This window comes from Microbacterium sp. sgz311019, from assembly GCF_056135325.1.
In genome coordinates, this window is sequence record NZ_JBWAXO010000001.1 from 226,876 (window position 1) to 284,074 (window position 57,199).

Consider the following 57,199-nt stretch of genomic DNA (forward strand, 5'->3'; position numbering starts at 1 on the left):
GGTGGTACTGCACGGAGAACGCCGGGATGTCGAGCGCCCGCAGGCCCTCGACGACGTTGTCGTTGAGGCCAATGTGGCTGACCTCGACGCGGCCGTAGCCGTTGGGGCTCTGCGTCTCGCCCTCGATCGGGGCGTCGACGGCGAACCCGTGGTTGTGCGCCGTGATCTCCACGCGGCCGGTGGCCTTGTCCAGCACCGGCTGGTTGATGCCCCGGTGGCCGAACGGCAGCTTGTACGTGCCGAACCCGAGGGCGCGGCCGAGCAGCTGGTTGCCGAAGCAGATGCCGAAGAACGGCAGCCTGTCGTCGAGCACCGCGCGCAGGAGCTCGACGTGGTCATCCGAGGCGGCGGGGTCGCCCGGGCCATTGGAGTAGAAGACCGCGACGGGATCGATCGCCCGGATCTCGTCGATCGTGACGCTCTGCGGCAGCACGTGCACCTCGAAGCCGCGTGCGGCGAGATTGTCGATCGTCGCCTGCTTGACGCCGAGGTCGAGCACCGCGAGGTTGCCGATGCGCTCCGCCGTCGCCTCGGTCACCTCGGCCGTGGCGACCGACACCTCGGCGGAGAGGTTCCGGCCCGCCATCTGCGGCGCCTCGCGCACGATGCGCACCTGCTCGTCCGGATCGATGGATGCCGCGTCCCCGGAGAAGATCCCGCCGCGCATGCTGCCCGCCGAGCGGATGTGGCGCGTGACCGCGCGGGTGTCGATGCCGCTGATCCCGACGATGCCATCGGTGACGAGCGCGCCGTCGAGCGACTGGTCGGCGCGCCAGTTCGACACGACCCGGGAGGGGTCGCGCACGATGTAGCCGGCGACCCAGATGCGGCGAGACTCGGGGTCCTCGCCGTTCATGCCGGTGTTGCCGATGTGCGGGGCGGTCTGGAGGACGATCTGACCCGCGTACGAGGGGTCGGTCAGTGTCTCCTGGTAGCCCGTCATGCCGGTGGCGAAGACGACCTCCCCGAGGGTCGTGCCGCGGGCGCCGTAGGCGCGCCCGACGTGGCGGGTGCCGTCCTCGAGGACGAGCACCGCGGGGTCTGACGTGAAGGTCATGCGTCGGCTCCTGTCTGGGAGTCAGAGGGTGAGACGGGGAGGATGCCGGCCACGGCCTGCGCGAGGGCGCGGGCCGAGGCATCCGTGGGACGGAAGTACGAGTCGACCGTCGTGTCGAGGTCTGTGCGCCAGACGAGGCGCACGAGGCCGTCCTTCTCGACCACGCGGTCGATGGCGACCGTGGACTGGCCGACCTCGAGGATGCGATCGGGAGTGAGGACGAAGCGCGTCTTGCCGCCGAGATCGACCCCGAGGCCCTCGGTCGCGACGGTCAGGCCGGCGAACGAGCGCATCCCGAGGCCGGGGGCGGCGATGCGCTCCAGCGGCTCCTCGTGGCGCGTGGTGGCGACGTACAGCGAGTCGAACGCGGCCTGGACATGGGCATCGGACGGCAGCTCGCCGTGCTCGATGAGCGGGGTCGAATCGCGCTGGGCTCGGCGCATCCACGCCCACACCGCCCCGACTGCGACGGCGGCCACGAAGAGGGCGATCAGGACGACGGGCAGCAGATTGCTCACGCGAGCACCCCCGTCTCGGCGAGGACGCCGTCGGCGACCGTCGGAACGCCGCGATGGATCGTCCAGACGACCCGGCCCGGCAGCTCGCGACCGAGATAGGGCGAGTTGCGGCTGCGGCCCTTGAGGTCGCCGGACGAGAAGACTCCGCCGACCGCCGGGTCGTACAGCGTGAACTCCGCCGGCTCGCCGGCGGCGAGCGGGCGGCCGTGTCCATCGAGGCGGCCGATGCGCGCCGGCGTGCGGGACATGACGCGCGCGACGTCGGCCCAGTTCAGCAACCCGGTGTCGACCATGGCCTGCTGCACGACCCGGAGCGCGCTCTCGAGTCCCACCATGCCGTTGGCCGCCGCCTGCCACTCGCACGACTTGGACTCGTCCGGGTGCGGCGCGTGGTCGGTGGCGACGATGTCGATCGTGCCGTCGGCGAGCCCCGCGCGCACGGCGTGGACGTCCTCGTCGCGGCGCAGGGGCGGGTTGACCTTGAAGCGGGCGTCGTAGCCGCGCACGAGCTCCTCGGTCAGGAGCAGGTGATGGGGCGTGACCTCGGCTGTGACCTGGATGCCGCGGGCCTTCGCCCAGCGGATGATGTCGACCGATCCGGCCGTGGACAGGTGGCAGACGTGCAGACGGGAGCCGACGTGTTGGGCGAGCAGCACGTCGCGGGCGATGATCGACTCCTCGGCGACGGCCGGCCACCCGGCGAGGCCGAGCTCGGCCGAGACCGCGCCCTCGTTCATCTGGGCGCCCTCGGTGAGCCGCGGGTCCTGCGCGTGCTGGGCGATCACGCCGTCGAACGCCTTCACGTATTCGAGCGCGCGGCGCATGATGAGCGGGTCGGAGACGCAGAAGCCGTCGTCGCTGAACACCCGCACCCGCGCACGGGAGGACGCCATCGCGCCCAGCTCGGCGAGGCGCTCGCCCTTCTGCCCGACGGTGACGGCACCGACGGGCTGCACGGTGACGTAGCCGGCGGCCTCTCCGAGCGACAGCTCCTGCTCGACGACGCCGGCGGTGTCGGCGACCGGCGACGTGTTCGGCATCGCGAACACAGCGGTGTAGCCGCCGGCCGCGGCCGCGCGTGAGCCGGTGAGGATCGTCTCAGAGGCCTCGTACCCGGGCTCGCGCAGGTGCGTGTGGAGGTCGACGAGTCCGGGAAGGGCGACGAGTCCGTCGGCATCCACCACCGAGGCGCCCGCCCGCGAGAGCCCGGTGCCGACCTCGGCGATGCGGCCGTCTGCGACCAGGATGTCGGCGGCGTCCCCGCCCTCCCGTCGCGCTCCGCGGTAGATCACGGCACCGGCGGTGCCGGCATCCTGTCGAAGGGCGGTCATCGGGCGTCCTCCTTCTCGTTGCGCTCCCCGGCGAGGAGCAGGTAGAGCACGGCCATCCGCACGGAGACGCCGTTGGCGACCTGCTCCAGCACGGTCGAGCGTGCCGAGTCGGCGGCGTCGGCGGAGATCTCCAGACCGCGGTTCATCGGGCCGGGGTGCATCACGATGCTATCGGCCGGCAGTGCGGCGAGCCTGGCCGCGTCCAGGCCCCACGTGCGCGCGTACTCGCGCTCGGTCGGGAAGTAGGCCGCGTTCATGCGCTCCTGCTGGATGCGGAGCATCATGAGGGCATCCGGACCGCCGGCGATCGCCTCGTCGAGGTCGTACCCGATGCGGGCGGGCCATGAGGTCACGTCCTGCGGGATGAGCGTCGGCGGGCTGACCAGCGTCACCTCGGCGCCGAGGGTGTTCAGGAGCCAGAGGTTCGAGCGGGCCACGCGCGAGTGCAGGACGTCGCCGACGATCGTGACGCGGTAGCCGCTCAGGTCGCGTCCCCGGCTGTCGGCGCCGAACCGGCGCTTGCGCATCGTGTACGCGTCGAGGAGCGCCTGCGTCGGGTGCTCATGCGTCCCGTCGCCGGCGTTGACGACGCCGGCGGTGATCCAGCCGCTCGTCGCGAGGGTCCGGGGAGCGCCGGAGGCGCCGTGGCGCATGACCACCGCATCCGCCCCCATCGCCTGCAGCGTCTGGGCCGTGTCCTGCAGCGACTCGCCCTTAGAGACGCTCGACCCCTTCGCCGAGAAGTTGATGACGTCCGCCGACAGCCGCTTGGCGGCGGCCTCGAACGAGATCCGTGTGCGCGTGGAGTCCTCGAAGAAGAGGTTCACGACCGTCTTCCCGCGCAGCGCCGGCAGCTTCTTGACCTCGCGCTGCTGCGCGTCGGCCATGTCCTCGGCGACGTCGAGGATGCGCAGGGCATCCTCGCGGCCGAGGGTCTTGGTCTCGAGCAGGTGCCTCATGGCGCTCACTCCCCCTCGATCGTGACGGCGTCCTCGCCGTCGACTTCGGCGAGTCGCACGTGCACGCGCTCGTCGCGCGCGCTCGGCAGGTTCTTGCCGACGAAGTCGGGGCGGATGGGCAGTTCGCGGTGGCCGCGGTCGACGAGCGTCGCGAGGCGCACGATGGCGGGCCGGCCGATGTCCTGGAGTGCGTCGAGCGCGGCGCGGATGCTGCGCCCGGAGAAGAGCACGTCGTCCACCAGCACGACGACCTTGCCGTCGATGCCCCCGGCGGGGATCTGCGTCGGGCGGGGCGTGCGCGTGGGATTGCGGTGCAGGTCGTCGCGGTACATGGTGACGTCGAGGGCGCCCGCCTCGATCGACTCGCCGGAGATCTCGCCGAGGATGCGAGAGATCCGCTGGGCGAGGGTCACGCCGCGTGTCGGGATGCCGAGGAGCACCAGATTGTCGGGACCGCGATTGGACTCGAGGATCTCGTGGGAGATCCGAGTGAGGGCTCGAGCGATGTCGGCTTCGTGCAGCACGGTTCGCGTGCTCATCCGCCGCTCCCTTCTCCGCCTCTCTGGACGGTGTTAAAGGTTGCTGGGGTTGCCCGCCCAGTCTATCGAAGCGGGAGCGTCCGCTGGACCTCCGTTACGGCACCGGGATCAGGAGCGCCTTGCCGATGACGGTCGTCACACCGTCGAGGCCGTGCGCGAAGCGGTCCCGCAGCGGCGGGAGGCCGCCGAGGGTCCACAGCACCTCGGCGTTGCTCCAGGCGTTCTGGCGAGCGGCGCTCATGCTCCAGCCTGCGATCGTGTTCTCGACGAAGCCCAGCGGCGGGAGGGCGTCCCCGAGCAGGCGCACGTCGAGCTGGGCCTTCGCGGTCTCGATCAGGCTGTCCAGGGTGGTGTCGAGCGCGGTGAAGTCGCCGTGCTGCACGCTGCCGTCATCCGGCGCGATGCCGCTCGCCTGGCACGTCGTCACGATCGCGAAGGCGAGATCGTGGTTGATGTGGGCGTTCATCCCCGCGAGGGCGCACTGGATGCGGGCGAGCCGCTGGTCGCCGCGAGCCGCGAAGAGCACCTGCCAGCATCCGGGCAGCGGAGATCCGTCGAGGAAGTCCGCCAGCGCCGAGAAGTAGAGCCGGGCGAACTCCACGTCGAGGGCCGCCATGAACCCGGCATCGGCGAATCCGTGGGCGGCGGCGCGGGTCCCGACCGTCTCGGTGACGGTGAGGTACAGGCCGTTGAACCACTTGAGCCCGTCACCGTCGGTGGCGAGCGCGTCGATCGTCTTCATCAGCGCGACGACGTCGGCGATGCTCGACAGCGGGACCTGCAGCGCGGCCCGGATCTGCGCGTCATAGGCGAACACACTGGGAAGTGTAGGCCCCGCGCCGGCGAGGGGCGGGACGGATCCTCTCGATCCGTCCCGCCCCGTCACAGCGCGCGGCATCAGCTCTTCGGCGGGGCCGAGCGCAGGGCGCGGGATGCGACCACCATCGCGGCGGCGACCAGCACGACGTCCTTCAGGATGTACTGCGCGGTCAGCGTCGGGCCGGGCGTGAAGAGATCGCCGGTGAAGAACACGAGCGGCGAGAGGATGCCGACGAACGTGACGGCGAGCAGTGCCAGGGCGAAGCGCTGGAACACGCCCGCGATCAGCAGGATGCCGACGAGCGACTCCATCGCGGCCGTGATCGCCATGGCCGGGTAGCCGGTGACGATCCCCAACGACAGCGAGTGCCACGTTCGCATGACGAGCGCTTCGATCGGGCTCAGGCCCGGCACGAACTTCAGCAGGCCGAACACCAGGAACACGAGCCCGAGCGCGACGCGCAACACCGAGATCGACCAGCGCTCGAGCAGCGTCTTCACGCCGCCCTCGACGGTGGCCTCGAATCGGACGGCGCGCGCCCACCCGGACTCGCGGCCCGGAGCCGACGTGGTCATGGATCCTGCACGGACAGGGATGGTTGTCATTGCGACTCCTTCGTTCGTCTCTCGTTTGGAAGAACCGAAGATCAAGAGCCGGGTTCCCCGGGCGTGATACGAGAGGAGCGCGTGTATCAGCGAGCCGCGCCGCCGCTCGACGGCGGATCGCGGTCGGCGGGCTCGCGAGCGAAGGCGGGTTTCGCGGCGGTGCTCAGGCGGCCGGAACGGTGGCGCCGCGGAACAGCTCGTCCTCGACGGCGCGGGCGCGGATGCCGTGTCCCTGGCTCGTGAGGCACTTGCCGCTGCGCAGGTCCCAGCTCCAGTCGTGGAGGCTGCACGTGAGCACGCCGTCCTCGATCTTGCCGGTCTTGGTGAGGTCGGCGCGCAGGTGCGGGCAGCGACGCTGGACGATCCAGTCACCGAGCTGCGCGTCCTCCGTCTGATCCGACTGCTCCGCGTACCAGTTCTCGACGTACTCGATGCGGTCGCGCGACAGGCACTTCAAGAACGTCGTGAGGAACTCGTTGAACTTGCCGCTGCGTCCGACCTCGAACTGCATCGACAGGAAGATCGAGTTCGACCAGTCGATCTCGTGGTCCGCGATGTTGGTCGAGACGAGGTCTGCGGGGATCGTGTACCAGTAGATGCACTCCTCCCCCGCATACTCGCGGACCTTCGCCTTGGGAAAGTCCACCACCATGTCGAGCTCGCCGATGCGGAAGCGCACGTTGCCGCCGACGCCGTCGCGGATGGTGCGCGCGCGGCGCAGCAGCGGCTCCCACCACTCCTTGATCGCCGCGAGCATCTCCGCGGGCGCGAGCGCCGGTGCGCGCCGCGCCTCCTCGGCCCGGATCTCGTCCTGGCGGGTGTCGCGCTGCTCGGCGAGGTAGTCCCACTTCTGGCCGAAGATGCGCTCGATCTCGGCATCGGAGAACAGCGTCTGGGTCACCGTGAGGTCGGCGTGGTCGAGGTCGACCTGCGTGCCGGGCAGGAAGAGGTAGCCCTTCTGGTCAGGACGCTCTTCGGCCATGTGATCGAGGAACTGCTGCTGGTCGGTGAAGATCGCGTCGTCCTGGAGCCCCCAGCCGTTGTAGCGGAACAGCTCCTCGCGCAGGAACATCGGCGGGCCGGCCATCGGCAAGACGTGCTCGGCATCCACCTTCTCGATGTAGTACATGGCGCGCTTGTTCTGCGCATCGCGCTTGAGCCGCGCGAAGTTCTGCTTCGCGTCGTGCGGCAGGTCGTAGACCATCGGCCACCAGATGGCGCCCGACACCTGCGTGAAGTACGCGTCGGGCTTCGAGAACGACAGCAGCCTCTCAAGATCCAGGGGGTGCGAGTCGTTCTGGTTCAGGATGCTCGCCGTGCCGTCGTCGACGCTCAGCGACGAGTCGCCGATGGGGCCGTCGCTCGGCGCACGCAGTGGCGTGACCATGACTTTGAGGTCGCCGAACTCGAGGGGAACGCCGGCCTGGGTGTAGACGATGTTGTCGTAGCCGAGTCTGCGCAGGTCGGTCTCGAGGTCGTCGGTCGGGTACTCCGGCAGCAGGACCTTGATGTCCTTCGGCACGTACCTCTCCAGCAGCACCGGGTCGAAGTGGTCGCGGTGGCGGTGCGAGATGTAGAGGAAGTCCGCGGCGCCGAAGCGCTCCCAGTCGAGGCCGCGATTGTCGGGAAACGGGAACCAGGAGCCGAAGAAGCTCGGCCCGAGCACCGGGTCGCACAGGATGCTGCCACCCTTGGTCTCGATGAACATGCCGGCGTGACCGAGCCCCGTGATCCGCATGGAGTCCTCCCGTTTCGAACCCTACGAGCCTAGCCGAGGGCGCGTTCGCAGCCGGGTCGACCACCCGTGCGGGAGCCGACTCACCCGGCGACTGCGCGGGTTGCTCAGCCGTCCAGCAGCCCGCGGATGTCGTCCGCGGTGAGCGCCTGGCCGAAGAGCGCGTCGTCGTCCATCACGGCCTGGAACAGCCGTGCCTTGCGCTGCTGCAGCGCCATGACCTTGTCCTCGATCGTGTCGGCCGCGATCATCCGGTAGACGTTCACCGGATGCGACTGCCCGATCCGGTGCGCGCGGTCGACGGCCTGCGCCTCGGCCGCCGGGTTCCACCAGGGATCGAGAAGGAACACGTACTCCGCCTCGGTCAGGGTGAGCCCGAATCCGCCGGCCTTCAGCGAGATGAGGAAGACCGGGTCGGAGCCCGAGCGGAACCCGTCGATCACACGCTCCCGGTGGCGCGTGGAGCCGTCCAGAGAGCAGAACGAGATGCCGGCGCGCTCGAGCCGCTCCTGCACGAGCGCAAGGTAGGAGGTGAACTGGCTGAAGACGAGCACGCGGTGTCCCTCGGCGACGATCTCCGCCAGCTGATCCATCAGGGCGTCAAGCTTGCTGGACGCGACGTGGGCGAGCTCGGGATCGACCAGGCCCGGGGCGAGGCTCAGCATGCGCAGCAGCGTCAGCGATCGGAAGACGATGAACCGATTGCGGTCGAGGTCGTCGAGCAGGCCCAGTACCTTCTGCCGCTCGCGCTGCAGGGTCGCGTCATAGACGGCGCGGTGAGCGGGCTCGAGGTCGATGCGCAGCAGCTGCTCCTGCTTGGGCGGGAGCTCTGCGGCGACGAGCTCCTTCGTGCGGCGCAGGACGAGCGGACGGATGCGCCGGCGCAGCCGCGCGAGCCGGCCCGCGCGGAATGACCCGCCCTCCTGATTCTCCGGCACCTTCGCCTTCTCGATCGGCCCGATGTACTCCTCGCGGAAGCGGCGCGACGACGGGAACAGCCCGGGCGCCGTCACCGACAGGAGCGCCCACAGCTCGGACAGGCCGTTCTCGAGCGGTGTCCCCGTGACGGCGTAGCGTGCGTCCGCACGCAGGCGCGCGACGGCGCGGTGCAGCTTCGTGGTCGGGTTCTTCACGAACTGGGCCTCGTCGAGCACCACCGCCGACCAAGCGATCTCGGCGAAGGCGTCGGCATCCAGTCGCAGCACGGTGTACGACGTGACGACGATATCGGCGGAGGCCGCCGCATCCCGTAACGCCATCCGGCGCTTCTTCGCGGTCACCGCGAGCGTCTCCACGCTCAGGCCCGGCGCGAAGCGCGCCGCCTCGGTCGTCCACGTCGACAGGACGGATGCGGGCGCCACGACCAGCACCGGCCGCCGCTCCCCCGCCTCGCGGATGTGCTGGATGAACGCGAGCATCTGCAGCGTCTTGCCGAGGCCCATGTCGTCGGCCAGGATCCCGCCGAGCCGATGGCTCCAGAGGAAGGCCAGCCAGTCGAGGCCCGTCTGCTGATACGGCCGCAGCGTCGCGGCGATGCCCGTCGGCGCCGTCGCCGCCACGACCGCCGTCCCCTCGGCGCCGCCAGCGCGCAACCCGTCGACCAGCGCCCGCCACGCGACGGCGGGCTCTGCCTGGTCTGCGAGGTCTTCGAACTCCTCCCAGAAGTCGACCTGATAGCGGCTGATGCGGGTCGTGCCGGGCTCCCACTCGGCCAGCCCACCGGACTCGTCGATGAGGTCCCGCAGGCGCTGCAGGGCGGGATGCGACAGCGAGAAGTAGGCGCCGTCCTGCAGCAGCATCTTCTTTCGGCCGCGCGAGAGCGCCGTGAACAGCGGGGTGAACGGGATGCGGCGGCCATCGATCGTGACGATGACGCCGAGGTCGAACCAGTCGGGGTCCGGCGACTCGACGGTGGTGACCGTGATCTCCGGCGTCGCATCGAGCTCGTGGTAATGCGGCGCGTTTCCGGTGACGACGACGCGCACGCCCGGCACGGCCTCGAGAGCCGGCACGACCGACGTGACGAACTCGGCGGCGTCGGTGTCGTGCAGCACTCCCTCCGCTGCGAACGCCGGTCCGCCGGCACCCTCCCACGCATCGCGGACCCGACCCGAGATCGCGGCCTCCAGCTCGGCGTCGCGCTCCGCGTCGCCCGCGTCCGCCGCGAACGGCTTGGGTGCCGAGCCGGGATAATCCCACCTCAGCCGGAACGTCGCCGTGTGACCGGCGCCGTGCGCGAGCTCGACGGCCAGATGCGGCTCGGGAAGCGGCGGCAACTGGAATCCGTCGCTCCCGACGACCCGGCTCATCCGCGCGATCCGCGGGTAGTACTCGCGCAGGAAGTCATCTGCGTCGGCGGCAGGGACCACCAGTCCGCGCGGCTGATCGAGCACAGCACGCACGGCATCCGTCAGCGTGACCGGCGCCAGCGTGATCGTCAGCGCCGATTCATCGAACGCGAGGGCGTACACACCCGTCCGGCCGATCGGGCGAACGCCGGCGACCGCCGCGCCGTCGATGGAAGCCGGCGCCCGCACCGCGAGACCGCCGCCGGGCACCGACCCGACGGAGAGCCCGACCTCGGCTGCAGCCGCCAGCACGACCCTGCGGTCCTTCCGGGTGCCGATGAAGGGGATGCCGAGTGCCGCCGCCGACGCCAGCTGCGGCCACAGGAGGCGCGAGCCCACCGTGTCCAGCGTGATCCACTCCGACGTGTCGAGCGGTGCACCGAGGGTGCGCACATCCCGCGTCAGCGCATGCAGCTCGGCGAACCACCGGGCCTGCTCCTCGTCGTGGGGGCCACCGGGCCGGCGCAGCGACTCCCACGACACGTCACCCTTGACCCAGCCGCCCGTCGAGACGCTGCGGACATAGGGGCGGACGCCGAGCAGCAGCTCGCGATCCGCACGAGGCGCCCCGGCCACGCGCGCCTCCTGCGTGCGCGGCGGCGCCCAGGGCGAACGCTGCGGAAGGCGCTCGCGCAGCTCGAAGCCGAGCGCGAGCGGGATGCGGGCCGCCCGGGCGGGAGCCGGCTCCGCAAGAACCGCACGCCACGCGGCTCCCCGGACCCTCGAGGCCGCGGCCGGCTGGGAAGCGGAGAAGGATGCCGGCACGGCATCCACGTTAGGCGACACCGAGGACACGTCGTCCTGGAGCGGGCGGACTCAGCTCGAGCGTGCGACCCGTCCGAGCACGCCGTGCACGAATGCGCCCGACTCCTCCGTGGAGAACTCCTTGGCGAGTTCCACAGCCTCGTCGATCGCGACGGCCGACGGCACCTGGTCGTTGTACAGGATCTCCCACGTCGCGATGCGCAGCAGGGCGCGGTCGACGGCGGGCATGCGCGCGAGCGACCAGTCCTTCGACGAGGACGTGATCAGCTCGTCGATCTCGTCGTGATTGTCGATGATGCCGTCGACGATCTCGCGCGCGTAGAGCCACGACGCCTGCCGCGCCGGCTCGTTCGCCGCCCGCTTCGCCTCGGCGGCGAGGACGACTCCGAGTTCCTCGTCCCGCACATCGGCCTGGAAGAGGATGTCGAGGGCGCGCTTTCGCGCCTTGGTGCGTGCGCTCATGAAGGGCGCGCGTCAGCTCACGCGGCCGAGGTAGTCGCCCGAGCGCGTGTCTACCTTGACCTTCGTGCCCGTCTCGAGGAACAGCGGGACCTGGATCTCGTAGCCCGTCTCGACGGTCGCGGGCTTGGTGCCGGCCGACGAGCGGTCGCCCTGCAGGCCCGGCTCGGTATAGGTGATCTCGAGCACGACGGATGCCGGCAGGTCGATGTAGAGCGGGTTGCCGTTGTTGAGGGCGATCGTGACCTGCTGGTTCTCGAGCAGGAAGTTCGCGGCATCCCCCACCGTCGCCGCGGGGACGGTGATCTGGTCGTAGTCGGAGACGTCCATGAAGACGAAGCCGTCGCCGTCGTTGTAGAGGTACTGGAAGTCGCGGCGGTCGACGTTCTCGATCTCGACCTTCGCGCCCGCGTTGAACGTCTTGTCGACGACCTTGCCGGTCAGGACGTTCTTCATCTTGGTGCGGACGAACGCACCGCCCTTGCCCGGCTTGACGTGCTGGAACTCCACGATGCTCCAGAGCTGACCGTCGATGTTGAGGACGACGCCGTTCTTGATGTCTGCAGTCGATGCCATGGCTGAAGGGTTCCGTTTCGTGAAGTCGATGGGCGGGCCTGCGGCAGGCGGCCCGACGCTCGATTCTACGGGATGCGCTGCACCGAACCCGGGAAGGCTCTGGATCAGCCGTCGGCCTGGCCGGTGATGACGTCGATCAGGCGTGTCACCGCGTCGGCGTAGCCCGCCACGCCGTGCCCGATGACGTGCACGATCGCCGCATCCGCCACGTACGAATGGTGGCGGAACTCCTCCCGCTGCGTGATGTCGGAGATGTGCACCTCGGCCACGGGCAGGCCGACGCCGAGGAGCGCGTCGCGCAGGACCACGGAGGTGTGCGTGAGACCGCCCGGGTTGATCACGATGCCGTCGCAGTCGTCTCGCGCGGCGTGGATCGCATCGAGCAGGACGCCCTCGTGGTTGCTCTGCACGGCCCGTACGACGAAACCGCGGGATGCCGCGGCCTCCGCCGCGATCCGCTCGACATCGGTCAGGGTCTCCGTGCCGTAGATCTCCGGCTCGCGCGTGCCCAGCAGGTTGAGATTCGGTCCGTTGACCAGCAGGAGTCGGCGCGTCGTCACGTGGGCACCATACCAAGATCGGGCCGTGCTCACAGGCCCGCTCCCTGAGCCGACAGGCGCACCGGCGCATTGCCGGCTCCGTATCCGTCGTACCCCGCGCGACGCTCGACGACCTCCCAGAACACCGTGCCGACGGTGCAGGTGTAGAACTGCAGATATTCCGCCTCACCGTCCCGGTCGTAGACCATCCCGAGCTCGCGGAGCTCATCCACGAACGCAGGGTCGAGAGAGAACCGCGCGGCGAGATCCTCGTAGTAGTTGTCGGGGATCCGGAGCGCGTCCAGCCCCCGCTCGCGCGCGGAGCGTGCGAGCGCACGCGCATCGGTGCAGCGGACGGCGACGTGCTGCGGGAGTCCGCTCGCATGCCCCCGCGTCTCGAAGCTCGGCGGCGCCACGTTCAGCGGGACCCGCACGCTGCCATCCGGCGACCGCATCACCCGGGACTGCACGAGGCCACGGGGACTCGCGACGTCGGTCGCGCTGACCGGCTCGAGCGAGAACACCGAGGTGTAGAACAGCACGGCTTCGTCGATCACCTGCCAGGGCTGCGTCAGACTCACGTGATCGATGGCGAGGATGCCGGCATCCTGGCCGCTCTCCCGGGACTCGCCGTGCTCGAACTCGGCCGTCCAGTCCGGCTCGGACGCATCGCGGGCCGCGGACCAGAAGATCTGCGTGCCATCGGGCGCGATCGCCGCATCGAGCGCCTGCTCGGAGGCGTAGGTGCGGCGGTAGGCGATCGGCGTCCCGAGCTCGCGCGCCCGTTCGCCGAGACGATCGGCGTCGGGGACGAGGAGACCGATCGCCGCGAGATGCGGCTGGACACCCACGGCATGCTGCTCGTTCAGGACGATCCGCGCCTCCCCGGCGCTCCACAGCGTGACCGGCTTCGTGCGGTGCCTGCCGCGCGCCGTGAAGCCCAGCTGCGTCAGCATGACCTCGACATCGGAGGTGTCCGCCGCGACGATCTCCGCGAAGTCGAAGCCGGTCGGCGGCGGGGATTCGGGAAGCCTGTCCAGTCCGCCCGACGCCCCGGTGGGCACGTCGGGCAGGCGGGAGACCGCATCCTCCAGCCAGCGCAGGGAGCGTCTCGCATGGACGGCGGTGCCCCTCACGTCGGTCTGCCGGAACGTGTCGTTGAAGACCTCCAGCGACAGCGGGCCCGCGTATCCTGCGCGCACGACATGCGCGACGAATCCGGCGAGGTCGAAGCTTCCCTCGCCGGGGAAGAGACGGTGGTGGCGGCTCCAGGACAGCACGTCCATGGTGACGACGGGCGCGTCGGCGAGCTGCAGGAAGAAGATCCGGTCTCCCGGGATCTGCTCGATCGCCGCCGGATCGTGGCCGCGCGAGAGGATGTGGAAGGAGTCCAGGCACACGCCGACGGCCGGGTGGTCGGCGAGTTGCACGATGCGCCACGCCCGCCGGTAGTCGTCCACGAACCTTCCCCAGGCGAGTGCCTCGAAGGCGATCCGGATGCCGTAGCCCTGCGCGAGCTCTCCGAGCCGGCGCAGCTGATCCGCGCTGATCTTGTCGTCGTCGATCGTCGCAGTGGCGACGTTGCTGCAGCACAGCACGAGGTCCATGCCCAGGCGCTGCATCAGCTCGAACTTCGCCCGCGCCCGGCGCAGCACGTCCGCGAAGGTCTCCTCGTCGACTCCTTCGACGTCGCGCATCGGCTGATACAGATCGAGGGTGAGCCCCAATCGCGCCGCCAGCGCACGGATCTCCTCCGGGCTCTCGGGGGCCGCGACGAGGTCCGGCTCGAAGATCTCGACGCCGTCGAACCCGGCCGCGGCGCACGCGTGAAGCTTCTCGACGAGCGTGCCGCTCAGGCAGACGGTGGCGATGGAGGTCTTCATGACCAGCTAATGTACCAGCTGGTACATTAGCTGGGAAGAGCCACCCCGCTCCTCACGGGCGCCGCACAGCGACTCGGATAGTCTGCCCTCGTGGCATCCATGCAGCGCGACGCGGAGCGCACCCGGGCAGAGTTGCTGGCCGTTGCGACCGAGGTGTTCGCCGAGGACGGCTACTCCGGCGCCCGCGTCGACGACATCGCCGAGCGCACGCGGACGACGAAGCGGATGATCTACTACTACTTCGGCAGCAAAGAGGGGCTCTATCTCGCGGTGCTGCAGGACGCCTACAACGGCATCCGCGACGCCGAGCGCTCCATCGATGTCGACCACACCGATCCCGTGCCCGCGATGCGGCAGCTGGCGGAGCTGACGTTCGATCACCACGTGTCGCACGATGCGTTCATCCGCCTCGTCGCTATCGAGAACATCCACCGGGGCGAGTTCATCAACCGACTGGAGTCCCTGCGCACCGCTTCACAGCCGGCTGTCACCCGGCTGGACGAGATCCTGCAGCGCGGCCGCTCGACCGGCGACTTCCGCGCCGACATCAACGCGCTGGACGTGCATCTGCTCATCAGCTCGTACTGCGTGTTCCAGGTGGCCAACAAGTACACGTTCGGCCACCTGTTCGACGTCGACTTCGACGACCCGAGCCAGCGCCGGCATATGCGCACGATGATCGGCGACATCGTCGTCGCGTGGCTCACCGCTCGCTGAGCGACCCCCTCTGCCGAACCTGGTTGACAGGTCGGATCTCGCGTGATTCACTATGGACGTACCAGTTAGTACATTCGAGTCGAACAAGGGAGTTCGCGTGAGCGCGTCGCACCGCTACCTCGTCGGGCTGGTCGGCACGGGCGTGACGCCATCCCTCACACCGGGCCTCCACATGGCCGAGGCGCAGTCCCTCGGCATCGACTACCTCTACCGCCCCATCGATCTGACGACGCTCGGGCTGGCGCCCGACCATCTGCCCGACATCCTCGTCTGGGCCCGGCGCTTCGGCTTCGACGCGCTCAACGTGACGCATCCGTGCAAGCGCCTCGTGATGGAGTACCTCGATCGCATCGATCCGCTGGCGGCGGCGCTCGGCGCAGTGAACACAGTCCTGTTCACCGATGACGGAACGGTCGGCTACAACACCGACACCACGGGGTTCGAGACGGCGTTCACCACCGGGCTGCCGGATGCGCCGATCGCCGACGTCGTCCTCCTCGGCGCGGGCGGCGCAGGGTCGGCGGTCGGCGATGCCCTCCTCCGCGTCGGCGTCCGCCGTCTCGCCGTGGTCGACGTCGACCATGAGCGCGCGGCGCAGGCCGCGGCGGACCTCGGCGCCCGGCACGATGCGGTCGTTCACGCGGCGACGCCGGAGAGCCTCCCTGCCCTGATCGCGCGCGCCGACGGCGTCGTCCATTGCACGCCCACCGGGATGCACGACCACCCCGGCATCCCCTTCTCCCCCACTCTCCTCCGCGCCGACCTCTGGGTGGCCGACATCGTGTACCGCCCGCTCGAGACCGAACTGCTGCGCGCCGCCCGCGCGATCGGCTGCCGGACCCTCGACGGCGGACAGATGGCGGTCTTCCAGGCCGTCGACGCCTTCCACCTCATCACCGGCATCCGCCCCGACGCCGATCGCATGATCGGCACCTTCCGCCAGCTCGTCGCAGACGACGAGCTCGTCAGTTAGGAGTACCCATGTCCACCACCGCAGTGCCGCGGAAGACCCCGGTCCGCGCCGCCGTCGCCAGCTTCTTCGGCAGCGCCGTCGAGTACTACGACTTCTTCCTGTTCGGATCGGCGGCTGCATTGATCTTCCCGACGGTCTTCTTTCCGTCCGGGGATCAGGCTGCGCTCGTCATGTCGTTCGCGACCTTCGGCTTCGCATACATCGCGCGGCCGGTGGGTGCGGTCTTCGTCGGCCACTTCGGCGACCGCCTCGGCCGGCGGCGCGTGCTGCTCTTCACGCTGCTCGTCATGGGGCTGTCGACCTTCGCCATCGGATGTCTGCCGACCTACGCGCAGATCGGCTGGGCCGCCCCCATCCTGCTGGTCGTGTGCCGTCTCCTGCAGGGGCTCTCCGCATCCGGCGAGCAGGCCGGAGCCTCGTCGCTCACGCTGGAGCACGCGCCCGATCGCCGGCGCGCGTTCTTCACCTCCTGGACGCTCACGGGCACGCAGGGCGGCCAGATCCTCGCCGCGCTGGTGTTCATCCCCGTGGTCGCGATGCCCGACTCCATCAAGCTGACATGGGGATGGCGCATCCCGTTCTGGCTCAGCGCCGTCGTCGTCATCGTCGCCTACGTCATCCGCCGCGGCCTGCACGAGACTCCCGAGTTCGAGGAGACGAAGGCCGAGGGCCGCATCGCGCGCATCCCGCTCATCCCGCTGCTGCGCGACCACTGGCGCGACGTGCTCCGCGTGATCTGCTGTGCGTTCATCGCGGCGGTGTCCACGGTCTTCGGCAACCTCGCGATCGCCTATGGAGTCGTCGTCGGCCTGAACCCTGCCATGACGCTGTGGCTCGTCGTCGCGGCGAACCTCGTCGCCATCGGCACGCAGCCGATGTTCGGAGCACTCGCCGATCGCGTCGGCCGCAAGCCGGTGTTCATCTACGGCGCGATCGCCTCGGCCCTCCTGATGCCGTTCTACATGCTGTCGATGGGCGCCGGGAACCTCGCCCTGACATTCGTGCTGGCGGTGCTCACCTTCTCCTTCGGCTACGCCGCCGCGAACGCCGTCTGGCCGGCGTTCTACTCCGAGATGTTCAGCACCCGCGTGCGGTTCTCGGGCGTCGCCATCGGAACCCAGCTCGGCTTCCTCATGGCCGGCTTCGCACCCACCATCGTCACCGCGCTCGGTGGAGTCCAGCAGGGTGGATGGGTCGTCATCAGCGTCTTCACGGCCGTGATCTGCCTCATCGCCGTCGTCAGCGCGCTCACGGCCCGCGAGACGAAGAACGTGCCCACCGACGAGCTCGGCCTTCGGAGCGAGCACATCGCGCGGCCGACCCCCGTCAACGCCTGACATCCTGCACGCAGACGCGGCCTCGCCCACGGGCGAGGCCGCGTCGTCTATGCGTGCGCGCGCCCGTCAACCGGGAGGGGCCGGGTCATCACGAGCTCCGGCCCGATCGTGCCCGTGAACGTCTCCCCCGTCGGCGTGAAGCCGGCACGCCGGTAAGCACCCTGCGCGCGGAGATTGTCGGCGTGCACGTCGAGCGACAGGATGCGAGCCCCTTCTGTCACGGCCCACGCCTCGGCGACCGTGAACAGGCGGTCGATCGTGCCGTCGCCTCGGTGACTCGGACGGACGTAGACGCCCACGATGTCGGCGCGCTCGGTGTGCACGGTGTGCCCGAGGTGGTCGATGATGCCGGGCTTGCGGATCAGCACGCTGAGCGAGCCGACCCACGCCGGCGTTTCTGCATCCTCGTCGATCGCGACGAACTGCGCCGAATCGGCGGAGTCCGCGGCACGGCGAGTGCGCTCCTGCCAGAACTCGTCGCTGTGAGCGGCGACCTGGGCGGGCGACTCGAGGAAGGCGATGCCGGCATCGGGATCCGCGACGGCCTCGGCACGCAGCGCCCGCACGTCCCGCCACTCGGAGGCGAGGATGCGTCGTACGCTCGAGCGGCCCGTCACCGCGCCAGCCTACCCGCGCGGCTCAGCCCGCGACCTCCTGGTATGCGGCGAACAGCAGCGACTCGTCCGGCGCCTGCAGCACGGTCGGTCGGGCGATGTCGTCGAGCACGATGAAGCGCAGCATCGACCCGCGGGTCTTCTTATCGCGCTGCATCGTCGCCAGCAGCTGCGGCCATGCGCCGGCGCGATAGGTCATGGGCAGGCCGAGGGCGCCGAGCACATCGCGGTGGCGCTGCACCGCCTCATCCGGCAGCCGCCCCGCCAATCGTGAGAGCTCGGCGGCGAACGTCATGCCCACCGAGACGGCGGCCCCGTGGCGCCAGCGGTAGCGCTCGGCGTGCTCGATCGCGTGTCCGAGGGTATGCCCGTAGTTGAGGATCTCTCGCAGGCCCGCCTCGCGCAGGTCCTCGCCGACCACCCGCGCCTTCATGTCGATCGCGAGCTCGATGCAGCGGCGGAACGACGCGGAGCGCGGATCGAGGACTGTCGTCGGATCGTCCTCGATGAGGTCGAGGATCTCGGGATGCCAGATGAATCCGGCCTTGGCGACCTCGGCGAAGCCGGCGACCCGCTCGTTCGGCGACAGCGAGTCGAGCAGATCGAGGTCGCAGATCACCGCACGCGGCGGCCAGAACGCGCCGACGAGGTTCTTGCCCTCGGCGGTGTTGATGCCGGTCTTGCCGCCGACGGCGGCATCCACCATCCCGAGCACCGTCGTCGGCACCTGCACGACCGCGACTCCGCGCAGCCATGTGGCCGCGACGAAGCCGGCGAGGTCGGTCACCGCTCCGCCGCCGAAGCCCACGACGGCGTCGGTGCGCGTGAAGTCCGCCTGACCCATCACCTGCCAGCAGAATGCGGCCACCTCGACACGCTTGCCCTGCTCGGCGTCCGGCACCTCAGCCAGGAGCACCTGCCGATCGGCGCCGAGCGACGCGCGAAGTGCCTCCGCCTGCCCGGCGAGCGTCGGCGGGTGCACGATGAGCACCTTCTGGGCGGCGGAGGGCAGCGCCTCGGCGAGGCTCGACAGGATGCCGCGCCCCACGCGGATGTCGTAGGGCTCGTCGCCCGCCACCTGGATCGTCGTGGTCTCGCTCATGCGGAGCGTCCCTCCTCGTTCGTCTGCGCACCCTGCTCCACCGGCTCGGCACCGATGGCCCATGTCACGATCGCGTCGACGACGGCGCTGAGAGGTCCGCGGGATGTGTCGAACGTCGCATCCGCCAGCTCTTCGTACACCGGGCGTCGCGCCGCATAGATCTCCTGCCACCGAACGACGGGATCGTCGCCCGCCAGCAGCGGGCGGTTCGTCCCGGCGATGCGGGCGGCCACGATCCGCGGCTCCACGGTGAGGAGCACGACCCGGTGTTCGCGAAGGAGCGCGCGGGTCTCGGCATCCGTCACAGCGCCGCCGCCGAGGGCGACCACGCCGTCGGACTCGAGCGCGACCGCGACGGCCGCGCGCTCGATCTCGCGGAAGCGCTCTTCACCCAGCTCGGTGAAGATCTTCTCGATCGGCCCGTGCTCGCGAACCACGAGCGCGTCGGTGTCCGTGAACGGAACTCCCAGCGTCTTCGCCACCCGGCGCCCGACGCTCGTCTTGCCCGCACCCATCGGCCCGATCAGCACGAGGGCGCTCATGCGCCGCCCCGCATTCACAGGAGCGCGGCGTTGCTCGCGGCCGTGCTGCGCAGGGTCTCCGGGATCGCCGCGAGGTAGGACTGGAGGTTGCGCCGCGTCTCGGCGACGTTGTCGCCGCCGAACTTCTCGAGCACGACTTCGGCCAGCACGATCGCGACCATCGCCTCCGCCACGACGCCGGCGGCGGGCACGGCGCACACGTCGGAGCGCTGGTGGTGCGCCGAGGCCGTCTCACCCGTCGACACGTCCACCGTGCGCAGTGCGTGCGGGACGGTGGCGATCGGCTTCATGCCGGCGCGCACACGCAGCACCGTGCCCGTAGACATGCCGCCCTCGGTGCCGCCCGCACGATCGGACGAACGGGTGATGCCGTCGTCGGTGACGAACAGCTCGTCGTGGGCCGCCGAGCCGCGGCGGCGGGTCGTCTCGAATCCGTCGCCCACCTCCACGCCCTTGATCGCCTGGATGCTCATGATCGCCTGCGCGAGCTTCGCGTCGAGGCGGCGGTCCCAGTGCACGTGGGAGCCGAGCCCCGGAGGCAGGCCGTATGCGAGCACCTCGACGACTCCGCCGAGCGTGTCACCGTCCTTGCGGGCGGCATCCACCTCGGCGACCATGCGGGCCGAGGTCTCCGGGTCGAAGCAGCGCAGCGGATCCGCGTCGAGCGTGTCGACATCGTCGGGGGCAGGCAGCGCTGAGCCGTCGGGGACCCGCACAGGCCCGATCGAGAGCGTGTGGCTGACGAGACGGATGCCGAGCTCGCCGAGGAACGCCCGTGCCAGCGTGCCGAGGGCGACCCGGGCCGCGGTCTCGCGGGCGCTCGCACGCTCGAGGATCGGCCGCGCCTCGTCGAATCCGTACTTCTGCATGCCGACGAGGTCGGCGTGGCCCGGACGAGGGCGCGTGAGCGCGGCACCACGGCCGCGTGACATGTCGGTCAGGTCCACGGGCTCGGGATTCATCACCTCGACCCACTTCGGCCACTCCGTGTTGCCGATCCGGAGAGCGATCGGGCTGCCGAGGGTGTAACCGTGACGGATGCCGGACGAGATCGTCAGGTCGTCCTCTTCGAACTTCATGCGCGAGCCGCGCCCGTAGCCGAGCTTGCGCCGGGCCAGGTCGGCCCGGATGGCGTCGGATGAGACGGGGACGCCGGCCGGAAGACCCTCCATGACGGCGACGAGTTCGGGGCCGTGCGATTCGCCGGCCGTGAGCACGCGGAGCATTCCCCCAGTCTCCCACGCCGGCGCGCGCGGTCAGTCTCCCGTGACGGCCGCGCGCATCGTCTCGAGCACACGCGCCTCGTCGGGCAGCGGTGTCGCTGGGTCGCCGGCGGTGAAGACCCGCACCTGCAGCAGCGCCTGGTGCAGCAGCATCCCGAGCCCCCAGACGGCGTCGCCGCCGCGGCTCTGCCACGCCTGCGCGAGCGCGGTGGGCCAGTGCCCGTAGACGACGTCGTACAGCAGCCCGCCTGCGGCGGCGAGGTCGTCCGCGGCGACCGAATCGATGGACGCCTCGCCTGGCAGGGTCGAGATCGTGACGTCGGTCGCGCGGAAGGCGCCCGCCGAGAGGGGCGTCGCAGCCACCCGCATCCCGAGCCTGTCGCCGAGATCGATGAGGGATGCCGCGGCCTCCGGCCGCCTCGCGACGATCTCCACGTCCTCGACCCCGAGGTCGTCGAGAGCCACGAGCGCCGAGGTCGCCGTCGCACCCGCGCCGACGATGCGGGCCGTGCCCGGATCATGAAGCCCGTGCTCGCGCAGGTCTCGGGCGATTCCGCCGATGTCGGTGTTGAAGCCGTGCGGGCCGTCCGCCGTGAGCAGCAGGGTGTTGACCGCGCCCGTGAGCTCGGCCGCCCGGTCCCGCGTCGCGGCGGCGGCGAAGGCGACGCCCTTCAGGGGCATCGTGAGCGACAGTCCGCGGAAGGAGTCGTCCAGTGAACCCAGCTGCGCGGCGAAGGAGGCCTCGTCGACGCGGCGGCGCTCATAGGACCAGTCAAGGCCCAAGGCCGCGTAGGCGGCGAGCTGCAGCTGCGGCGAACGGCTGTGGGCGATCGGATCGCCCCACACCTCGAGGCGCGTCACCGCCGAGCCACCCGACTCAGCAGCCCGAGTTCGGGTTCGCCTTGCACCACGTGCGCATCTGCTGGACCGCCTTCTCCTGGTCCGCGTACGTCGTCGAGAACACGGTCTCGCCGGTGTTCATGTTGACCGTCGTGAAGTACATCCAGGTGCCGTCGGCGGGATGCATCGCGGCGTCGATCGCGAGATCACCGGGGCTGGAGATGGGTCCCACCGGCAGTCCCGGATGCACGTATGTGTTGTACGGGTTCGGATCCTTGAGGGCCTCCGCCGACGAGCTCGCGGTGCCGTTGTGCAGCTGGCCGTAGCCGTACTGCGCGGTGGAGTCCATCTGCAGCTTGCCGAACGTGTCCTTGTTGTTCGGCTGCAGGCGGTTCTCGATGACGCGCGACACCTTGTAGAAGTCCTGCGAGTTCCGCGCCTCGCGCTGGATGATCGACGCGATGGTCAGGATGCGCTGGCGATCCGCCTGCGCCACACCGGCCTTGTCTAGCGATTGGACGGTGCGCTCCACCATCTTCGTGATGACCTGTTGAGCCGTGACGCCAGGTCCGAACGTGTACTGCGCCGGGAACAGCCAGCCCTCGAGGCTCGAGGCGGTCACGCCGTAGTCCGCGGGTTTCGCCACAGCGGCCTGGAACTGGTCGAGAGGGATCTTCAGCGTGTCCGAGAGGGTCTTGAGGATCTGATCCTCGGTGAGTCCCTCACGCAGGAGCGCCGTGTTCTGCAGCTTGCTGGACGGATCATCGAGCGCCGTCAGCGCCGCGGCCGACGTCATCTCCTTCTTCAGCTTGTAGACGCCCGGATAGAACGTGGGGTTCTTCCCGGACTTCACGAGCATCTGGTAGAAGACCTGCGGTGTCTTGGTGACCCCCGCCTGCGCGAGCGCCTTGGACACGGTCATGCCGTTGTCGCCCTCGTTGATCGTGATCGTGGCCTCGCCGTGTGCCTTGCCGGACGCGTAGTCGATCGGCTCGGTCCAGCCCATCACCTCACGGACCTTGCCGCCGTACTGGTTCCACGCCCACATGCCGCCGCCGATGAGCCCGCCGATCAGGACGACGATGACGCCCAGGATGACGAAGCCGCCGAGGCGGCCGCCTCCGTGCGACCCGCCCTTCTTGCCCTTGCCCTTCCCCTTGCCGCCGCCTCCGTTCGGAAGTGTCGCGGCGTGGGCGAACAGGTCGTCGAGCGTCGCGTCAGTGCGCGCAGGCGCTTGAGCATCACGCGCTGCCGTGGCGAGCGCGTCGGCGGATGCGGGCGTCCTGCGCACGGGCAGGAGTGGCTCGGAGTCGGCGAGGAACGGCGCGGTCGCCCGTCCGCCGTCGATCTGCGGGAGGGCGACCGTCGAGGCGGGCTCGACGCGGTTCGCTCCCGTGCCGTTCGGAGTGCGCATCGGCCCGGGGGCGGCCGCATCGCGGGGGGCGCCGAAGGGATCGTCCTCGCCGGACCCCGCGTTATCGGCGTCGTCGCCCCACGAGACCGTGCGCACCGGTCGCAGCGGCAGCGGCTGGAAACCTGAGGCCTCGACGGGCGCCGATCCCGGCATCGCGAGCGGGAAAGCCGTCGTGGGAACGGTCGGTGCGGCCGGAGCCGAATCGGGGCTCGGGGCGCTGGGGGGCGCAGCGGTCGGCGGGACCTCTCCCGTGGCCGCGCGCGCGGCGGCCTCGCGGGCCGCTCGCCGCGAACTGGGTGCGGGAAGCTCAGCAGTGCTCCGCTCCGGGTCGGTGTCCCCTGCGGCGGGCGACCCCGGGAGTCCGGCGGCAGCGGCCTGGGCGGCGCCCGATGCATGGCCGGTCTGCGCGGCGACAGCCGTCGGCCGCGGACCGGAGGACGGCGGAGGCACGGCCGGCGAGGTGCGGACCGGCCCGGGGGCCGTGCTCGACACCGAGCGGTTCGGGCGTGCGGATGGGCGGTCGCCGAAGATGTCCTCGAAGGGATCGTCGTACGACATGGGTTCGGGCATCAGGTGGGCTCCTGGGCGGGTTCGACAGTGCTGCCGGGCGCTTTCCCGCTGCTTTTCTCGACGTCGAGCGCCTGCTGCAGGAGGATGACCGCGGCGACCTGATCCACAATGCTACGAGACGAACGCTGGGATCTGCCCGAACCGCGCAGAGCGGCATGGGCGGACACCGTGCTCAGGCGCTCGTCCACAAGCCTGACGGATCGTTCTGACGAGGATGCCAGGAGCGCCGCGAACTCGCGCGCATCGTGCGTGGACGGCGTGTCGTCACCGCTCATGTTCACCGGCAGGCCCACGACGAGCTCGAACGCGTCGTGCTCGTCGGCGAGCGTCAGGATGCGGGCGATGGATGCGTCGTCCCGCGGCACGGTCTCGACCGGGGTGGCCAGCATCCCGTCGGGATCGCACCGGGCGACCCCGACGCGGGCCTTGCCCACGTCGATGCCGAGCCGCACACCCCGGCGGAAACCGGTCACGCCTGCGTCGCCTCCAGCGCGCGCACGATCGCCTCGAGGGCGGACGGAAGGGCGGACACATCCGTCCCGCCGCCCTGCGCGACATCGTCGCGGCCGCCGCCGCCGCCGCCGAGAAGGCCGGCCGCGGTCTTGGCGAGAACGCCCGCCTTGGCGCCGGCGCTGCGCGCCGCCTCGGTGGTGGCCACGATCACGACCGGCCGGTCCCCCACCTCGGCGCCGAGTGCGACGACCACGGGCTCGGACCCCAGGCGGTCGCGCACCTGCAGCACGAGACCGCGCAGGTCGTCCGCGGAGGCCGCGCGGCCGACGGAGGCGGCGACGACGCGGAAGGCGCCGGCCGCGGTCGCGGACGACACGAGCTCGGGCACGCGCTCACCAAGGGCCCTGGCCTCGAAGCTCGCGATGCGCTTCTCCGCCGCTTTGAGACCGGCGGTCAGCTCGGCGATGCGCGCCGGCAGGTTCTCGCGCGGCGTCTTCAGGAGCGACGTGAGCTGCGACACGATCGCGCGCTCGGCCGCGAGCTCGCGGAACGCGTCCTGACCCACGAGCGCCTCCACGCGGCGGTTGGATGCGCCCACCGATGACTCGCCGACGAGGCTGATGATGCCGACCTCGGCGCTCGTGGACACGTGCGTCCCGGCGCAGAGCTCGCGCGACCAGGGGCCGCCGATGTCGACCATGCGCACGACATCGCCGTACTTCTCGCCGAACAGCGCCATGGCGCCGAGCTCCTTGGCCTCCGACAGCGACAGCACGCGCGTCGTCACCTCGAGGTTGTCGCGCACCGCGTTGTTGGCGATCTCCTCGATCTCGGTCTTCGTCTCGGGTGAGAGCGCCTGCCCCCACGCGAAATCGAACCGCAGGTAGCCGGCGCGGTTCAGCGAGCCGGCCTGCGTCGCGGTGCGACCCAGCGTGTCGCGGAGCGCGGCGTGCACGAGGTGCGTGGCGGAGTGGGCCTGACGGGCGGCGCGGCGGTTGGCCGCATCCACCACCGACGTCGCGATCTGGCCGACGCCGACCTCGCCGGAGGTCACCTCGACCGTGTGGCTGACGAGCCCCGGCACCGGCTTCTGCACATCCAGCACCTCGAGTTCGAACCCCGGACCGACGATGACGCCCTTGTCGGCGACCTGGCCGCCCGACTCGGCGTACAGCGCGGTCTCCGCGAGGATCACCTCGGCGATCTGACCCTGCCCAGCTCGCTGCGCCGGCAGGCCCTCGACGAGGATGCCGAGCACGCTCGACTCCGTCTCGAGATCGGTGTAGCCGGTGAAGACCGTCTCGCCCTGCGCCCGCACGTCGCGATAGACGCTGAGGTCGGCGATGGCGCGCTTGCGCGACTTCGCGTCGGCCTTCGCCCGCGTCCTCTGCTCCAGCATGAGGGCGTCGAACGCCTCGCGGTCGACGCTCAGCCCGGCCTCCTCGGCGACCTCCATGGTGAGGTCGATCGGGAACCCGTACGTGTCGTGCAGGAGGAACGCCTCGGCGCCGGGCAGGGCGCCGGCGCCCGCATCCTTCGTCTGCGACACGGCGAGATCGAGGATCGTCGATCCGGCCGCGAGCGTGCGGAGGAACGTCTCCTCCTCGGCGTAGGCGTACTGCGAGATGCGCGCCCAGTCGTCGACCACCACGGGGTACGCCGGCGCCATCGCGTCGCGAGAGGCCGTGAACAGCTCGGGGAACGAGGGTCCGTCGACTCCGAGAAGCCGCATGGCGCGGATCGACCGACGCATGAGGCGACGCAGGATGTAGCCGCGACCTTCGTTGGACGGCGTGACGCCGTCGGAGAGGAGCATGAGCGACGACCGGATGTGGTCCGCGATCACGCGATAGCGCACGTCGTCCTCGTGCGAGGCGCCGTACCTGCGGCCCGAGAGCGCCTCCGCGCGGTCGAGGACCGGACGCACCTGGTCGATCTCGTACATGTTCTCGACGCCCTGCTTGATGAAGGCGACACGCTCGAGACCCATCCCGGTGTCGATGTTCTTCTTTGGCAGCTCGCCGACGATCGTGAAGTCGGTCTTGCTCTTCACGTCCGCGATGAGGTCCTGCATGAAGACGAGGTTCCAGATCTCGGTGAACCGGCTGTCGTCCACCGCCGGGCCGCCGTCGCGGCCGTACGCGGGACCCCGGTCGAAGTAGATCTCGGAGCAGGGGCCGGCAGGCCCCGGCTGCCCGGTCGACCAGTAGTTGTCGTCCTTGCCCATCCGCTGGATGCGGTCGACGGGAAGGCCCGCGACCTTCTGCCACAGACGAGCGGCCTCGTCGTCGTCCTCGTAGACGGTCACCCACAGGTCCCGCTCATCGAAGCCCAGGCCTCCGTCGGCCTCGGAGGAGGTCAGCAGCTCCCACGCGTAGCCGATCGCGCCTTCTTTGAAGTAGTCGCCGAACGACCAGTTGCCGAGCATCTGGAAGAACGTGCCGTGCCGCGCCGTCTTGCCGACCTCTTCGATGTCGTTCGTGCGGATGCACTTCTGCACGTCGGCTGCCCGCGCATAGGGCGCCGGCACGACGCCGGTGAGGTAGGGGATGAACGGGACCATGCCGGCGATCGTGAACAGGATCGACGGGTCGTCGCTCACCAGCGACGCCGACGGCACGATGGTGTGGTCGTTCTTGTGGAAGTAGTCGAGATAGCGCGTCGCGATCTCAGCGGTCTTCATGACGGTGCACGTCCTCAGGGCAGGTCGAAAGAGCACGCCGCGAGATTGCGGCGGACAGAAGTGTTCAGAGTGCGGACGACGGGCTGTCGGATGCGTCGTCCCCGGCGGCGGCCTCGACCGCGGTCTCCGACCCGGCGAAGGAGGCCTCCTGAGCGTGGTACGCGTCGGCGATCCGGTCGGTGAACTCGGAGATGCGCGCGTCGAGCTCTGCCAGGACGTCGCGGCCACGGGGGTCCTTGTTGACGTAGTGGGCTGCGACGAAGCCGCCGATGACGCCGAGCGCGAACCAGAGGAAGTGCTTCACGGGATCTCCTTCGCGTCGAGCCGCGGGTGCGGCATTCCCCATCGTAGGCGAGAACGCAGGAGGGGCGCCGGGAAGAACCCGGCACCCCTCCTGGATGTTGGCTGCTCAGCGGGCTGTGCCCGTTCGGACGCGGCGCTTGCGCGCCCGTCCGGCCGCGGCCCTAGCGGGCTGCGTAGTACTCCACAACCAGCTGCACGTCGCCGACCACGGGGACCTCGACGCGCTTCGGGCGGCGCACGAGACGCGCGTGGAGCTTCTCGAGGTCGACCTCGAGGTAGCCCGGAACCGGGGGCAGGACGTCGGCGTGACCGCCGGCGGCCGCCACCTGGAAGGGCTCGGTTCCCTCGCTGCGCGGCTTGACGTGGATCAGCTGACCCGGCTTCACGCGGAACGACGGGCGGTCGACGAGCTGGCCGTCGACGAGGATGTGGCGGTGCACGACCAGCTGGCGCGCCTGGGCCGTGGTGCGGGCGAAGCCGGAACGGAGAACGAGCGCGTCCAGACGCATCTCGAGGAGCTCGACCAGGTTCTCACCGGTCAGGCCGTCCTTGCGGCGGGCCTCGTTGAACGTGTTGCGCATCTGCTTCTCGCGGATGCCGTACTGCTCGCGCAGACGCTGCTTCTCGCGCAGACGGACGGCGTAGTCGCTGTCCTGCTTGCGCTTGGTGCGGCCGTGCTCGCCCGGAGCGTAGGGACGCTTCTCGAGGTAGCGGGCGGCCTTCGGGGTGAGCGCGACGCCGAGCGCGCGCGACAGGCGCACCTTGCGACGGTCCTGGGACTTCGTGACCACGAAGTGTTCCTTCCGTGACGCGGCCGTGTCTCTCACGGCTCGCGGGCGTATCGCCTGTCTTCGCCCTGTCCGGACTGCACGCCGGGGCATGCCGGTAGGTATGTGGAAGAGAGGGGATGCCCGAAAACTCGGTTTCGAGCCTGTGAAGTCTACCAGAACGGGATGCGGCGCCCCTGCGTGACCCCGCGCGGGGTGCGGATCGGCGCTCAGCCTTCCAGGATGCGGCGGATCTTCTCCAGCCGCGCCTGCACGTCGCGCTCCTGGCCGTGGGCGGTGGGCTCGTAGTATCTGCGGCCGCGCAAGTCGTCCGGCAGGTACTGCTGCGGCACGATCCCGATGTCGGTGTCGTGGGGATAGACGTATCCCTTGCCGTGTCCGAGCCGCTTCGCTCCCGGATAGTGGGCATCGCGCAGGTGTGCGGGCACGCGACCGAAGCCGCCCTTGCGCACGTCGGCGATGGCCTGGTCGATCGCCAGATAGGCGGCGTTCGACTTCGCCGTCGTCGCGAGGTAGGCTGTCGCCTCCGCGAGCGGGATACGCCCCTCGGGCATGCCGATGAACGCGACGGCGTCGGCGGCCGCGACGGCGATCTGAAGCGCCTGCGGGTCGGCCAAGCCGATGTCCTCGGCGGCCGAGATCACGAGCCGTCGGGCGATGAACCGCGGGTCCTCGCCCGCCTCGATCATGCGCGCGAGGTAGTGCATCGACGCATCCACATCCGATCCTCGGATCGACTTGATGAACGCGCTGATGACGTCGTAGTGCTCGTCGCCCTGCCGGTCGTAGCGCAGCAGCGCCCGGTCGACCGCCTGCGCGATCGCCTCCGCGGTCACCTCCGGCGTGATGTCTTCCTCACGGTCGCCTCCCACGGCGCCGAGGGCGATGGTCGCCGCCGCCTCAAGCGCGGTGAGCGCGCGCCGTGCGTCGCCCGATGCCAGCCGTACGAGCGCGGCGCGCGCGCCGTCCGCGAGCACCACGGAGCCGTTCAGCCCGCGGGGATCGGACACGGCGCGGTCGACGAGCGATCCGAGGTCGTCGTCCGACAGTGGCTGGAGGGTCAGCAGCAGCGACCGCGAAAGCAGCGGCGAGATGACCGAGAAAGACGGGTTCTCCGTGGTGGCCGCGATGAGAACCACCCAGCCGTTCTCGACTCCCGGGAGCAGCGCATCCTGCTGCGCCTTCGTGAACCGGTGGATCTCGTCCAGGAACAGGATCGTCGAGACACCGTAGAGATCGCGCTGCGTGAGTGCCTCCTGCATGACCTCCCGCACGTCGCGCACCCCAGCGGTGACCGCGGACAGCTCGACGAACCGGCGGCCGGACGTGCGCGCGATCGCCTGCGCGAGGGTCGTCTTCCCGGTTCCGGGAGGCCCCCACAGGATGACGGAGACGGGGGTGGATGCCGAGGCATCCGCCTGCGCGAGCGCCCGGATGGGCGAGCCCGGCCCCAGGAGGTGCGCCTGGCCGGCAACCTCGTCGAGGGAGGTGGGCCGCATGCGCACGGCGAGGGGCGTCTGCCCCTGGAACAGTGCGGTCGGCGAACTCACCAGGCCAGGCTATCCGCCGCAGCCGACACGCGGCTCGGTGCTGGTTGGGCGCGCGCGGCCGCGACTGCGTATGATCGTCCCGCCCGGCGTGGCCGGTGCGAAGGAGGACACGTGGCCACTGGCGGCAGAGGGCAGGGGCGCGCCGCGCGCGAGGTGCGGGAGCGCAATCGCGCGTATCTCGCCCGCAAGGAGTACCACGACGGACAGCTGCGCAGGCGCCGGCGCGACGATGTCGTCGCGGGCGTGGCCGGCGGCATCCTCATCCTCGCCATCGTCGGCGGCCAGATCGCGTACTTCACGGTCGGTCCCGGCGCCGCGCATCCGTCACCCACCCACTCCCCCTCGCCGTCGCCCTCCGCGTCCTGATCGCCGTGGCCCGGCGCGGCCCGCATACTAGGCTGGCAATGTCCATCCCCCGATAGGCGCTGAGGCGCCGCCACGAGGTGTTTCCGTGACTGCAACAGCAGAATCCACCCCCGACCAGAGCGAGCCCTGGGGCCGCGTCGACGACGACGGCACCGTATCGGTGCGTGAAGGCGCGGAGTGGCGCGTCGTCGGGCAGTACCCCGACGGCTCGGCGGAAGAGGCCCTCGCCTACTTCGAGCGCAAGTACACGGATCTCGCCAGTGAGGTCACGCTTCTCGAGGTGCGCCACCGCCGCGGCGGTGCATCCGCCTCCGATCTGCGCTCCACGGCCACGACGCTTCGCGCCAAGGTGGCCGGCGCATCCGCCGTCGGAGACCTGGCGACACTCGACGCCCGACTCGAGGCGCTCATCGGCGCGCTGTCCGCCGCCACCGAGACCGAGGCCGCCGCCGCACGCGAGGCCGTGGACGAGGCGATCCGGGATCGCACCGCACTCGTCGAGCAGGCCGAGGCGCTCGCCGCCCGCGATCCGAAGACCGTGCAGTGGCGCGAGGCAGGGGCCGAGATGACGGCGCTCTTCGACCAGTGGCAGTCGCAGCAGCAGAACGGACCTCGCCTGCCCAAGTCGACGGCCCAGCAGCTGTGGAAGCGATTCCGTGACGCCCGGGCGACGGTCGACCGGCACCGCCGCGAGTTCTATGCCGAACTCGACGAGACGCACCGCTCCGCGCGGGACGCCAAGACCCGGCTGGTCGAGAAGGCCGAAGCCCTCGCCCCGCGCGGCGAGGACGGCATCGGCGCCTACCGCGAGCTGCTCGACCAGTGGAAGAACGCCGGCCGTGCGGGCAAGAAGGTCGACGACGCCCTGTGGGCGCGCTTCAAGGCCGCCGGCGACGCACTGTACGGGGCCCGCTCGGAGCGTGAGACCGCGGAGGCAGACGCATCCCGCGAGAAGATCGTTCAGAAGCGGGAGCTGCTCGTGGAGGCCGCCGCCGTCGCCGACGAGTCGAACCTCGCCGCGGCGCGCACGCTGCTCACCGGCATCCAGCGCCGTTGGGACGAGATCGGGCGCATCTTCCCGCGCGACAAGGAGCGTGCGCTCGACGACGACCTCCGCAAGATCGAGCAGGCGCTGCGCACCCGCGAGGACGCCGACTGGAAGCGCAACAACCCCGAGACCAAGGCGCGCGCCAACGACATGACCCGCCAGCTCACCGACGCGATCGAGAAGCTCGAGACCGAGCTCGCCGCGGCCGAGGCCTCGGGCGACACCGCTGCCATCGCGCAGGCACGCGAAGCGCTGGACGCCCGCAAGGCGTGGCTGCGAGCCCTGGGCGGCTGAGCCGGTTCTCCACAGCAGAGGGATGCGGCGACTCCTCGCCGCCGCGGATGCGGCATGCTTCCGAGCATGCACCGCGCATTCCTCTTCTACCCCGGTGACCGCCTCTCCTCGACCGAGCTGTGCGCCGCACGTCTGGACGGCCACGTCATCGAGGTCGGCGACGCGTACGCGCCCGCCGACACCGTAGAGACCGCGGCGCTGCGCGGTGCCTCCCTGCTGCCGCTCCTCGGCAGCGCGCTGGCAGCAACCCACCTCACCGCCGCGTGGGTGCTCGGCGCCATGCCGGAGCCGCCCGCGCGGCACACGGTGCAGCGGGCCTCCGAGCGCCGCCCGCACAGCACGTTCGACGTGCGCGTTCAGTACCGCGACCTGCAGGTTCCCGACACCGACCTCGTCCTGATCGGCGGCGCACGGGTGACCACGCCGGAGCGGACACTGGCGGACCTCGCACGCGTCGACGACGCGCGGCACCGGCGTGCCTTCGAACTGCTCGCTGATGCGGAGCCAGGACTGGCGCCCCGTGCCCTGGAGTGGCTGGACGCACAGGGGCCGATCTGGGCGAAGCGCGTCGGACGTGAGATCCTGCGGACCAGGATTCAGGACGAGGTGACGCGGTACACGTCGTAGACGGCGTCGATGCGTCGCACGGCGTTCAGCACGCGGTCGAGGTGAACGATGTCGCCCATCTCGAACACGAAGCGGCTGAGCGCCAGGCGCTCGTTCGTCGTCGACACCGTCGCCGAGAGGATGTTGACGTGGTGCTCGCTGAGCACCCGGGTCACATCGCTCAGCAGACCGGAGCGGTCGAGCGCCTCGACCTGGATCTGCACGAGGAACACGCTCTTCGAGGTGGGCGCCCACTCCACGTCGATCAGGCGCTCCGGGTCGGACATGAGCGACTTCACGTTCGTGCAGTCGGCCCGGTGCACCGAGACACCGCTCCCGCGGGTGACGAAGCCGACGATGGGGTCGCCCGGCACGGGCGTGCAGCACTTCGCGAGCTTCACCAGAATGTCGGGAGCCCCGCGGACCAGCACCCCCGAATCGCCGGCGCGCTGCTGGCGGCTGCGCCCGACATGCGGGATCTCGATGGGACCGGTCGCAACCTCGTTGACGCTGACGAGCGCCGTGACCTTCTCGATCACCGACTGCGTGGAGACGTGTCCCTCTCCCACGGCGGCATACAGCGCGGACACGTCCTCGTAGCGCAGCTGGTGCGCCACCTCGGTGAACGAGTCCTGGCTCATCAGACGCTGCAGGGGCAGGTTCTGGCGGCGCATCGCCCGGGCGATGGCCTCCTTGCCCTGCTCGATCGCCTCCTCACGGCGTTCCTTCGTGAACCAGCCGCGGATCTTGCTGCGCGCACGGGTGCTCTTGACGAAGCTCAGCCAGTCCTGGCTGGGGCCTGCATCCGGATTCTTCGAAGTGAAGACCTCGACGACGTCGCCGCTGGACAGCGTCGACTCGAGCGGCACGAGCCGGCCGTTGACCTTGGCACCCATCGTGCGGTGCCCGATCTCGGTGTGGACGGCGTATGCGAAGTCGACGGGAGTCGCGCCGGTGGGCAGGCCGATGACGCGCCCCTTGGGCGTGAAGACGTAGACCTCCTTGGCGCCGATCTCGAATCGGAGGGAGTCGAGGAACTCACCGGGGTCCGCGGTCTCGGCCTGCCAGTCCGAGATGCGCGCGAGCCACGCCATGTCGGTGTCGAGCGCCTTCGAGTCGGTCTTGCCGCCGGTCATCCGCTCCTTGTACTTCCAATGCGCCGCGACCCCGTATTCGGCCTGCTGATGCATCTCGTGGGTGCGGATCTGGATCTCGACGGTGCGGCCGCCCGGACCGATCACCGTCGTGTGCAGCGACTGGTAGAGGTTGAACTTCGGCGTGGCGATGTAGTCCTTGAACCGGCCGGGAAGCGGTGTCCAGCGTGCGTGGATGGCGCCGAGGACCGCGTAGCAGTCGCGGACGGTCCCGACGATGACCCGGATGCCGATGAGGTCGTAGATGTCGTCGAACTCGCGACCGCGGACGACCATCTTCTGATACACCGAATACAGCTGTTTGGGACGACCCATGACGCGCCCGCGCACGCGGAGCTCCCGGAGGTCGGATTCGACCGAATCGATGACGGTGTGCACATACTGCTCGCGCTGCGGCGTGCGTTGTCGGACGAGGCTCTCGATCTCCGCGTAGAGCTTCGGATGCAGCACCGCGAACGAGAGATCCTCGAGCTCGGATTTGATGGTCTGGATGCCGAGTCGATGCGCGAGCGGCGCGTAGATCTCGAGGGTCTCGGTCGCCTTCTTCTGCGCCTTCTCGGGCGGGACGAAGCCCCACGTCCGGGCGTTGTGCAGCCGGTCGGCGAGCTTGATGAGCAGAACGCGGATGTCCTTGGACATCGCGACGATCATCTTGCGAACGGTCTCCGCCTGCGCGCTCTCGCCGTACTTGACCTTGTCGAGCTTGGTGACGCCGTCAACGAGCATCGCGACCTCGTCGCCGAAGTCGGCGGCCAGTGCCTCGATCGTGTAGTCGGTGTCCTCGACGGTGTCGTGGAGGAGCGCCGCCGCGATCGCGCGCGGACCCAGCCCCAGATCCGCGAGGATCTGCGCGACAGCAAGCGGATGCGTGATGTACGGCTCGCCGCTCTGGCGCTTCTGGTCATCGTGGGCGCGCTCGGCGACCGAGTATGCGCGCTCGATGACGGCGAGGTCGCCCTTCGGATGATGCGCGCGGACAGTCCGCAGCAACTGGTCGACGCCGTCGCGGCGCGCAGAGCGCGAGAAGATCCTGGGCACCAGGCGCCGGAGAGAGGACTGGCCGGAAGAGGGGACGGTCTCGGTCATCCCGTCACCCCCGCCCTCAGCACGATTCTCTCATCGTAGCGCCAGCGCATCCCCCTCAGACTGCCGCGACCGCCTTCGAACGCGCGGAGCGAACCTTGACGTCGTGCGACTTGATCGCGGGCTCGCGCTCACGGAAGAGCGAGTACAGCGGCGCGGCGACGAACAGGGTGGAGTAGGCCGCGACGATGATGCCCACGAAGATCGACAGCGAGATGTCGCTGAGGGTCTGGGCGCCGAGCCAGAACACGCCGATGAACAGGATCGCGCCGACGGGGAGGATGGCGACGACCGTCGTGTTGATCGAGCGGATGAGCGTCTGGTTCACGGCCAAGTTGACCGACTCCCCGAAGGTGCGTGTCATCCCCTCGCCGTCCGCCTGAGTGTTCTCACGGATCTTGTCGAAGACGACCGTCGTGTCGTACAGCGAGTAGGCGAGGATCGTCAGGAAGCCGATGACGGCCGCCGGCGAGATCGCGAAGCCGCACGCCGCGTACACCCCGACCGTGATGATCAGCACGTCGAGCAGGCCGATGATGGCCGACGCGGACATCTTCCAGGTGCGGAAGTACAGCGCGAGGATCAGGAACGTCAGCGCGAGGAAGATCGCGAGACCATACAGCGACTGGCGCGTGACGTCCGCACCCCAGCTCGGGCCGATGAAGGATGCGGTGACCTTGCTCTTGTCCACGTGGTACGCCGTGGCGAGGGCGTCGGAGACCGCCTGGGTCTGCGCGGAGGTCATCTGGTCGGTCTGCACGCGGACGGTGTCCGAGCCGACGGTCGTGACCTTCGTGGTCGCGTTCGGGACCACGGAGTGCACGGCCTCGGTCGCGGTCGCCTGGCTCGGGTTCGCGACGCTCGACACGGTGAACTGCGATCCGCCGGTGAACTCGATCGAGAACTGGATCGGACGGAACAGCGGCACCAGCACCGACGCGAGCACGAGCGTCCCGGCGATGATGAACCACAGCCGGCGCCGGCCGATGAACGGGAAGGAGACCTTGCCCGAGTAGAGATCGTTGCCGAACTGGCTCATGCGGCCCATCAGTCGTCGCCCTTCGCGGAGTTCTTCGTCGCGTCGCCGGAGGATCCGCCGGCCTTCACGCTGCCCGCCTCGGCGAGCTCCTGCGCCTGCTTGCGCTCGGCGATCGTCTGGCGCCGCTCGGCCTCACCGCGCGAACGCGCCACCCGGCCCTTCGAGACGGTGGGCACGGGCGCGCGGAACTCGGCGCGGCCGCGGTAGACCGCGCCGAGGGCCTCGGGGTCCATGCCCGAAAGCTTGTGGCCGGAGCCGAAGAACCTCGTGCGCGCCAGGAGCTGCATCACCGGGTGCGTGAACAGGATGAAGATCATGATGTCGATCAGGGTCGTGAGGCCGAGCGTGAACGCGAAGCCCTTGACCGTCGCATCCGCCAGGATGTACAGCACGACCGCGGCGAGGATGTTGATCGACTTGGACACGTAGATCGTGCGGCGCGCACGCCCCCAGCCGTCCTCGACGGCTCCCGTGATCGTCTTTCCGTCACGCAGCTCGTCTCGTATTCGCTCGAAGTAGACGATGAACGAGTCGGCGGTGAATCCGATCGTCACGATCAGACCCGCGACGCCGGCGAGAGACAGACGGAAGCCCATGCGCCACGCGAGGATGCAGAGCATCAGGTACGTGATTACACCCATCACGGCGAGGGAGGCGATGATCACGAAACCCAGCGCGCGATAGATGATCAGCGAGTAGATCGCCACGAGGACCAGACCGATGAGGCCGGCGACGAGGCCGATCATGAGCTGCTGCGAACCGAGGGTCGCCGAGATGGTGTCGGAGCTGACGACCTTGAAGCTCAACGGCAGCGCGCCGTACTTCAGCTGGTCGGCGAGCGTCTGGGACGACGTCTGCGTGAAGCTCCCCGAGATGCTCGGGTTGCCGTCGAGGATGACCGCGTTCATCGACGGTGCCGAGAGCACCGTGCCGTCGAGCACGAAGGCGAACTGGTTCAGGGGCGCCTTCGCGCCGTAGAGGCGCTGGCTGATCTCGCCGAAGGTCTTCGTGCCGGCGTCGTCGAACTTCAGGTTGACGGTCCACTGACCGTTCTGCTGGTTCAGTCCGGACGTCGCGTCGCTGATCGAGGAGCCGTCCAGCTCCACCGGACCCAGGATGTACTTCACCTGGCCGCTGGCGTCGCACGTGATCAGGGGCTTGTCCTTGGGCGCATCGGCAGGATCGTTCTTCGGGTCCTTGCAGTCGTACGCCAGGAACTGCGCCTGGAGCTCGGGCGTGATCCAGTTCGTGTCGCTGCCGTTCGTCGGCGCAGCCGTCGGCGTCGCGCGCAGCGACGGATCGGGCGTCGGATACGGCGTCGTCTTCCCGTCCGTGCCCACGAACGTGGTCGCGGGGGCACCGGCGTACAGCACGGCGCGCAGCTGCAGCTGGGCCGAGGCCTCGATGCGCTTGCGCGTCTGCTCGTCGGCCTGACCCGGGATCTGGACGACGATGTTCTTGCCGCCCTCTGTGGTCACATCCGACTCGCCGACGCCCGAGGCGTCGATGCGCTGACGGATGATCGTCACCGCCTGGTCCATCTGCTCGGTGGTCGGCGCACTGCCGTTCGCCGTCTGCGCCTCGAGGATGATCTGCGTTCCGCCCTGGAGGTCGAGGGCCAGGGACGGAGTCCAGGAACTCTGCTTGAAGACGTAGACGCCGAGCGCGTTGATGCCGAACAGCACCGCGATGACGACGAGAAGTCCGATCAGCGCGCGCCACGCGTGCCGGACGGGAGTGGATGTGGCCACGAAGGGTCAGCTTTCTCTGCGGGCGGCGCTCACGCCGCCACGATCACTTCTGGTCGGAGTCGTTCTCGCCCTTGAGACGCTCGGCGGTCTCCTCGGGCGTCTCGATGTGGGGCTCCTCGGCCACCGGCTCGTCGTCGATGGCCTCGTGGGCTCCGGGCTCCTCGGTGGGCGTCACGACGCGAAGGATCGCCTGGCTGTGCACCTTGATGTCGACACCGGGTGCGATCTCGACGATCGCCGGCCGGTCGAGGTTCTCGGCGTCGTACTCGACGATGGTGCCGTACAGCCCGCCCTGGAGCATGACCTCGGCACCGGGAAGCGTCTGCTTCGCCTTGGCCTCCTGCTCGGCCTTCTGCCTCTGCTGACGACGGCGCGAGCTCCAGAACATGAAGACGAGGAGGACGGCCAACAGGATGATCAGGCCGTACTGCTGAATGAACTGCATGCGAAGATCGCACCTTTCGATAACGGCGATCGACGAGGCGTCGTCGCCGTGGGGGCTGTGGGGTGGCCGATGGCCTCCCCGATTATAGGTCATCCAGTCGAAGGGCCCCGTCGGGGTGCGGCACCCGCAGGTGCGCATATGCCTCCGGCATCGCGACGCGGCCGCGGGGTGTGCGCCCCATGAACCCGATGCGGACCAGGTAGGGCTCGACGACGGACTCGATCGTCTCGGGCTCCTCCCCGACCGCGACGGCGAGGGTGGACAGACCGACAGGCCCCCCGCGGAAGCGGCGGACGAGCGCCTCGAGCACCGCCCGGTCGAGGCGGTCCAGTCCGATCGGATCGACGTCGTAGAGCTCGAGAGCGGCTGCGACCGACTGCTCGTCGGCCTCCGTGCGGTGGACGATGGCGTAGTCGCGCACGCGTCGCAGCAGGCGGTTCGCGATGCGGGGTGTGCCGCGCGACCGGCGGGCGATCTCCGCGCGCGCCGCGGGGGGAAGCGTGATGCCGAGCATGGCGGCCGAGCGCTGCACGACCCGCTCGAGCTCCTCCGGCTCGTAGAACTCGAGGTGTCCGGTGAATCCGAAGCGGTCTCGCAGCGGATTGGGAAGGAGGCCGGAGCGCGTGGTCGCGCCGACGAGCGTGAACGGGGCGAGGTCGAGCGGGATGCTCGTCGCCCCTGCGCCCTTGCCCACCATGATGTCGATGCGGAAGTCCTCCATCGCGAGGTACAGCATCTCCTCGGCCGAGCGCGCCATCCGGTGCACCTCGTCGATGAACAGGACCTCCCCCGGCGTGAGGCTCGACAGCAGCGCCGCGAGGTCGCCGGCGTGCTGGATGGCAGGCCCGCTCGAGAGCCGCAGGGGCCGCGCGCTCTCATGGGCGACGATCATCGCCAGGGTGGTCTTCCCGAGTCCGGGAGGGCCGGAGAGCAGGATGTGGTCGGCCGGGCGCTGCTGGATGCGCGCAGCATCCAGGAGCAATTGCAGCTGCCCGCGGACCTTCTGCTGACCGACGAATTCGGACAGCGACGCCGGGCGCAGCGCGCCCTCGATCGCGAGCTCGGACTCGTCCTCCGGCGTGCCGGTGTCGCGCAGGTCATCCACCGACGGACTCCTTCCGCGCGGGGCCGAGTTCTGCCAGCGTCTGGCGCAGGAGCACGGGGACGCTCGCATCCGGTGCCGTCTCGGCGACAGCGGCCACAGCCTCCGCCGCGACCTTCTCCGACCAGCCGAGGCCCACGAGCGCCTGCACCACTTGCACGGCGATGGCACCCACGCCCGCGTCGGTCCGTCCGGCAGGTGCGGAGCCCGCCGGCGCGACGATCTTGCCCGCCAGCTGCACGACGATGAGCTTCGCGGTCTTCGGCCCGATGCCGGATACCCGGCGGAACGGCGCGTCGTCCTCGGCGGCCACGGCCTCGGCGATCTGCGTCACGGTCAGGCTCGAGAGCACGCCGAGTGCGGACTTCGGGCCGACCCCGGTGACGCCGAGGAGCAGGCCGAACGCCTCCAGCTCCTCACGCTCGAAGAAGCCGAACAGCGAGAGCGCGTCCTCGCGCACGATGAGAGTCGTGTGGAGGCGCAGGTCATCGCCCACGTGGGTCGTGCGTGCGACCTGCGGAGTGACGGCGACGGAAAGGCCGACACCGCCGACCTCGATGACGACGCCGTCGTCGGACACGTGCAGCACCGAGCCGCGCAGCGATGAGATCATGCGTTCACCCTATCCGGCACTTCGGACCTATGTTCGAGCGACACTCCCCGACGCGGGAGAAGCGGTCGCTCAGCGCCGCGCGAGCCGCTCGGCGTCCGCCCAGGCGCGCTGCGCCGGTGTGAGCGGCCCCTGCTGCGCGACCGCCGATCCGCGGCGCCAGGCGTGACAGAGCGCGAGGGCCAGGGCGTCCGCCGCATCCGCCGGCTTCGGCAGGGCGTCGAGGCGCAGGATGCGGGCAACCATCGTCTGCACCTGCCGCTTGTCGGCGTTGCCGTAGCCCGTGATCGCGGCCTTCACCTCGCTCGGCGTGTGGGTCTCCGCGGCCAGGCCGCGCTCGGCGGCGAGCAGCAGCGCCACGCCGCTGGCCTGGGCGGTGCCCATGACCGTCGAGCGGTTGTTCTGCGCGAACACCCGCTCCACCGCCACGACGTCGGGATGATGCTCTTCGAGCACCGCACGGATGCCTGCGGCGATCGCCGCGAGCCGGCGCTCGATCGGCGCATCCGTCGCGGAGCGCACGACGCCCACGTGGACCAGCACGGCCGACCGATCGGGCGCGACATCGACGACGCCGATGCCGCAGCGGGTCAGACCCGGGTCGATACCCAGCACACGGAGGGTGGACACTCCCCCACGTTAGGCGAGCCGCAGCCGCGAGAGGCCGAGGCGCGCCCCGGTCATTCGTCTTCTTCGAGCTCCGCCTGGACCTCGGCCGACAGGTCGAAGTTGCTGAAGACGTTCTGCACGTCGTCGCTGTCCTCGAGAGCGTCGATGAGCCGGAAGATCTTGCGGGCCGTGTCGGCGTCGATCTCGACCTTGAGGTTCGGCACGAACTCGACATCGGCCGACTCGTACTCGATGCCCGCCTCCTGCAGCGCGCTGCGCACGGGCACGAGGTCGGAGGCCTCGGTGATGACCTCGAAGCCCTGGGCGTGCGGTTCGATCTCCTCGGCACCGGCCTCGAGCACGGCGAGCATGACGTCGTCTTCGCTCGCGCCCTCGCCGCTGACGACGATGACGCCCTTCCGGGTGAAGTTGTAGGCCACGCTGCCCGGGTCGGCGAGCGTGCCGCCGTTGCGGGTGAGGGCCGTGCGCACCTCGGCGGCGGCGCGGTTCTTGTTGTCGGTGAGGCACTCGATCATGAGCGCCACGCCATTGGGACCGTAGCCCTCGTACATGATGGACGCGTACTCGACCGACTCGCCGCCGATGCCGGCGCCGCGCTTGATCGCGCGGTCGATGTTGTCCTTCGGGACCGAGGTCTTCTTCGCCTTCAGGACGGCGTCGAACAGGGTCGGGTTTCCGGCGAGGTCAGGGCCGCCGAGCTTCGCGGCGACCTCGATGTTCTTGATGAGCTTGGCCCACGACTTGGCACGGCGCGCGTCGATGACGGCCTTCTTGTGCTTGGTCGTTGCCCACTTGGAATGCCCGGACATGGTGCTCCTGAATCTCCTCGGCGGCGTCTCCCACCGACGGACCATTCTAGAACAGCGGCCTGCGCGGGCCGCCGACGGCGAGCTCAGCCGATGATCTTCCGGAGCGTTCGCAGGTTGCGGCTGGTGGTGGACGGCTTGAACCGCGCCTTTCCGAGGAGTCGGCCGAGAGACGTGTCCACGGTCGTCCCGACGCGCGGATTCCAGTACACGGCGCCTGTTCCGGCTGCGACGGGATCGGCGTCCGCGTCGAAGGATGCAGCCGCCTCCAGGATCTCGTCCCGCGTCGCGTCGTCGACGCAGAAGATCACGTACGGCTGGCGACCGGCATCCTTCTCGTCGAACGGGAACGCGTCGACGACGCGCTCCAGCTCCTTCATCGTGGGCAGCAGGATCCAGGCGTCGTACCCGAAGCGCTCGCGCAGCGCCGTCTCGATCCGCGCCTTGAGCTTCATGCGGCCGGAGGCCGCGACATCCGTCTCGAAGGCGACATTGCCGCTCGCGAGCACCGTGCGCACGCCCTCGAGACCGAGCGCGCGGAAAAGTTCGGCGAGCTCCGCACTGCGCACGGTGACGCCGTTGACGTTGACTCCGCGCAGCAGCGCGACCCAGGCGGTCACGGCGTCACAGCACGAATTCGAAGCCGAATCGCGAGGACAGCAGGGCGACGAGGTCGCGTGGCATCTTCGCGATGTACGCCGGAGCGGGCACGAGCGATTCCGCCTCGCCGATGAACGGGAAGTAGATGGGCCCGTCGACATCGCGCTCGAGCCGGTTGCGGATCTCGACGATCTCGCCGCCCACGCGGCGGAGCGAGACGAGGCTGATCGGCTTCGCGAGGCGCAGCGTGTCGCTGACCGGCATCCGCCAGTGCGCCAGGTCCTCGCCGTCGCGATGGCGCGTCTCCTGGCCGAGCGGCCCGACGACGCGCCCCCAGCCGCCGAAGCCGGGCTGCGCCAGCGTGCGGTCCCACACGAACAGCGTGTCGCCGGGCTCGGTGTATGCCACGAGCTCGTGGGACCACTCGAAGCGCCGCACGTCGTCGGCCTTGGGCGCGGACAGCGCCTCACCGACCTGACCGCGCGAGGGCGCGATCATCCAGTAGCGTTCCTCGGGCCGGTCACCCCACCATTCGTTGATGGCCATGCCTGCCAGGGTATTCGGATGCAGGCCGGGCCGCCCCTCAGGCGGCCCGCACCATGTCGAGGAAGAGTTCGTGGAAGCGCAGCTCGCCCGTCACCTCGGGATGGAAGGACGTTCCGAGGAGCGAGCCCTGCCGGACGGCGACGATCCGTCCGTCCTCGAGGGCCGCAAGCGGCTCGACGCTCGCGCCGACACTCTCCACGAGCGGCGCGCGAATGAAGACGGCGTGCACAGGCGCCGTGCCGACCAGGGGCACATCCAGGTCGGTCTCGAAGGAGTCGACCTGGCTGCCGAACGCGTTGCGGCGCACGACGACATCGAGACCGCCGAATGTCTCCTGCCCCTCGATGCCGTCCGTGATGCGATCGGCGAGGAGGATCAGACCGGCGCAGGTCCCGTAGACGGGCATGCCGCCGGCGATCGCGTCGCGCAGGGGTGCCTGCATCCCGAACGCGCGGCTCAGCTTGTCGATGACGCTGGACTCCCCGCCCGGCAGGACGAGCCCGTCCACCGCCGCGAGCTCGCCGGGCCGGCGCACGAGTGTCACCTCGGCGCCGAGCCCGTCGAGCACGCGGGCGTGTTCGCGCACGTCACCCTGCAGAGCGAGAACCCCGACGCGTGGAGCTCTGCTCACCAGCCGCGCTCGGCGAGCCGGTGCGGCGCGGGGAGGTCGGCGACGTTGATGCCGACCATCGCCTCGCCGAGGCCGCGCGACACGTCCGCGATGACCTTGGGGTCGTCGTAGAACGTCGTGGCCTTCACGATCGCCGCAGCGCGCTTGGCCGGGTCGCCGGACTTGAAGATGCCGGAGCCGACGAAGACGCCGTCCGCGCCCATTTGCATCATCATCGCGGCGTCCGCGGGGGTCGCCACACCGCCGGCGACGAAGAGCACGACGGGGAGCTTGCCCGTGGCCGCGACCTCGGCGACGAGGTCGTAGGGCGCCTGCAGCTCCTTGGCCGCGACGTACAGCTCGTCCTTCGACATCGAGCGGAGGACGTTGATCTCCCCGGTGATCTTGCGGATGTGCTTCGTGGCCTCCGAGACGTCGCCCGTGCCGGCCTCGCCCTTGGATCGGATCATGGCCGCACCCTCGTTGATGCGGCGCAGGGCCTCACCGAGGTTCGTGGCGCCGCAGACGAAGGGAACCGTGTAGCCCCACTTGTCGATGTGGTTGACGTAGTCGGCGGGCGAGAGCACCTCGGACTCGTCGATGTAGTCGACGCCCAGCTCCTGCAGCACCTGCGCCTCGACGAAGTGGCCGATGCGGGCCTTCGCCATGACCGGGATGGAGACCGCCTCGATGATGCCGTCGATCATGTCGGGGTCGCTCATGCGCGAGACGCCGCCCTGCGCACGGATGTCGGCCGGGACGCGCTCGAGGGCCATGACGGCGACGGCGCCGGCATCCTCCGCGATCTTCGCCTGGTCGGCCGTGACGACGTCCATGATGACGCCGCCCTTGAGCATCTCGGCGAGGCCGCGCTTGACGCGGCTCGTACCGGTGTCGGTTCCTGCGAGATCGAGTGCAGTCACGAGGATTCCCTTCGGTGGGCCGCACGGGCGGGCGGCCGATTACACGGTGAGGCGGACAACGCCCGCTGACAATGCGGAACATTGGCCTAGGCCAAAAGATAGCATGGCAGGGACAGCCGTCCCCACCCGGGAGGATCCATGACGATCGACATCCGCGGGAGCTCCGCATCCGAGATCGCCGACAGCCTGCGCGCCCTCGTCGAGCGCGGCGGTCTGCGCTCCGGGGATGCCCTGCCGCCGGTGCGGACGCTCGCCGAAAGCCTCGGTGTGAACCGCAACACGGTCGCCGCGGCTTACCGCCAGCTCACGGTCGCCGGGCTGGTCGTCACACTCGGGCGCGGAGGCACGCGGGTGGCCGGACCGGCGCCCGTCGCTCAGGAGGGCTTCGCCGACACGGTGCTGCGCGACATCGGCACGGGCAACCCAGATCCCTCGTTCATCCCGGATCCGTCGCGAGCGCTCGCGACCATCGCAGGCCGACCGGTCCTGTACGGCGAGCCGGTGATCGATCCGGATCTCGAACGGTGGGCCGACGAGTGGATGAGCGCCGGCCTGGCGCCGGCATCCATCCGTCTCACGATCACGAGCGGGGCGGCGGACGCGGTGGAGCGGCTCCTCGCCCAGGCGCTGACCCGCGAGGATGCCGTGGCCCTCGAGGATCCGTGTTTCCTCGCCAGCATCCACACCGTGCGCATGGGCGGGTACCGGGCGGTCCCCGTCCCGGTGGATGCGGAGGGGATGACGGTCGACGGACTGCGCGCCGCGCTCGCCCACGGAGTCCGGGCGATCGTCTGCACGCCGCGAGCGCAGAATCCCACGGGTGCGAGCCTCACCGCGGAGCGCGCGGCGGCGCTGCGCGAGGTGCTGCACGAGCACCCGTACGTCCTGGTGATCGAGGATGACCACTACTCGATGCTCTCCCGCACCGCCTACCACTCGCTGATCGGCCCCGAGCACCGGCGCTGGGCGCTGGTGCGCTCGGTGTCCAAGTTCCTCGGACCGGACATGTGCCTGGCCGTGACGGCGTCGGATCCGGAGACCGCCCAGCGGCTCGCCCTGCGTCTCACCCCGGGGACGACGTGGGTCAGCCACCTCCTGCAGCGGCTGACGCACGCCCTCGTGACAGATCCGGAGGCCCGGGATCGGGTGGATGCGGCGGCCGAGCACTATGCGGCGCGCAACGCCGCGTTCGCCGAGCTGCTCGCGGCGGAGGGCATCCCGGTCCGTCCGCAGGACGGGCTCAATCTGTGGGTGACGGCACCCGTCCCTGCGCGCGCGGTGTCGGAGCAGCTCATGCGGCGCGGCTGGCTCGCACGCGCCGGCGACGAGTTCGACCTGGTTCCCACCGGGCCGTCGCACCGCCTGCGCCTGACCGTGCACGACCTGTCGGACGACGATGCCCGACAGCTCGCCGCGGACATCGCCGCATCCGTCCGCGCCGTCGCCTGACCGCGAGGATGACTCTCGACCGCTGATGAAATGATCGAGAGGTGAAGATCCTCTCCATCCAGTCGGCCGTCGCCTACGGGCACGTCGGCAACTCCGCGGCCGTGTTCCCCCTGCAGCGCATCGGAGTGGAGGTGCTGCCGGTCTACACGGTGAACTTCTCGAACCACACCGGCTACGGCGCGTGGCGCGGGCCCCTGATCGGTCCCGACGACGTGCGCGACGTCATCACCGGCATCGAGGAGCGCGGCGTGCTGCCGCAGATCGACGTCGTGCTGTCGGGATACCAGGGCGGCGAGGGCATCGCCGATGTGATCCTTGAAGCCGTGGCCCGCGTGAAGGCGGCGAACCCGGATGCGATCTACGCCTGCGACCCGGTGATGGGCAACGCGAAGTCCGGATGCTTCGTCGCCCCGGCGATCCCGGACCTTCTGCGCGACCGCGTGGTGCCCGCGGCGGACATCGTCACACCCAACCAGTTCGAGCTCGGCTACCTCACGGGGACGTCGCCGTACACGCTCGAGGCGACCCTGGAAAGCGTCGACCTAGTCCGCTCGAGCGGCCCGAGCACGGTGCTCGTCACGAGCGTCGAGCGGCCGGACCGCCCTGCGGACACGATCGAGATGCTCGCGGTCGACGACAAGGGCGCCTGGATCGTGCGCACTCCCCTGCTGCCGCTGAAGGCGAACGGCTCCGGCGACGTGACGGCGGCGCTGTTCACGGCGCACCACCGTTCGACGGGGGATGCGGCGACGGCCCTGGCCCGCACGGCATCCAGCGTCTTCGACCTGCTCGAGCGCACCCACCGGTCGGGCGAGCGCGAGCTGCAGCTCGTCGAAGCGCAGGAGTCGTACGCCCACCCCCGCATGCAGTTCGAGGTCACGCAGGTGCGCTGACTCGCACCGCGTCGCCTGCGCTCCGCTGTCTCAGGCCGAAGCCCAGGCGTCGGCGACGGCCTGGCGCACCTCGCCGAGGAGCTGCGGCAGCGCCTTCGTGCGCGCGATGATCGGGAAGAAATTGGCGTCGGAGTTCCACCGCGGCACCACATGCTGATGCAGGTGCTGCTCGACGCCGGCGCCGGCGACGGCGCCCTGGTTCATGCCGATGTTGAACCCGTCGCAGCGCGACACCGTGCGCAGCACGCGCATCGCCTGCTGGGTGAGGGCTGCGATCTCCGCGACCTCGTCCTTCGTCGCCTGGTCGTACATGGCGACGTGGCGATACGGGCAGATGAGAAGGTGCCCCGAGTTGTACGGGAACAGGTTCAGCAGCGCATACGCGTGCTCTCCGCGGGCCACGATGAGCCCCTCCTCGTCCGGCTTCGCGGGCGCGGAGCAGAACGGGCAGTCGTGCGTGAGCGGCTCCGGCCCCGCCTGGATGTAGACCATCCGATGCGGGGTCCACAGCCGCTGGAAGCCGTCCGGGACGCCGGCCGGCCGCGAGGTGTCGTCCAGCCCCACGACGTGCTCGGCAGGCGTCCCGGAATCGGTCACGCGAGATCCTCCGCGGCGTCCACGAGCGCGTGCGACGAGATCGCATCGAGGATGCGGCGGATGGCGTCATCCACCGGCACGCCGTTCTCCTGAGAGCCGTCGCGGAAGCGGAACGAGACCGTGCCGGCGGCGCGGTCCTGCTCGCCCGCGATGAGCATGAGCGGGACCTTCTGCGTGGTGTGGGTGCGGATCTTCTTCTGCATGCGGTCGGCGCTGTGGTCGAGCTCCGCGCGGACGCCTGCGAGTTTCAGCTGCTCGACGACGCCGCCGAGGTAGTCCGCGTACTCCTCGGCGACCGGGATGCCGACCACCTGGATCGGCGAGAGCCACACGGGGAATGCGCCCGCGTAGTGCTCGAGCAGGATCGCGAAGAACCGCTCGGCCGAGCCGAAGAGCGCGCGGTGGATCATCACCGGTCGGTGCTTCTCGCCGTCAGGGCCGGTGTACTCGAGGTGGAAGCGCTCGGGCAGGTTGAAATCGAGCTGCACCGTCGACAGCTGCCAGGTGCGACCGATCGCGTCGCGGGTCTTCAGGTCGATCTTCGGACCGTAGAACGCGGCCTCGCCCTCCACCTCGGTGAGCTTCAGTCCGGATGCCTGGGCGACCCGGCGGAGCGCGTCGGTGGCCAGGGCCCAGTGCTCCTCGTCGCCGATCCACTTCTCCTTCTCGTCGTCGCGCATCGACAGCTCGAGCTCGAACTCGGTCAGGCCGAAGTCGCGCAGCATCGACAGGACGAACTCCAGGACGCGCCCGACCTCCTCCTCCAGCTGGTCCGGGGTGACGAACAGGTGCGAGTCGTCCTGGGTGAAGCCGCGGACGCGGGTGAGCCCGTGCAGCGCGCCCGACAGCTCGTAGCGGTAGACGGTGCCGTTCTCGTACAGCCGCATCGGCAGGTCTCGGTAGCTGCGGGCCCGCTCGCGGTAGATGAGGATGTGCATCGGGCAGTTCATCGGCTTCAGGTAGTAGTCGATGCCCTGCTTGGTGATCTCGCCGTGCTCGTCGCGCTCCTCGTCCAGGCGGATGGGCGGGAACATGCCCTCCTTGTAGGTGACGAGGTGGTTCGACTCGATGAAGAGGTCCCGCTTGGTGATGTGCGGCGTGTACACGTAGGTGTATCCGCCCTCTCGGTGGCGGCGCAGCGCGTGCTGCTCCATCTCCTGGCGGATGATGCCGCCCCTCGGATGCCACACCGAGAGGCCCGAGCCGATCTCGTCCGGGAACGAGAAGAGGTCGAGCTCCTTGCCCAGGCGGCGGTGATCGCGCTTGGCAGCCTCCTCGAGGCGCTGCTGGTAGGCGCGCAGCTCGTCCTTGGTGGGCCAGGCTGTGCCGTAGATGCGCTGCAGCTGCGGGTTCTTCTCGCTGCCCCGCCAGTACGCACCCGCGATCCGCTGCAGTGCCCAGCCGTTGCCGATCAGGCGGGTGGACGGCAGATGCGGACCCCGGCAGAGATCCTTCCACACGGTCTCCCCGGTGCGCGGGTCGACGTTGTCGTAGATGGTCAGCTCTCCGGCGCCGACCTCGGCGGACGCGCCCTCGGTCTTGTCGGCCCCGCCCTTGAGGCCGATCAGCTCGAGCTTGAACGGCTCGTGGGCGAGCTCGGCCCGTGCCTCGTCATCCGTCACGACGCGCCGGACGAACCGCTGACCCTCGCGGACGATGCGCTGCATCTCCTTCTCGATGGCCTTGAGGTCGTCAGGGGTGAAGGGGTGCTCGGTGCCGAAGTCGTAGTAGAACCCGTCGGTGATGGGCGGCCCGATGCCGAGATTCGTCTGGGGCTTGATGCGCTGGACCGCCTGCGCGAGCACGTGCGCGGTCGAGTGGCGCAGGATGCTGAGCCCCTCGGGGCTCTCGATGGTCACCGGCTCGACCTCGTCCGTCTCGTCGAGGACCGCGGCGAGGTCCTTGAGTTCGCCGTCCACGCGCATGGCGACGACGGAGCGATCGGGGAAGAGGGCGAAGCCATCTGTCGGATAGGACGGCTGGGCGTTTTCAGACACGGGAACTCTCCAGAGATGTGGCTCGGATCAAGGCTACCGGGCGGCGCAGAAAGGCTCCGGCCCGGCATGGCTCAGCTTCGGATGCCGCGGCATCCCGCCCGCTCAGGCCTGACGCGTTCGCGTGCCGGCGCCCGCGACCGCACCCGCGAGGGTGGTCGCGAAGAAGACGATCCGGCGAGTCTGCATGAACCCACCCTACTCGGCGTGCCGCGTCACTCGTCCGTGAACGCGATGTCGACCTGGATCTCCGCCGCGAGCTGCTCGAGCTCCTGGACGACGCCGAGCTCGTCCACGCCGTCCGGCACGCGCGCGGCGAGCGACGCCTCGAACAACGTGCCTCCGGCCATCGGCGCTTCGCGCGTGCGGCTGGAGAAGAGGTCGATCGTGAGGCCCCTCCGGGTGAGGGCGGTGGTGACGTCCTTGACGATGCCGGGACGGTCGTTCCCGAGCACGGTGAACGTGATGCGGCGACCGGCGTCGCGCTCTGCCGTCGCACGTCCCGCGTGGAGAGCGACCTGCATCATGCCGTCGAGTCCGTCCAGCGCCGCGGTCAGCTCTTCGACGCGCCCGTCCGGGACGGACACGAGGACGATGCCGGCGAAAGCCCCCGCAAGCTCGGCAAGCTCGCTCGTCTCCCAGTTGCCTCCGTGCGCCGTGACGACATCGGCAAGGGACTGGACGAGACCGGCACGGTCGTCGCCGACCACGGTGAGCACGAGCTTGGCCATGGCACCGAGCATAGGGGCCGCGGCATCCCCTTCACAGGTGTCCGGGCACCCGCGACACCCGCTGGCTCACGGCACGCGGACGGGCTCGGGTGCGGTGCGGCGGCTCGCGACGGCGCGCCCGATCCACCGCGACAGCGCGGTCGCCGGTCGCTCGACCGCCATCCAGAACCCGGACGCCACCGCGATCGCGGTCGCCATCCCGAGCGGCAGCGCGATCCACAGCCGCCCGTCGCCGAAGACCTTCGCGATCGACACGAGGATCGGCTCGTGCACGAGGTACAGGCTGAACGACACCGCGCCGAACCACAGCAGCACGCGGGTCGTCAGGGCACGGGTGGCGACGCGGCAGTGCAGCGCCATGACCAGCACGACGGCCGCCGCAGAGACGGAGAGCGGCAGATAGCTCGAGCTCGGCACCGCCGGGATGCCGGCGAGCGTCCACCGTGCGGGAAGCATCACAAGCACCCAGACAGCGCACGCCGACCACACGAGCACCGCGGACCAGCGAGCGCGCGTGAGCCGCTCCACGGCCGCCGCGATGGGGTCCTTCGCCGCTGCGAGCACCGCGCCGACCAGGAAGACCGCGAGGTACTGCGCACCACCGAGCATGAAGATCGCGACGGCGGCGAGCGGAGCCGCCAGAGCCAGCCACATCGGGCGACGCGCGCCTTGGCGCGGGTGGACCGCGAACACGAAGAGCGGCAGCAGCAGCGAGAACCAGACCTCCCATTGCAGCGACCACAGCGGTGAGGCGGTGAAGCCGGCGCCATCGAGCAGTGTCCCGTCGTAGAGGACGCCCTTGACGGTGATGTCGTCGGCACGGCGCTGCATCCACGCGCTCGCCATCGTGCCGTGATCCGCGTTGCCGAAGACCGTGATGAGCGCGGCGGCCAGGCCGACGGCCGCGAGCACCGGCACATACAGGCGCGCCAGGCGCTGCGGATAGTAAGCGACCCAGTCGAAGGATGCCGGTTCCCGCACCTGTCGCACCAGCACGTAGCCGCTGAGCACGAAGAAGACCCAGACCGCACCCGCCCCCTCCCACACGATGTGCAGGGGTGACCAGGTCAGGGCCAGCTCCACCGGGTTCGCAGCAGCGCGCGCGGCCACCGGGTTCGTGGATGCGGCGGAGAAGATCGGGGTCGTCAGGAACGCATGATGGACGAGCACAACGAGGCATGCGAGCCCGCGCAGCCCGTCGAGGGCGGCAAGTCTGCTCGATGACTTCGGAGCGTCTGCCGCTGCGACGGCACTCGGCCTCGGATCCGGCGCGACCCGCTCGCTGCGCTCGATCGTCGTGGTCGCGGTGCTCATCGGTAGCCTCCCAGCCATCACGGCCGGTCGACCCGATATCACTCCGAGAGCGACCCGCCGGTGGGCGACCGGATGGTGCTTGGCGGTGGTTCGGACGTTACCGACCCACCCTGGACGCCTCGTGGACGTCCGGTGTGAAGCTCAGGAGTGCGCCTTCCCGTCGACAGCGTCGCGGGAACGACAAGATCCCCCGCGAGCGGCCACCTGTGATCTGCGCATACTGCACAGCGGCCAGGGCGTCGACACGCCTCCCGCATCCCCTGCAGGAGAACAGCCTCATGAACGACGAAAGCCCCGCTGAGCGGGGCTTTCTTTGGTGCGCGATACTGGGATCGAAACTGTATCGGCGTTACTGTCACGACCCGCCGCGATCCCTTATGACACCCGGATTTTCCCGGTAATCTTGCGGGTTAACGCGATCCAGTGTTAAGGTCACTGGATAGCAGGAAACAGCAGGACACCGCACGAGATATTGCACGGTGTTGCACGATGGGGGGCGTCGTCATGGCGAAGACGCGGAAGCGACGCGAGTCGTTCGGCGCAGTGCGCAAGCTGCCATCCGGCCGATACCAGGCGTCGTACGTCGGCCCTGACGGCAACCGGTACACCGCACCGCAGACGTTCGACGCGATTGACGATGCCCGCGGGTGGCTCGCGCACCGTCGTGTCGAAATCGCAGACGGCGCATGGGCCTCGCACGAGGCGAAGGCCACGGCGAAGAAGACCGTCGCGGACACGTTCGCGGCTTACGCGGAGCAGTGGATCTCGACGCGCACGAACCGGCACGGCGACCACCTACGCCCGCGCACCGCCGCGGAGTACCGGCGACTCGTTGCGGGGCCGCTTGCTGAGTTCGGTGACATGCGGTTGCAGGGCATATCCCCCGACGGTGTGCGTCTCTGGTACTCGAATCTCGTGAAGGCGGGCACGAAGACGCAGGCGGCTCGCGCCTACGAGCTACTGAAGGCGATACTCACGACCGCCGTGCAGGATGGGCGGCTGAAGTCGAACCCGTGCCAGATCAAGGGCGCTGCGTCCGCGTCGACAGGGAAGAAGGTCGAACCGCCCACCGCGGCCGAGTTGCAAGCCATCGTGGATGCGATCGGCCCGCAGTATCGGGCCGCGGTGATCCTCGCCGCCTGGGCCGGTGTCCGGTACGGCGAACTGACGGAGCTACGTCGCAAGGATCTTGAGCTCGTCATGGAGTCCGACCGGCTCGAGGTGATCGTCGTTAACGTGTCGCGCGCGGTAACCCACGTCACGGGGCAAGGGTTCATCGTCGGAGCGACGAAGAGTGAGGCCGGCGTCCGAACCATCGTGCTTCCGCCGCACGTGAACGCGATTGTCGAGCAGCACTTGCGCGACAACGTCGGACGGTTCCCGGAGTCTCTGCTGTTCCCCGCGGCGGATGGTGTGACGCACCTGTCACAGTCGTCGTTCTACAAGCACTGGAACTCGGCCAGGAGGGCCGCAGGCCGCCCGGACATGCCGTGGCACGCGCTACGCCACTACGGGGCCACACGGGCCGCTCTGGCGGGCGCAACGCTGAAGGAACTACAGGCGCGGCTCGGACATGCGACCGTCGCAGCTGCCATGCGGTATCAACACACGGCTGGCCGTGACGAAGAGCTTGCGCGGCGCATGTCTGACCTCGCGTGAGACTTGGCGGCATCTCGCCGCCATGAAAGAAGCCGCGCCGCTGGCAAGAGCGACGAGGGCTATACCCCAGAGGAGAGTTGATTCCAATGAGTGACAACATTGTCGCACCCGACGCCCCCGCATACCCCGGCGAGTTGCCCGACTGGGCCGTAAGCGTCGAGCCCTTCAGTGACACAGACGGTTCGTGGCAGTACGAGCTGGAAGGCAGGCACGCGGATATCGGCGTTCCCGCGGATATCCCTCGGCTCGAAGCGTGGGTGAGCCGCGTCGATCGCTACGCGCATGGGATCCTCACACGCGGGGCGATGGAGTGCACGATCTGGAGCGAGTCCGAGAACAAGATCATCGACCTGCCACTCATCCACGCCTGCTGCCTGGCCAACAATGTGCTCAAGGACGCGATCGGCGGCGTGGATGTACACGAGGTCACCGTGTCCTGGCAAGCGCTCCACGAGGCCGCGGCCTGACCGGGCCACGGATCGAAAGGCGCCCCAGACGAAGGGGGGCGCCTTTTCGCTGTCTTCCGGGCGACTCGCCCGCCCGACCTGGGTATTCCCCCCGACCTGCCTGGACAAACCAGCTTGTGCACTCTCCCGCGTGTTAATCTTCAGACATGGCACAGGGGCGTACGCCCAGCCTGATCAATCCGGACCCTGAGATTCGTCAAAGCTGACGGTAGAGGACCTGGGGCAATCGCTTCCAGCGGGAGGCGCGGCCCTCAGACTCTGGCACCACTTGATCACTTCCAACACTTTGGAGTGATTTCGTGGACCCTTTCTCAGTCTCCGGCTCTCAGCGCTGGATTACGATCCCCGCCGCAGCGACCGCGATCGACACCAGCCCTGACACCATCCGCCGCATGATCTCGCGCGGCGAGGTCGAAGCCAAGCGCTTCGGCCCCCGCCTCATCCGCGTCAACCTCGAGAGCCTCATCGCCTCCGGTCGCGCGGTAGGTGCACCGTGAACGCCGAAGCCCCCGCACGGGGGCGAGGGCTCGGTACGTCTGCTGGCAAGCGACACCGCCATTCTACCGTGGAGTTCCGGCCGTCCGACGTCCTCGGATGCATCCGCATCGATCTCACGAACCCCGGAGCGCCCGACACGGGGTCGCCTATCGACGGGTGGGGGTTCGGCGAGGTCGGGCGTCGCATCCACAGAGGCGTAGCCGGCATCACTGCGGGCACCACGGTGCAGCTCGTGGTCAGCGCGACCACCCCAACCTACGGCCTGAGCCTTCCGGACGGGGTCCGCCTGCAGATCGTCGCCCCCGACGTGAGGACGCTGCGCAACTGGCTCGACGCGATGTCGGGGGCCGCCTCATGAGCGACTTCCGATTTCCGGGCCGGTGGCTGAACGACCGTCGCGTGATGACGCTTTCGGGTGACGACTTTAAGGCCTTCATCACGGCGGGCGCGTTCATGGTCGAAAACCGAACGGACGGCCGCATCGTCGCCGAAGACCTCGAGTTCATCCCCCGCTTCACCCCGGCCAGCATCCCGCGCCTCATCGCCGCCGGCCTATGGACGGTCACCGATGACGGGTGGATGATGACGGACTACGAGCCGACGCAGACGACGCGCTCCGAGTTCCAGATCCTCGAGAACGCCCGGCGCGTTCAGCGCGAGAAGAAGGCCCGCCAACGCGCTGCCAGGCGGACTGTCCCCGAGGACGTACCCGGGGACACGTACCCCGGTACTGCACAGGCTAGGCAAGGCCAGGCAAGGCAAGGCCAGGACAACAGCAAAGCTCTCGACGAGCGCACAGGCGAAATTCTCGACGACTGGCCTGCGGCGATGCCTGGTGTGCCCGACGAGTGGCTGAGTCCGGATGCGCCAGGTGCTGTGATCGGCGGTCCCCGTGCGTAACCCGGGAGCGAAGCAGTACGCGATGCTGGCCGCCGCACTCGACGAGGAGCGGGCACCATGCCGCGGTGATGACCGGTTCGTCCTCGACGAGCACGACCTCGAGCCGGCCGACGTGGACGGCATGCGCATCATCTGCGCACACTGCCCGCTCCGAGCCGCCTGCGCCGCGTACGCGCGTGCAGCACACCCGACCGCCGGCATGTGGGCAGGTAGGTACTACAACCCTCGCAGCATGCGGCAGCCGCGCCCGGAGGAGCCATGACCCGGGGGCGGGGGTCCTCGACCGGTCACCGCCGGTTCGTCGTGACCCGCCAGTCAAACCGCTTTTTTTACGTGTCCAAGTTTCAAGCTGAAGGGATCGAGATGGATCAGCAGAACGCGGTTGAGGACCGCATCCGGGAGTTCACCGAGGGCGCTCTCGAGGCGTTGACGCCGGAACGCCGCGCGGAGTGCGCGCTCCTCGCCAGAGTCGAGCCGGGCATGCGCCTGCGGACGGGCGCGGACGACCCGGAGGCGGTCGAACTCTTGTGGGGCGGCGCGGTCGTCGGCGTGACCACCTGGGCCTGGCTCAACGACGGGGCGATCTCGTGAAGCGCTGTACTAGCTGCGGCGAGGCGAAGCCGCTGTCCGACTTCTATCGGAAGCGCGGTCGATCGAATGGCTCGATCTGCAAGGCTTGCACCCTGCGCGCCGCTCGTGAGCGTTACGCGCGCGACCGCGACGTGCTCCTCGCCCGCGTCAAGGACTATCAGGCCCGCCAGCGCGCCGCTCGTACAAATGTCCGAGGTGAGCGGTAGAATGAATCTCGACAAGTCGCCGTTGCGTCTTCGCGTTAGGTTCACCCACGGAGGGTCTGCCGAATCGCCTGGATATGCCAGCCTCGACAGAGTCCGTTGCGGTTCGCCCATCAGTGGCCTGCCCCGGACCGGTCGATCCATATCCGCTGCACGCCGGATTGACGGTGTGCGCAGCATGTCCAGGAGGACATCATGACCATCACCCAGACCGATATCGACCGCCTCGGCGACACCATCTCCACGATGCACGACGAGGCCGAACAGATCCGCGCCACATGGGGCGACGACCCGTCGAAGATGCCCGCGGGCCAGGCCCAGCGTCTCGACCGTCTCGAGCGTGGCACACGCGCGAAGGGGCAGGAGCTCAAGGATCTCATCGCCGCCGCCAACGGCGGAATGGATCGCGAGGCAGCCGCCCAGGCGCGCGCCGCGGCGGTCGACAAGCTCCGCGAGGCCTACCAGAACGCCCATGTTGAGGACGGCGCATTCCGCGCAGGCGACTACGCCGACGTCCGCCGCAACCGGTCGAACCCCTGGCGCGACCTCGGCACCGACATCGCACGCACAGACAGCCCGGACGGTCTGCGCGCACGCGCGCAGGACGTCCTCGAGGTTGTCGTCGGCATCCCGCAGTCGGCGCGCAACCGGCTGTCCGAGATGGTCGACAACCCACGTGAGCCCGGGGCCGCCGAGCTCGTCATCGCCGCGAGCGATCCGAACTACCGCAGCGCCTTCGAGAAGGCGCTCAAGAATCCCGTCACCGGACATCTGATGTGGACGATCGACGAGCAGCTCGCCTTCCAGCGCACCGAGAGTGCCCGCACCGCCCTCGCGGTCGGCGCAGGCGCGAACGGCGGCTACCTGGTGCCGTTCACCCTGGACCCGTCGATCGTGGTCCAGAACAACGGCGCGGCAAACCCGTTCCGTCAGCTGGCCCGCCACGCGGAGACCACGACGAACTCGTGGAATGGCGTCGCGTCGGCCGGTGTGACCGCCCAGTGGCTCACGGAGAACGGCGTCGCCGCGGATGCGACGCCGACATTCGGGCAGCTTCCCATCGTTCCTCAGAAGGCCGCCGCGTGGATGTTCGGCTCATACGAGGCGATCGCCGACACCAACATCGGCGACCAGCTGCCGGAGCTCCTCGCGGACGCGAAGAACCTTCTCGAGAGCGCCGCGTTCGCGACGGGCGCCGGCACGGGCGGCGTGCCGAAGGGCATCGTCACCGCAGCGACGACCTCGGTCACGACCGCCGCTGCGAACACGTACGCGCTCGCCGACATCTACGCCCTCCAGCAGGCCCTTCCCGCGCGCGCACGCATGGGCAAGAGCCCCGCGGTTGTCGGGAACATCGCGATCATCAACAAGACCCGTCAGTTCGACACGGCGGGCGGCTCGTCGTACTGGACGAACCTCGGCGAAGGCTCGCCGGCGAAGGTCCTCGGGCTCCAGGTGGCCGAAGCGTCCAGCATGGTCGCCACGACCACCACGGGCAGCAAGATCCTCGTGGCCGGCGATTTCGATAAGTTCCAGATCGTCGACCGCATCGGCACCGTCATGATCTTCGAGCCGCTGCTCCAGGACCAGGCCACCGGACGCCCGAGCGGCCAGGGCGGATGGTTCACCTACTGGCGCGTCGGGTCCGACGTGCTCGACGCATCGCAGTTCCGGGTGCTCACCGTCCAGTGAGTCACCCGACACGGCGTCAACGTCACCCCACGGCTTGTACCTTGATCCGAGCCGACAGGGGAGCGAAGGCCGGCGAGGGTGTCCTTTCAGCCCGTAGACCCGACCTGCGCCGCAGCAGCACCGGGGGGCGGGGGTCCGCTCCGACCCCTCACCCCCGGCGCTGATGACCTCGAGGCCGCCTCAGCGCACGGGTCCCCGGTCGAGCCAGCTTGCATGCGACATGTGCTGCCGGCGCGAAGAGCCGACGATCTCGCTCCAATCAGCGCGCAAGGGAGGCGCTCCTAGACAAATCGCCCACTCGATCGCGTCCTCGACGCTGAGTCTGCTCGTCGGCAAGTGCATATCGTAGGCGTCACGCGGGCAACCCACGAGGTTGAGATGGACGTGGGTGAGCGTGTAAGGACTGTTCCGGTCTGGATGCCAGTGCATGGCGAAGAGCGGCACGTCGCCGCGCTGCAATTCGTGTTGGTACGACGTCGTCTGCACCTTATAGGGGCGGCGCTGACCCTCGACACGAAGGATGCGATAGTGCAGCTTGACAGAGAGCGTCAGGTCGCCGAGCGCGATCCCGTCTCCGTCAAGGCTCCCCACCGTGAGGAGCTTGTCTTTGTCCAGTTCGTCTCTGCCCCCATGCGAGACGACTACGCGCTCGTGGGACACACACGACACCGCGCGCTGGATCGGCGCCACAAACTCTGAGTACGCCTCGTACGGCTTGCGACCAGGCAACTCGCCTACACGGCTAGTGGGAGCATCATGATCAGGCGGCGGACCGATCGGTCTCGCGATCCTTGGTACTCGCCTCGGTTCAAACGCACTAGAAACTCGTCGAAGCTGATCCCGAGATCGCGGCGCGCGAGGCTGTCGAGCGCAGCACGACCCTCCACCTGGCTGACCTCGGCGACCTCTGGCAAGCTCGCGATCATCGTCATGGGGCCATTATGCACACGAACCACGGACACGGATAGTCCGGCCAGTAGGCGCTTACAAATTCGATCCACGTCGCCCGATACGGCGTCATCAATCCGTATGGGCATCAGCAACCTCGTGAGCCGCTGGTCGTAAGGCTCGGGCCGGACAATCCGCGTCAGCCGATACGATCGGCGGTCAGAGGAAGGAGATCGCGATGAGCTATATGACGGCGCGCGACCACGCTGCGAAGTCCAAGAGGTGGGCAGAGGGCGCGATGGGCCAAACGAACGATCAGGCGACCATGAACCTAGCGAAGGCCGTGGCCGAGCTCGCTCACTCGCAGTACGACCTAGCGCAGGCGTTGGCGAACAAGGAGTAGGCCGTACGGCACGGGGGGCCATCCCTCGATCGACCGGCCTCGGCATCGCCAATGACCCGCCAGT

57 protein-coding genes and 1 pseudogene (1 of these 58 cut by a window edge) are annotated in these 57,199 nt (G+C 69.5%); 16 read left to right on the plus strand and 42 right to left on the minus strand.

Annotation, left to right across the window (positions count from 1 at the left end):
- The 13 genes and pseudogenes from carA to AC0NZN_RS01140 form a co-directional block, all read right to left on the minus strand.
- On the minus strand, positions 1-1,057 hold the 5' portion of the coding sequence (carA, locus tag AC0NZN_RS01080; protein ID WP_474590421.1) for a glutamine-hydrolyzing carbamoyl-phosphate synthase small subunit. The gene continues 92 nt to the left of window position 1, outside the view; 1,057 of the gene's 1,149 nt are visible here — the first part of the coding sequence; its start codon is at positions 1,055-1,057; the stop codon falls past the left edge of the window.
- Positions 1,054-1,575 (minus strand): PH-like domain-containing protein, encoded by a 522-nt coding sequence (locus tag AC0NZN_RS01085; protein ID WP_474590422.1) that lies wholly within the window; start codon positions 1,573-1,575, stop codon positions 1,054-1,056. Before AC0NZN_RS01085 ends, carA begins: the two co-directional genes overlap by 4 nt.
- Positions 1,572-2,906, minus strand: coding sequence for a dihydroorotase (locus AC0NZN_RS01090; protein WP_474590423.1), 1,335 nt, complete (start codon positions 2,904-2,906; stop codon positions 1,572-1,574). The genes AC0NZN_RS01085 and AC0NZN_RS01090 overlap by 4 nt, the downstream gene beginning before the upstream one ends.
- Positions 2,903-3,865 (minus strand): aspartate carbamoyltransferase catalytic subunit, encoded by a 963-nt coding sequence (locus tag AC0NZN_RS01095; RefSeq protein WP_474590424.1) that lies wholly within the window; start codon positions 3,863-3,865, stop codon positions 2,903-2,905. The genes AC0NZN_RS01090 and AC0NZN_RS01095 overlap by 4 nt, the downstream gene beginning before the upstream one ends.
- A 5-nt stretch (positions 3,866-3,870) precedes the next feature.
- Positions 3,871-4,407, minus strand: a pseudogene (pyrR, locus tag AC0NZN_RS01100) (bifunctional pyr operon transcriptional regulator/uracil phosphoribosyltransferase PyrR); the annotation flags it as partial.
- 91 nt (positions 4,408-4,498) lie between these two features.
- On the minus strand, positions 4,499-5,221 hold the full coding sequence (locus AC0NZN_RS01105; protein ID WP_474590425.1) for a DUF5995 family protein: 723 nt from the start codon (positions 5,219-5,221) through the stop codon (positions 4,499-4,501).
- An 80-nt stretch (positions 5,222-5,301) separates the two neighbouring features.
- The gene (locus tag AC0NZN_RS01110; protein WP_474590426.1) at positions 5,302-5,829 is read right to left on the minus strand and encodes a DoxX family protein; all 528 of its coding nucleotides are present in this window, start codon (positions 5,827-5,829) and stop codon (positions 5,302-5,304) included.
- A gap of 163 nt (positions 5,830-5,992) precedes the next feature.
- The gene (locus tag AC0NZN_RS01115) at positions 5,993-7,567 is read right to left on the minus strand and encodes a Rieske 2Fe-2S domain-containing protein (RefSeq protein WP_474590427.1); all 1,575 of its coding nucleotides are present in this window, start codon (positions 7,565-7,567) and stop codon (positions 5,993-5,995) included.
- 104 nt (positions 7,568-7,671) lie between these two features.
- Complete coding sequence (locus tag AC0NZN_RS01120) at positions 7,672-10,677, minus strand: DEAD/DEAH box helicase (protein ID WP_474590428.1); 3,006 nt, start codon at positions 10,675-10,677, stop codon at positions 7,672-7,674.
- Positions 10,678-10,728: 51 nt separating this feature from the next.
- Positions 10,729-11,139 carry a transcription antitermination factor NusB gene (gene nusB / locus AC0NZN_RS01125; protein ID WP_474590429.1) on the minus strand — a complete coding sequence of 137 codons (411 nt, stop codon included), beginning with the start codon at positions 11,137-11,139 and terminating at the stop codon, positions 10,729-10,731.
- A 12-nt stretch (positions 11,140-11,151) separates the two neighbouring features.
- Positions 11,152-11,712, minus strand: a complete 561-nt coding sequence (gene efp, locus AC0NZN_RS01130) for an elongation factor P (protein ID WP_474590430.1) — start codon at positions 11,710-11,712, stop codon at positions 11,152-11,154.
- Between the two features lie 104 nt (positions 11,713-11,816).
- The gene (locus AC0NZN_RS01135) at positions 11,817-12,272 is read right to left on the minus strand and encodes a type II 3-dehydroquinate dehydratase (protein WP_474590431.1); all 456 of its coding nucleotides are present in this window, start codon (positions 12,270-12,272) and stop codon (positions 11,817-11,819) included.
- A 29-nt stretch (positions 12,273-12,301) separates the two neighbouring features.
- Complete coding sequence (locus AC0NZN_RS01140) at positions 12,302-14,134, minus strand: bifunctional sugar phosphate isomerase/epimerase/4-hydroxyphenylpyruvate dioxygenase family protein (protein WP_474590432.1); 1,833 nt, start codon at positions 14,132-14,134, stop codon at positions 12,302-12,304.
- Between the two features lie 99 nt (positions 14,135-14,233).
- On the opposite strand from AC0NZN_RS01140, the gene AC0NZN_RS01145 reads away from it, so the two are divergent.
- The 3 genes from AC0NZN_RS01145 (at position 14,234) to AC0NZN_RS01155 (ending at position 17,161) form a co-directional block, all read left to right on the plus strand.
- The gene (locus AC0NZN_RS01145) at positions 14,234-14,851 is read left to right on the plus strand and encodes a TetR/AcrR family transcriptional regulator (RefSeq protein ID WP_474590740.1); all 618 of its coding nucleotides are present in this window, start codon (positions 14,234-14,236) and stop codon (positions 14,849-14,851) included.
- 97 nt (positions 14,852-14,948) lie between these two features.
- Positions 14,949-15,824 carry a shikimate dehydrogenase gene (locus tag AC0NZN_RS01150; protein WP_474590433.1) on the plus strand — a complete coding sequence of 292 codons (876 nt, stop codon included), beginning with the start codon at positions 14,949-14,951 and terminating at the stop codon, positions 15,822-15,824.
- Between the two features lie 8 nt (positions 15,825-15,832).
- Complete coding sequence (locus AC0NZN_RS01155) at positions 15,833-17,161, plus strand: MFS transporter (protein ID WP_474590434.1); 1,329 nt, start codon at positions 15,833-15,835, stop codon at positions 17,159-17,161.
- A 47-nt stretch (positions 17,162-17,208) separates the two neighbouring features.
- Here AC0NZN_RS01155 and AC0NZN_RS01160 read toward each other — a convergent pair whose 3' ends face one another.
- The 11 genes from AC0NZN_RS01160 to AC0NZN_RS01210 all read right to left on the minus strand — a co-directional run bounded on the left by AC0NZN_RS01160 (position 17,209) and on the right by AC0NZN_RS01210 (position 29,246).
- Positions 17,209-17,778: a GNAT family N-acetyltransferase gene (locus AC0NZN_RS01160; RefSeq protein ID WP_474590435.1), complete on the minus strand. Its 570-nt coding sequence runs from the start codon at positions 17,776-17,778 to the stop codon at positions 17,209-17,211.
- A 22-nt stretch (positions 17,779-17,800) separates the two neighbouring features.
- The gene (aroB, locus tag AC0NZN_RS01165) at positions 17,801-18,877 is read right to left on the minus strand and encodes a 3-dehydroquinate synthase (RefSeq protein ID WP_474590436.1); all 1,077 of its coding nucleotides are present in this window, start codon (positions 18,875-18,877) and stop codon (positions 17,801-17,803) included.
- Positions 18,874-19,419 carry a shikimate kinase gene (locus AC0NZN_RS01170; protein ID WP_474590437.1) on the minus strand — a complete coding sequence of 182 codons (546 nt, stop codon included), beginning with the start codon at positions 19,417-19,419 and terminating at the stop codon, positions 18,874-18,876. Before AC0NZN_RS01170 ends, aroB begins: the two co-directional genes overlap by 4 nt.
- 14 nt (positions 19,420-19,433) lie before the next feature.
- Complete coding sequence (gene aroC / locus AC0NZN_RS01175) at positions 19,434-20,645, minus strand: chorismate synthase (RefSeq protein WP_474590438.1); 1,212 nt, start codon at positions 20,643-20,645, stop codon at positions 19,434-19,436.
- A gap of 30 nt (positions 20,646-20,675) precedes the next feature.
- Positions 20,676-21,503: a shikimate dehydrogenase family protein gene (locus AC0NZN_RS01180; protein WP_474590439.1), complete on the minus strand. Its 828-nt coding sequence runs from the start codon at positions 21,501-21,503 to the stop codon at positions 20,676-20,678.
- A gap of 16 nt (positions 21,504-21,519) precedes the next feature.
- Positions 21,520-23,466 (minus strand): endolytic transglycosylase MltG, encoded by a 1,947-nt coding sequence (gene mltG, locus AC0NZN_RS01185; protein WP_474590440.1) that lies wholly within the window; start codon positions 23,464-23,466, stop codon positions 21,520-21,522.
- Positions 23,466-23,939, minus strand: coding sequence for a Holliday junction resolvase RuvX (gene ruvX / locus AC0NZN_RS01190; protein WP_474590441.1), 474 nt, complete (start codon positions 23,937-23,939; stop codon positions 23,466-23,468). Before ruvX ends, mltG begins: the two co-directional genes overlap by 1 nt.
- The gene (gene alaS / locus AC0NZN_RS01195; protein ID WP_474590442.1) at positions 23,936-26,602 is read right to left on the minus strand and encodes an alanine--tRNA ligase; all 2,667 of its coding nucleotides are present in this window, start codon (positions 26,600-26,602) and stop codon (positions 23,936-23,938) included. Before alaS ends, ruvX begins: the two co-directional genes overlap by 4 nt.
- 64 nt (positions 26,603-26,666) lie before the next feature.
- Entirely contained in the window at positions 26,667-26,906 is a 240-nt protein-coding gene (locus AC0NZN_RS01200; RefSeq protein WP_474590443.1) for an ATPase, read from the minus strand.
- 160 nt (positions 26,907-27,066) lie between these two features.
- Positions 27,067-27,696, minus strand: a complete 630-nt coding sequence (gene rpsD, locus AC0NZN_RS01205) for a 30S ribosomal protein S4 (protein ID WP_474590444.1) — start codon at positions 27,694-27,696, stop codon at positions 27,067-27,069.
- A gap of 206 nt (positions 27,697-27,902) precedes the next feature.
- Positions 27,903-29,246 carry a replication-associated recombination protein A gene (locus tag AC0NZN_RS01210; RefSeq protein WP_474590741.1) on the minus strand — a complete coding sequence of 448 codons (1,344 nt, stop codon included), beginning with the start codon at positions 29,244-29,246 and terminating at the stop codon, positions 27,903-27,905.
- A gap of 108 nt (positions 29,247-29,354) precedes the next feature.
- Here AC0NZN_RS01210 and AC0NZN_RS01215 point away from each other — a divergent pair, with 108 nt between their 5' ends.
- The 3 genes from AC0NZN_RS01215 to AC0NZN_RS01225 all read left to right on the plus strand — a co-directional run bounded on the left by AC0NZN_RS01215 (position 29,355) and on the right by AC0NZN_RS01225 (position 31,578).
- Positions 29,355-29,609, plus strand: a complete 255-nt coding sequence (locus AC0NZN_RS01215) for a dioxygenase (RefSeq protein WP_474590445.1) — start codon at positions 29,355-29,357, stop codon at positions 29,607-29,609.
- Positions 29,610-29,694: 85 nt separating this feature from the next.
- On the plus strand, positions 29,695-30,951 hold the full coding sequence (locus tag AC0NZN_RS01220) for a DUF349 domain-containing protein (protein ID WP_474590446.1): 1,257 nt from the start codon (positions 29,695-29,697) through the stop codon (positions 30,949-30,951).
- 66 nt (positions 30,952-31,017) lie between these two features.
- The gene (locus AC0NZN_RS01225) at positions 31,018-31,578 is read left to right on the plus strand and encodes a type IV toxin-antitoxin system AbiEi family antitoxin (protein ID WP_474590447.1); all 561 of its coding nucleotides are present in this window, start codon (positions 31,018-31,020) and stop codon (positions 31,576-31,578) included.
- Here the strand turns inward: AC0NZN_RS01225 and AC0NZN_RS01230 are convergent.
- The 12 genes from AC0NZN_RS01230 to pdxS form a co-directional block, all read right to left on the minus strand.
- A complete protein-coding gene (locus AC0NZN_RS01230) occupies positions 31,548-33,797 on the minus strand; it encodes a RelA/SpoT family protein (RefSeq protein WP_474590448.1) in 2,250 nt (749 codons plus the stop codon). The two genes, AC0NZN_RS01225 and AC0NZN_RS01230, sit on opposite strands and share 31 nt — an antisense overlap.
- 55 nt (positions 33,798-33,852) lie before the next feature.
- A complete protein-coding gene (gene secF, locus AC0NZN_RS01235) occupies positions 33,853-34,842 on the minus strand; it encodes a protein translocase subunit SecF (protein ID WP_474590449.1) in 990 nt (329 codons plus the stop codon).
- Complete coding sequence (gene secD / locus AC0NZN_RS01240) at positions 34,842-36,584, minus strand: protein translocase subunit SecD (protein ID WP_474590450.1); 1,743 nt, start codon at positions 36,582-36,584, stop codon at positions 34,842-34,844. Before secD ends, secF begins: the two co-directional genes overlap by 1 nt.
- A 43-nt stretch (positions 36,585-36,627) precedes the next feature.
- Positions 36,628-37,029: a preprotein translocase subunit YajC gene (locus tag AC0NZN_RS01245; RefSeq protein WP_474590451.1), complete on the minus strand. Its 402-nt coding sequence runs from the start codon at positions 37,027-37,029 to the stop codon at positions 36,628-36,630.
- 82 nt (positions 37,030-37,111) lie between these two features.
- On the minus strand, positions 37,112-38,134 hold the full coding sequence (gene ruvB / locus AC0NZN_RS01250; RefSeq protein ID WP_474590452.1) for a Holliday junction branch migration DNA helicase RuvB: 1,023 nt from the start codon (positions 38,132-38,134) through the stop codon (positions 37,112-37,114).
- Entirely contained in the window at positions 38,127-38,744 is a 618-nt protein-coding gene (gene ruvA / locus AC0NZN_RS01255) for a Holliday junction branch migration protein RuvA (protein ID WP_474590453.1), read from the minus strand. Before ruvA ends, ruvB begins: the two co-directional genes overlap by 8 nt.
- 69 nt (positions 38,745-38,813) lie before the next feature.
- The gene (gene ruvC, locus AC0NZN_RS01260) at positions 38,814-39,371 is read right to left on the minus strand and encodes a crossover junction endodeoxyribonuclease RuvC (RefSeq protein ID WP_474590454.1); all 558 of its coding nucleotides are present in this window, start codon (positions 39,369-39,371) and stop codon (positions 38,814-38,816) included.
- Between the two features lie 50 nt (positions 39,372-39,421).
- Positions 39,422-40,180 (minus strand): YebC/PmpR family DNA-binding transcriptional regulator, encoded by a 759-nt coding sequence (locus AC0NZN_RS01265; protein WP_474590455.1) that lies wholly within the window; start codon positions 40,178-40,180, stop codon positions 39,422-39,424.
- 83 nt (positions 40,181-40,263) lie between these two features.
- Entirely contained in the window at positions 40,264-40,797 is a 534-nt protein-coding gene (locus AC0NZN_RS01270; protein WP_474590456.1) for a DUF1697 domain-containing protein, read from the minus strand.
- Between the two features lie 4 nt (positions 40,798-40,801).
- A complete protein-coding gene (locus tag AC0NZN_RS01275) occupies positions 40,802-41,323 on the minus strand; it encodes a hypothetical protein (RefSeq protein ID WP_474590457.1) in 522 nt (173 codons plus the stop codon).
- 37 nt (positions 41,324-41,360) lie between these two features.
- A complete protein-coding gene (gene pdxT / locus AC0NZN_RS01280) occupies positions 41,361-41,954 on the minus strand; it encodes a pyridoxal 5'-phosphate synthase glutaminase subunit PdxT (protein WP_474590458.1) in 594 nt (197 codons plus the stop codon).
- Positions 41,951-42,856: a pyridoxal 5'-phosphate synthase lyase subunit PdxS gene (gene pdxS, locus AC0NZN_RS01285; protein ID WP_474590459.1), complete on the minus strand. Its 906-nt coding sequence runs from the start codon at positions 42,854-42,856 to the stop codon at positions 41,951-41,953. Before pdxS ends, pdxT begins: the two co-directional genes overlap by 4 nt.
- Before the next feature lie 138 nt (positions 42,857-42,994).
- Between pdxS and AC0NZN_RS01290 the strand changes: the two genes are divergently transcribed.
- A complete protein-coding gene (locus AC0NZN_RS01290) occupies positions 42,995-44,305 on the plus strand; it encodes an aminotransferase class I/II-fold pyridoxal phosphate-dependent enzyme (RefSeq protein ID WP_474590460.1) in 1,311 nt (436 codons plus the stop codon).
- A gap of 41 nt (positions 44,306-44,346) precedes the next feature.
- The gene (gene pdxY / locus AC0NZN_RS01295; RefSeq protein WP_474590461.1) at positions 44,347-45,198 is read left to right on the plus strand and encodes a pyridoxal kinase PdxY; all 852 of its coding nucleotides are present in this window, start codon (positions 44,347-44,349) and stop codon (positions 45,196-45,198) included.
- A 30-nt stretch (positions 45,199-45,228) separates the two neighbouring features.
- Here pdxY and AC0NZN_RS01300 read toward each other — a convergent pair whose 3' ends face one another.
- The 4 genes from AC0NZN_RS01300 to AC0NZN_RS01315 all read right to left on the minus strand — a co-directional run bounded on the left by AC0NZN_RS01300 (position 45,229) and on the right by AC0NZN_RS01315 (position 49,834).
- Positions 45,229-45,795 (minus strand): HIT family protein, encoded by a 567-nt coding sequence (locus tag AC0NZN_RS01300; RefSeq protein WP_474590462.1) that lies wholly within the window; start codon positions 45,793-45,795, stop codon positions 45,229-45,231.
- Positions 45,792-47,720, minus strand: coding sequence for a threonine--tRNA ligase (thrS, locus tag AC0NZN_RS01305; RefSeq protein WP_474590742.1), 1,929 nt, complete (start codon positions 47,718-47,720; stop codon positions 45,792-45,794). The genes AC0NZN_RS01300 and thrS overlap by 4 nt, the downstream gene beginning before the upstream one ends.
- 284 nt (positions 47,721-48,004) lie before the next feature.
- Positions 48,005-48,520, minus strand: a complete 516-nt coding sequence (locus AC0NZN_RS01310) for a glycine cleavage system transcriptional repressor (protein ID WP_474590463.1) — start codon at positions 48,518-48,520, stop codon at positions 48,005-48,007.
- A 66-nt stretch (positions 48,521-48,586) separates the two neighbouring features.
- The gene (locus tag AC0NZN_RS01315) at positions 48,587-49,834 is read right to left on the minus strand and encodes an acyltransferase family protein (RefSeq protein WP_474590464.1); all 1,248 of its coding nucleotides are present in this window, start codon (positions 49,832-49,834) and stop codon (positions 48,587-48,589) included.
- A 504-nt stretch (positions 49,835-50,338) separates the two neighbouring features.
- Between AC0NZN_RS01315 and AC0NZN_RS01320 the strand changes: the two genes are divergently transcribed.
- From AC0NZN_RS01320 to AC0NZN_RS01355, 8 genes are all read left to right on the plus strand, one after another.
- Positions 50,339-51,493: a tyrosine-type recombinase/integrase gene (locus AC0NZN_RS01320; RefSeq protein ID WP_474590465.1), complete on the plus strand. Its 1,155-nt coding sequence runs from the start codon at positions 50,339-50,341 to the stop codon at positions 51,491-51,493.
- A gap of 86 nt (positions 51,494-51,579) precedes the next feature.
- The gene (locus AC0NZN_RS01325) at positions 51,580-51,960 is read left to right on the plus strand and encodes a hypothetical protein (protein ID WP_474590466.1); all 381 of its coding nucleotides are present in this window, start codon (positions 51,580-51,582) and stop codon (positions 51,958-51,960) included.
- A gap of 299 nt (positions 51,961-52,259) precedes the next feature.
- The gene (locus AC0NZN_RS01330) at positions 52,260-52,457 is read left to right on the plus strand and encodes a hypothetical protein (RefSeq protein ID WP_474590467.1); all 198 of its coding nucleotides are present in this window, start codon (positions 52,260-52,262) and stop codon (positions 52,455-52,457) included.
- A gap of 68 nt (positions 52,458-52,525) precedes the next feature.
- Positions 52,526-52,816: a hypothetical protein gene (locus tag AC0NZN_RS01335; protein WP_474590468.1), complete on the plus strand. Its 291-nt coding sequence runs from the start codon at positions 52,526-52,528 to the stop codon at positions 52,814-52,816.
- Positions 52,813-53,358, plus strand: a complete 546-nt coding sequence (locus AC0NZN_RS01340) for a hypothetical protein (RefSeq protein WP_474590469.1) — start codon at positions 52,813-52,815, stop codon at positions 53,356-53,358. The genes AC0NZN_RS01335 and AC0NZN_RS01340 overlap by 4 nt, the downstream gene beginning before the upstream one ends.
- A complete protein-coding gene (locus tag AC0NZN_RS01345; RefSeq protein ID WP_474590470.1) occupies positions 53,351-53,620 on the plus strand; it encodes a WhiB family transcriptional regulator in 270 nt (89 codons plus the stop codon). Before AC0NZN_RS01340 ends, AC0NZN_RS01345 begins: the two co-directional genes overlap by 8 nt.
- A gap of 101 nt (positions 53,621-53,721) precedes the next feature.
- The gene (locus AC0NZN_RS01350) at positions 53,722-53,949 is read left to right on the plus strand and encodes a hypothetical protein (protein WP_474590471.1); all 228 of its coding nucleotides are present in this window, start codon (positions 53,722-53,724) and stop codon (positions 53,947-53,949) included.
- A gap of 398 nt (positions 53,950-54,347) precedes the next feature.
- Positions 54,348-55,844 carry a phage major capsid protein gene (locus AC0NZN_RS01355; protein ID WP_474590472.1) on the plus strand — a complete coding sequence of 499 codons (1,497 nt, stop codon included), beginning with the start codon at positions 54,348-54,350 and terminating at the stop codon, positions 55,842-55,844.
- Between the two features lie 180 nt (positions 55,845-56,024).
- Here the strand turns inward: AC0NZN_RS01355 and AC0NZN_RS01360 are convergent, their stop codons facing one another.
- Both AC0NZN_RS01360 and AC0NZN_RS01365 read right to left on the minus strand, forming a co-directional pair.
- A complete protein-coding gene (locus AC0NZN_RS01360) occupies positions 56,025-56,534 on the minus strand; it encodes a hypothetical protein (protein WP_474590473.1) in 510 nt (169 codons plus the stop codon).
- Positions 56,535-56,578: 44 nt separating this feature from the next.
- A complete protein-coding gene (locus AC0NZN_RS01365) occupies positions 56,579-56,776 on the minus strand; it encodes a hypothetical protein (RefSeq protein ID WP_474590474.1) in 198 nt (65 codons plus the stop codon).
- Between the last annotated feature and the right edge of the window lie 423 nt (positions 56,777-57,199).

Coding starts and splice junctions, on each gene's coding strand:
- AC0NZN_RS01090 (WP_474590423.1), bottom strand. CDS start 2,906: ATGACCGCCCTTCGACAGGATGCCGGCACCGCCGGTGCCGTGATCTAC.
- AC0NZN_RS01095 (WP_474590424.1), bottom strand. CDS start 3,865: ATGAGGCACCTGCTCGAGACCAAGACCCTCGGCCGCGAGGATGCCCTG.
- AC0NZN_RS01110 (WP_474590426.1), bottom strand. CDS start 5,829: ATGACAACCATCCCTGTCCGTGCAGGATCCATGACCACGTCGGCTCCG.
- AC0NZN_RS01115 (WP_474590427.1), bottom strand. CDS start 7,567: ATGCGGATCACGGGGCTCGGTCACGCCGGCATGTTCATCGAGACCAAG.
- nusB (WP_474590429.1), bottom strand. CDS start 11,139: ATGAGCGCACGCACCAAGGCGCGAAAGCGCGCCCTCGACATCCTCTTC.
- efp (WP_474590430.1), bottom strand. CDS start 11,712: ATGGCATCGACTGCAGACATCAAGAACGGCGTCGTCCTCAACATCGAC.
- AC0NZN_RS01140 (WP_474590432.1), bottom strand. CDS start 14,134: ATGAAGACCTCCATCGCCACCGTCTGCCTGAGCGGCACGCTCGTCGAG.
- AC0NZN_RS01145 (WP_474590740.1), top strand. CDS start 14,234: ATGCAGCGCGACGCGGAGCGCACCCGGGCAGAGTTGCTGGCCGTTGCG.
- AC0NZN_RS01155 (WP_474590434.1), top strand. CDS start 15,833: ATGTCCACCACCGCAGTGCCGCGGAAGACCCCGGTCCGCGCCGCCGTC.
- aroB (WP_474590436.1), bottom strand. CDS start 18,877: ATGAGCGAGACCACGACGATCCAGGTGGCGGGCGACGAGCCCTACGAC.
- AC0NZN_RS01170 (WP_474590437.1), bottom strand. CDS start 19,419: ATGAGCGCCCTCGTGCTGATCGGGCCGATGGGTGCGGGCAAGACGAGC.
- aroC (WP_474590438.1), bottom strand. CDS start 20,645: ATGCTCCGCGTGCTCACGGCCGGCGAATCGCACGGCCCCGAACTCGTC.
- mltG (WP_474590440.1), bottom strand. CDS start 23,466: ATGCCCGAACCCATGTCGTACGACGATCCCTTCGAGGACATCTTCGGC.
- alaS (WP_474590442.1), bottom strand. CDS start 26,602: ATGAAGACCGCTGAGATCGCGACGCGCTATCTCGACTACTTCCACAAG.
- AC0NZN_RS01225 (WP_474590447.1), top strand. CDS start 31,018: ATGCACCGCGCATTCCTCTTCTACCCCGGTGACCGCCTCTCCTCGACC.
- AC0NZN_RS01230 (WP_474590448.1), bottom strand. CDS start 33,797: ATGACCGAGACCGTCCCCTCTTCCGGCCAGTCCTCTCTCCGGCGCCTG.
- secF (WP_474590449.1), bottom strand. CDS start 34,842: ATGGGCCGCATGAGCCAGTTCGGCAACGATCTCTACTCGGGCAAGGTC.
- AC0NZN_RS01245 (WP_474590451.1), bottom strand. CDS start 37,029: ATGCAGTTCATTCAGCAGTACGGCCTGATCATCCTGTTGGCCGTCCTC.
- ruvA (WP_474590453.1), bottom strand. CDS start 38,744: ATGATCTCATCGCTGCGCGGCTCGGTGCTGCACGTGTCCGACGACGGC.
- AC0NZN_RS01265 (WP_474590455.1), bottom strand. CDS start 40,180: ATGTCCGGGCATTCCAAGTGGGCAACGACCAAGCACAAGAAGGCCGTC.
- AC0NZN_RS01275 (WP_474590457.1), bottom strand. CDS start 41,323: ATGGCCATCAACGAATGGTGGGGTGACCGGCCCGAGGAACGCTACTGG.
- AC0NZN_RS01290 (WP_474590460.1), top strand. CDS start 42,995: ATGACGATCGACATCCGCGGGAGCTCCGCATCCGAGATCGCCGACAGC.
- thrS (WP_474590742.1), bottom strand. CDS start 47,720: ATGCGCGTGGACGGCGAACTCAAGGACCTCGCCGCGGTCCTCGACGAG.
- AC0NZN_RS01310 (WP_474590463.1), bottom strand. CDS start 48,520: ATGGCCAAGCTCGTGCTCACCGTGGTCGGCGACGACCGTGCCGGTCTC.
- AC0NZN_RS01315 (WP_474590464.1), bottom strand. CDS start 49,834: ATGAGCACCGCGACCACGACGATCGAGCGCAGCGAGCGGGTCGCGCCG.
- AC0NZN_RS01320 (WP_474590465.1), top strand. CDS start 50,339: ATGGCGAAGACGCGGAAGCGACGCGAGTCGTTCGGCGCAGTGCGCAAG.
- AC0NZN_RS01325 (WP_474590466.1), top strand. CDS start 51,580: ATGAGTGACAACATTGTCGCACCCGACGCCCCCGCATACCCCGGCGAG.
- AC0NZN_RS01340 (WP_474590469.1), top strand. CDS start 52,813: ATGAGCGACTTCCGATTTCCGGGCCGGTGGCTGAACGACCGTCGCGTG.
- AC0NZN_RS01350 (WP_474590471.1), top strand. CDS start 53,722: ATGGATCAGCAGAACGCGGTTGAGGACCGCATCCGGGAGTTCACCGAG.
- AC0NZN_RS01355 (WP_474590472.1), top strand. CDS start 54,348: ATGACCATCACCCAGACCGATATCGACCGCCTCGGCGACACCATCTCC.
- AC0NZN_RS01365 (WP_474590474.1), bottom strand. CDS start 56,776: ATGACGATGATCGCGAGCTTGCCAGAGGTCGCCGAGGTCAGCCAGGTG.